Raw genomic sequence first — 56,461 nt, 5'->3', positions numbered from 1 at the left:
GATTTCGGATCCAGATAGGCTTTCGCGTTGTTGATCGCTGTCGGCGCTTCGCCGAACCCTACGGCGATCAATTTCACTTTGCCTTCATAGGTCGCAATATCGCCGGCTGCATAAATTCCCGGGATGCTTGTTTCCATTTTCGAGTTCACCACGACTGAGTTCTTCTCCATCTCCAGGCCCCATTCCTTGATTGGGCCGAGCGATGTAATATTGCCGTAGTTGACGATGACGTGATCGGCTTCGATGCGCTCTTCGTTGCCCTCTTTGTCGACAAGGACAAGTTCACGGAGCTCGCCGTTTTCGCCGATGAGTTCTTTTACGCCGTATGGTTTTTTGACATCCACTTTGGAAGCCAGCAATGTATCGATATTCGCTTCATGGGCAGTCATCTTTTCCCGACGGTGGCTTAACGTGACGTGTGACGCTACATCTTCAAGCATCATTGCCCAGTCGACTGCAGAATCTCCGCCGCCCAAAACAACGACTTTCTTGCCGCTGAATAAAGTCAGGTCTCTTACACCGTAATGAAGAGTTTTGCCTTCAAACGGATCGGATCCGTCAACGCCGATTTTGCGGGGCTGGAAAGCGCCCACTCCGGCAGTCAGCAATACGGCCTTCGTGTAATGGACTTCTTTATCCGTTGAAATCGCAAAATAATCTTCTTCGAGCCGTTCCACGGTAGATACGGTTTCTTCCAAGCAAATAGCAGGATCGCCGTAGTTCGCTTGAACCACCAGGCTGTCTACAAGGTCTTTGGCCAGTACTTTCGGGAACCCGCCGACATCATAAATGAATTTATCGGGATACAGCTCTGTCAGCTGCCCGCCAAGCTGAGGTAAACTGTCAATGATTTTCACTTTCATTTTGCGCATGCCGCCATAAAAGGAAGCAAACAGTCCGGTCGGACCGCCGCCGATAATCGTAATATCAAAAATTTCGCGTTCTTCCATGTATAACACTCCTAATCTGCTCAATAATTATATCCTATCATATTATGCCCTATTTCACGCAATCAGACTAATGATTGAAATTATGCCGGAATGCGTGTTTTATCGCCACCACTCCGGCTCTTTTCACCTTTAACCGGCCCATATTCCGCTTTGCCGCGAGAACATTACAGAACTCAATCTGCATGTAAAACGCCGGAATAAAGTAAAGAGAGAAAACGGAAGGATTTGCAAAAGCGGTGGTTTTTCGGCAGCTTCCGCAGCCACTTGCTTGGCAGGCTAATCTTTCATGATTGGCGGCGGCTTGCTGAAATCCCTGTAATAGCCATATGATTATACAGACCGAGGAAAAATCGATATACTGAGGAATGTACAAATTGAAAAGGAGATGTTGTAAATGACGAAAAAAGGACATATCCACATGGAAAACGGCGAAGTAATCGAATTCGAACTTTTCCCGAACGAAGCACCAAACACAGTTAAAAACTTCGAGGATCTTGCAAACTCTGGTTTTTATAACGACGTAACGTTCCACCGCGTAATTCCTGGTTTTGTTTCCCAAGGCGGAGACCCTACTGGAACTGGCGCAGGCGGCAGCGGCAAGAACATCAAATGTGAAACTGAAGGAAACCCGCATAAGCACCAGGCAGGCAGCCTTTCAATGGCGCATGCCGGCAAAGATACAGGTTCTAGCCAATTCTTCATCGTCCATGCACCACAGCCGCATTTGGACGGCGTCCACACTGTTTTCGGCCAAGTGACTTCAGGTCTTGAAACAGCAAAAGCAATGAAAAACGGCGCGAAAATGACGAAAGTCCACGTCTTCGACGAAGAATAAAACAGGAAACCCGGTTTGGATATGAATCCAAACCGGGTTTTTTGATTGCTCTTCACTTTCCTTGGTTCTTGATGTATTTATTCACAATCTCGTCGTACGTGCCGTCATCCCGCAATTGCTGCAGCCCTTCATTAATCTGGCCCAGCAATTCGTCATTTTGCCCTTTTAAGACTGCAATTCCGTATTTTTCATCGTTCAAGCGTTCGCCAACCGTTTTCAATTCAAGATCCCGTTTGGAAATTGCGTAAGCAATCACAGGGTAATCTTCGATAAAAGCATCTGCGTGCCCGTTTGCCAATTCCAGGAACATCGAAGGGCTATCCTCAAAATAAGCGACTCGATAACCGTACTTCTCACGGTTTTCACCGGCAAATTTCGAACCCGTCGTCCCGCTCTTAACGGCGATGATTTTCCCATCCAAATCTTCCAATGTTTCAATTTCACTATTGTCCTGCGACGTAACCAATGTCAATCCTGCATCAAAATAAGGCTCTGAGAAATCCAGAATCTCTTTTCGTTCATCCGTAATGCTCATTCCTGCAATAGCCAAATCAATCGTGCCTTCTTCCAATGCCGGAATAATCCCCACAAAATCCATCGGGCGGAATTGAATTTCAAACCCTTGGCTTTCCGCAATCGCTTTGATCAGCTCAACGTCAATCCCTTGGTATTCCCCGCCAACTTGAAATTCGAAAGGCGGATAACTGGTATCAATGCCCACCGTGTATACTCCTTGTTCTGCACTTCCGCTTTCGCCCTCACCTTCTCCTCCTTCTTCTTCAGATTCTCCGTTCTGCTGAGCGCACGCTCCTACGATAAGGATCAGTGTAAAAAAAAGCAGTAAAAAACTGAACTTTTTCATTTTTCTCACCTCTCATCGTACCATTATGTACCCTCTAAATTTAACGCATTTATCTGATAATTAACACTTTTTTGATTAATTTACCTAAAAATTTATACTTGTGAAGCATTGCGCATTATACACTCTATTGACAGCCAAATACGCTCTGTAAAGGGATAAATACGCCCCATTGATGTGAAAATACGCCCCATAACAGCGAAAATACGCTTCGCGCGCTTCTCCAATAAAAAAACACGCCCCGCGAAGGGCGTGTTTTACAATACTTTGCTCAGGAACGCTTTTGTGCGTTCGTGCTGCGGGTTGCCGAATAATTCAGCTGGCACATTTTCTTCCACGATATAGCCGCCGTCAATGAACATGACGCGATCGCCCACTTCACGGGCAAAGCCCATTTCGTGCGTGACAATGACCATCGTCATCCCTTCAACCGCCAGCTGCTTCATAACATCCAGGACATCGCCGACCATTTCCGGGTCAAGCGCCGACGTCGGCTCGTCAAACAGCATGATTTTCGGGTCCATCGCAAGCGCACGGGCAATTGCGACGCGCTGCTTTTGGCCCCCTGACAATTCACCAGGATACGCATTCGCTTTTTCTCTCAAGCCGACTTTATCAAGCAATTCGTATGCTTTTTCGGTGATAGCTTTCTTGTCGCTTTTCTTCAGCTTCATCGGCGCCAGCGTGATATTTTCCAGTACGCTTTTATGTGGGAACAGATTGAATTGCTGGAATACCATGCCCACATCTTGCCGGACTTTATTGATATCCACTTTCGGATTGGTGATATCGGTTCCTTCGATATAGACATGGCCGCCTGTAATTTCTTCAAGGCGGTTCAAACAGCGGAGAAACGTACTTTTTCCGGAGCCGGAAGGGCCGATGACGCAGACCACTTCTTTTTCTTCAATCACTGTGCTCATATCTTTCAGCACTTCAATTTTTCCGAAGGACTTTTTGAGGTTTTCCACTCTGATCATAGTCATCGCAATACAAACTTCCTTTCTACAAAGCTCGCCAACATTGAGAGCAAGTAAATGACAATGAAGTAAATGACTCCAAGGGTCAAGTAAATCGTAAAGGCTTCAAAAGTCTGGCTGGCTTGAATGCGCCCTTCCTGCGTCAAATCGGCGATGCCGATTACCGACAGCAGTGAGGTGTCTTTCAATGAAATGATTGCCTGGTTCGTGATGGTCGGCAGCATGCGGCGGAAAGCCTGCGGCAAGATGATGTAACGCATATTTTGGGTGGCATTCAATCCAAGCGAACGCGCTGCTTCTGTCTGTCCTCTGTCAATCGACTGGATGCCGGCACGGATAATCTCCGAGAAATAAGCGCCGGCGTTGATGGCCACTGTGACAATCCCTGCCGTCGTATTGTCCATGGAGAAAAAGCCGAGTGAATTGAGTCCGAAATAAATGAAGAACAACTGGACGATAAACGGTGTTCCGCGTATCGCGTCAACGAAGAATTTCGCAATCCAGTTGAGGATTTTGAACGGGGCCAAGCGAAGCAAAGCCACGATCAATCCAATAATAAATCCAAGAATGATTGCAATTATGAATATATACAGCGTAACTTGCAATCCTTCCATCAAATACGGCATGGCATTCCTAATCGTATCCATTTCCACGTCTCCTTTGCATACAGCAAAACTTTAATCGGCAGAGGGTCGACTCACCTCAGCGGATTTCCAGCAAATTTCAATCGGATTTTGGCGGCGAAGCGACACCGCTTTTCAAAATCCACGCGGGCTTCGCCGTTAAAATCGGATAAAAAAATGCAGCGCGCTGCTGCGCGCCACATGTAAACCTTTTATTCGGCGATGTATTTATTAAGAATTTCATCGTATTCTCCGCTATCGCGAAGTTCTTGAAGACCCGTGTTGATTTTTTCAAGCAAATCAGCGTTTTCGCCTTTCAATACAGCAATTCCGTATTGATCGCCTGTCAAACGTTCGCCGACAGTTTTAAGGTCCAAGCCGCTTTCAGAAATCGCATAAGCGATAACCGGGTAATCTTCCAGAAGCACATCGGCATTGCCGTTTGAAACTTCTTGGAACATCGATGGGCTGTCTTCGAATTGAGATACAGTGTAGCCGTATTTCGATTCATTGTCCATAGCGAATTTCGAGCCTGTCGTACCACTCTTCACCGCTACTGTTTTGCCTTCTAAATCTTCCAATGACGTAATGTCGTTATTGTCTTTGCTGACTACCAATGACAAGCCTGCGTCAAAGTATGGATCCGAGAAATCCACGACTTTCTTGCGCTCATCCGTGATGCTCATGCCGGCAATCGCGACATCCAATTGGTTCGCTTGAAGAGCCGGGATGATGCCGCCGAAATCCATTGGTTCGAATTCGATCGCAAATCCTTGGCTTTCTGAGATGGCATTGATCAAATCAATATCAATCCCTGTGTATTCTCCGCCTTCCTCAAATTCAAAAGGTGGATATGTTGTATCAATTCCTACTTTATAAGTCTTTACTTCACTTGAGCCTTCCCCGCTGCCTGAGCCTTCAGATGAATCGTCTGAGCCGCAAGCTGCTATAACCAGCATCGCTGCCAAAAGAACAAGCAATAAACTGAACTTCTTCATGTTGTTGGTGCCCCCTTTGTTTCATTTATTAAAATACTAGTTGTAGTATATCACAAAGTCTTTCTTATCAGAACCTTCCAAAGAAATTAAACAGCTCTATTTCTCTGACTATTCGCCGCTTGCCGCCTTCTGCGAAATCACACGCTTTCTCCGTAAACGGTTAAACAGGCGGAAATTATGGACGAGTGTTTTCAAAACGGCGTACAGCGGAATCGCAATCAGGATTCCGATGAAGCCGTATAGCGCCGCAGCAATCAGCAACAACAGAATGATGGTCAGCGGGTGAATGTTCAGCCGGCTGCCCATGATATTCGGCGTGATCAAATTCCCTTCAATCTGCTGCACCGCGAGCAGGACCAAGATCACCTTGAACGCGGCAATCAGTGGATCTCCGCTCATCAAGGCGACAAACAGCGCCGGCACAACCCCGATGATCGGCCCCAAAAACGGCACAATCGTCAAAAGCATTGCAAAAATCGCCAGCAGCAGCGCATAATCCAATCCGATGATCAAATAACCGATGTACATGAGCGTCCCGACTGCCGCCGCGACAATCGCCTGGCTGACGATGTAATTCGACAAAGTTTCATCCATATCTTTCAACACTTTGCGCCCTTCGGGTTTGTGGTCTTCTGACACGTATTTCATCAAATGCGGCACAAGCTTGTCATCGTCTTTTAAAAGAAAGAACAAGATGAACGGCACCACAATCATGACCACCGCAGCATTCATCAAAATGGCCAGGACATCCATAGCGTTCTTCATTAAGTTGTCGGAATACTTTTCAGCGTAGCCGAGCACGCTACTTTTCAGCTCATAACCTGTAAATCCTGCAAATTTGAAGTTGGATACTGCGTTGTCGGATTCCTCCGTCATTTCTTCAACGGTTTTCGGTGCAAGCTCTGCCAGGCTTGCCACTTGTTCTTTGATAGTCGGGCCGAAAAAGTACAAGACGGCAGATGCGATTAAAATGAATAGCGAAAAGACAGTAATAATGGCTGCAATTTTAGGAATAAAACGCATCAATAAATGCAAAAAAGGGCGGATCAGGTAATACAGCAGCCCAGCGATCAGAATCGGGGCGAAAATAGTGGTAAGCACCACTTGGAATGGCCAAATAGCGTAATCGATTTTTCCAAGGAAAAAAAGGATGACGACCACCAGCAATGTACCGGTGGCATATTCAAAAAAAGGTTTCTTGATCCACATGCTTTCTGTTCCTCTCTCTCCAGTAATGATTTTTCGCAGTACAGCGGATTGGCAAATATGCTTTCTTTTCCATAATAGCATTGCTGCAGCTTCGGCGAGCGAATAAAAAAGACCATAAAAAAAGAGCGGAAGCATCATGTTTCCGCTTTCGCTCTTTGCGTGGTCAATTGTCTTCTTCTAACTCTTTCATTTCACGGTGAGTTTGAGGGAAGGCATTTGCCTGCCATTCTTCACGGTATGCCGAATCCAATTGCGATAGCCCTTTTTCAGCCGGATCTGTATCAGCGATGACACTTTCGCGCTTATCCACTTCCGAACTATTTCTCATATCGATGTCTTTCGGTACATTCAATTTGTTTCGTTCCTGAATTGCTCTAAAAGCGAAAATGCCGGCTCCAGCCGCAAGTGCACTCCCAATAACTGAATTCAATGTTGATTTTCTCATAATAAATCCCTCCAAATAGAATGCTGAATAACGTTTCTTCTTTTTTGTATACCCTGAAAACAACTTTTTAACTGTTTTTGCGGAAGAAAAATTTCGATGGGCAAATCGAGCGGACGTAGCAGCAAGCAAGAGGTATACTGATTTTAAATAGAATATAGGAGGGGAATTGGGTGAGCGAGTCGTTGAGATTTACCGATTACAATCAATTTCTTACTGCACTCTATCATAAAAAGCACCCTTTCTTTGCGGCGGCCCACCGCGGCATGTGGGGAAAAGCGCCAGAGAATTCACTAGTTGCTTTCGCCAACTGCATCAAGCACCATGTCTATTTAATCGAAATGGACCTGCAGCAGACAAAAGATGGGCATTTGGTTATTATGCATGACGACACTGTCGATCGCACTACAGATGGCACCGGCAAGATTGCGGACATGACTTTAACCGAAGCCCGCCATTTGCGTTTGAAAGAAGGAGCCGGCGGCAAGCATGCGGCGCTCACAGAATGCCGGATCCCGACTATCTTTGAAGCGCTGTCGCTCGTGAAAGGCAAAGCGATGATCAACGCTGACAAGTCTTGGGACGACCGCCATGAGCTTTACGAGGCCCTCGAAGTAATGGATGCATTTGATCATGTACTCCTTAAAAGCAGGCAGCCTGTCGATGAAGTCCTTGATTTTTTCCAATCCCGTGAAAAAGCGATCCATTATATGCACATCATTAGCGATGACAACCTCGATCAGCTGGATGAGCTATTCGAACGCTTTTCTCCTGTGGCCATTGAAATTCTTTTTCACAAAGATTCGGATCTGGTTCTCTCTGAACCTGTTCTGTCTAAAATGAGAAGCCGTGCTAATCTCTGGGTCAACTCATTGGACGACGGCGAGAATGCCGGCCATAATGACGCTTTGTCATTGATAGACCCCGAACGCGGGTGGGGATGGCATCTAGACCGCGGCATTAACATGATCCAGACCGATTATCCTGAAAAAGCGCTCGCTTATGCGCAGCATCGATTTGCCGGCAAAAGCTGATTCCAGCTTTTGCGAGCTTGTTGATAAAGGTAAATCCTTTTTCTGACGGAGCCGATATTCCGCAAAACAGCTGCGCTTGCCGCGGGCGAGCGCCAAGCCTCCTCAGTCGCTTAGCTCCCTGCGGGGTCTCGGCTGTCTCGCTTTCCCGCAGGCGTCTCCGCTGTTTTGCTCCATATCTGGAGAACGGGAAAGCAACTGCAGTAAGTGTATCTTTCGTGTTCTTTAGTAAAAGAAATAACTCGCTATTAAGAAATCCTTTGGAATGAAGCGGAAGGCGGCGACTCCAGCGGGCAAAGCCTGAGCTGAAGGCCCCGCAGGAGCGACAGCGACGAGGAGACTGAAGCCAGGCCCGCGGAACGCGTCCGCCTGGAGCGAAATGGCAAAACCACCATCTAAGTTTCTCGACTGTCTGGCAAAAGCTGATTCCAGCTTTTGCCTTTCTTTTTTTCAGCGTTTACCCGGTTAATAACCCCACCGATGGGCCAGCGGTTCTATTTTGGCATCAATCCGCTTATAAGCGTATTTTCCCCTTAAAGATGTGAACAAATGATTAATTAATTATCAGAAAATACAGTTTATTGTTATATTTTTTCATTTTTTATGCTACAATTTTCTTAAATAAGGGAGGGGTTTTTATGAAAAGCATTCTGTCTTTTGCAGCGGCTATCGTCCTTGCAGTCAGTGTTTTTTCGGTTCCTGCCAAAGCGGTTGTAACATTCGACGACTTTTTCGCCACCGATCCATTTGCATTCGAAGTCATCTATCTGCACGAATTGGGAATCATCACCGGCTACCCCGATGGCACGTTCCGTCCCAATAATCCTGTCACACGCGCCGAAGCCATCACAATGGTCGGCCGTGCTTTGAAGCTTGACGGCACCAAAAGAGCCACTCCGTTCTCAGATGTCAGCCCATCGAGTTTCGCTTCGGGTTATATCGCTTCCGCAGCTGCTGAAGGAATCGTCATAGGCTTCCCAGGCATGACGTTCAAACCGGAAGATCCCGTGACGCGGGGCCAAACTGCCGTGATCTTAGACCGGGCGTTCTACTTTGCAGATGCTCCGGATAATACTTTTTCAGACGTCGATGGCGATGAGTATTATTTTGATGCAATTTCCCGCTTGGCATATGCGGGTGTAGCGAAAGGCTATCCGGATAATACTTTCAAACCTGATTTAAACGTCAGCCGCGTTCACTTTGCTGCATTTTTAGCGCGTACCGTCGAACCTTCTTTCATTCCCGAAAAACGTGAATTGCTGAATGATGCCAATGACATATTGGCGGATTTAAAGGCGAAGAACTTTGAAAGCGTGGCTGATTATGTCAGCGCAGATGAAGGCATCGTTTTTTGCCCTTATAGCGGCGGCTGCATGGGAGACGACAGCGGCGTATCCTTCACGAAAGCCGAAACCGCAAATTTCATGGAAGACAGCGAAGAGTATTTATGGGGCTACCAGGATGGAAGCGGCTTCCCGATTGAATTGACCCCGGCCCAATATTACGATGAGTACTTGATGGATGCCGTTTACAATGAAAAAGAACGCTACGGCATCACCGAACAGCCAATGACGATGGAACAGATCCATGAACGTTTCCCTGATGCAACCATCGTCGAGTTCTATTATCCAGGCACCCAGCAATATGATTTCATGGATTGGCAGAACCTCAATATGGTCTTTGCCAAAGACAGCAGCGGTGAATGGCATTTGATCGCTATCGTCAATAACCGTTGGACCATTTAGCCAATCTAAAAAGGACACGGCGCGGTATGCGCCGTGTCCTTTTTTCATTTAATAGCCGCTTGTTCGAGCAGTTGGATCAATGCATGTTCAAAATGATCATTATGTTCCTGCCTGCGCTTTTTAGGCCCCTTCATGCGCCCGCCGCTCTGCCGGATTTTTTTGGCTATGTGGCGCCCATGAAGAAGTTGGTCGATATTCTCATCGGAATAAATGCGGCCGTTCTGGTCGATTGGTATCCCTCTTTTAGCAAGAACCATCGCCGCTAAACCATAATCCTGTGTCACGACGATATCGCCTTTGTCGACTTTATTGACCAAAACGAAATCCACGGCATCGGCGCCTTTTGAAACAGTGACCGTTTCTGCGCCTTCCCGCTGCATGATATGCGCAGTGTCGCAAATCAACAAAACCGGAAGCCCGAACCGCTTTGCTGCCGCTATTGTCAAATCCACGACCGGGCACCCGTCAGCGTCTATCAGCACTTTTGTCATTTGCCTTTCCTCCGCTCCGCCAATTCATCGACCATTTTTTCAGCTGCCCGGCGGTAAAGATTGCTGGTATGGACAAGCGATGCAATAAGCAATACTTCTTTCAGCTCATCCGCATCCTCCAGCCCTTCGGCTTGGCGTTCCGCTTCTTCCGATTGTTTGTGGAAAATGCCTTTGAAAATCTCCACATTGCTTTGCTGAAGCTCCAGGAAGCTCGCATAAAAGCTTTCCAAATCCCATTCATGCTGCATGGCTTTTTCATTGACGCCATCCAACACTTTCTTAACATCGCTGATGGATAATACGCTTTTCATCTGGTAAATCAAGCTGATTAACATAATATGGTTACGTGAATATTTTTTATTTTGGATCGGATAAAATAATTTCCCTTTGGCGTAGTTATTGATCATCGTTTTGGTTAAGATTTTTTCTTCGCTATTCCGTTTGGCATCTGCGAAAATTTCTTCAAAAAGCTCGATCACTTGATCAATGTATAATTCGATTTTCGGTATATCGCCGGCCGACACCTGCTTTTCCAAAGCCAGGCTGTTCAGCCATTCTCCATTTTCCTTCATCCGCATTCACCTTCGCCGCTTTATTTGATACCGTCATTTTACCCTATGATTTCAAATTCTCCAAACTTGACCTCATGAATAAACCAATGTATCATTATAAGTAGTTTCAATAACTACTTAAAAAGAGGTGTATATTTACATGCATACTTATATCCGTGAACCATTCAACGCCTTATCCCATTTAGCAGGAGCCGTACTATCTTTTATCGCTTTATTGATGATGGTCGTAAAAGCTTCTTATAACCAAGCTCCTCCCATCCACTTGGCCGCAGTGATGATTTTCGGCATCAGCCTGATCTGCCTTTACTCGGCATCCGCCATTTACCATAGCATCAAGGCAAGTCCGCGATTCATCGCGTTTTTGAGAAAGCTGGATCATTCAATGATTTATGCCTTGATTGCAGGGTCATATGCGCCATTTTGCCTCATCGCTTTGGAAGGCACGCTTGGCACTGTATTATTTGCATTGGTCGCGATTATCGGCTTGAGCGGCATTTTCTTTAAAATGGTGTGGTTCCATTCCCCGCGCTGGCTTTCAACCGTCCTCTACATCGCCATGGGTTGGATCATCGTGTTCGCAGTCGTGCCATTGGCTGGCCAATTGTCGCTTATCGGCTTGCTGCTGCTGGTAGCCGGCGGCGTCCTTTATACAATCGGCGGCGTCATCTATGCGCTGAAGCCGGAAATGTTTTCACATATGCGCCTCGGCTTTCATGAAATCTTCCACTTATTCATTTTAGCGGGCAGCTTGTGCCATTTCCTTGCCGTTTATTTTTATGTACTTTAATCATTCCCGCCCCTGTTCCGAGTTCTGGAACATGGGCTTTTTTTGTCGATTTCCAGAAGGCGGTTACACGATAATAGATTAAGTGTTATGATAATTCAAACGTTTCGGAAGGGGCAATCACGATGACAGACTTATCAGCAGCAGATGAAAAAACTGCAGAGAAATTATTTCAAGCTTACGTACATAAGCAGCAAATCGATAAAGAGCAAATTCCTGCGTCGTTGGACAAACAGCAGGCATACGGCATCCAGCGTGCGCTGACGGCGAAGAAAATCCATACCGCCGGAGAAGAGCTGAAAGGCTATAAAGTGAGTTTGACCAGCCCTGAAACACAAAAGCTGTTCAATTCGACCACACCGCTTTATGGTGCGTTGATGTCTTCTGCATTGTCAGACGGCATTATCGAATTGGCAGGGATGTCTTCACCCTTAATTGAAATTGAATTGATTTTCATCGCCCAGGAAGATCTCTCCCCCGCCGACAGCATCGCTGACATTCTTCAAAAGACCATTGTCTCTCCTGGAATCGAAGTGCCGGATTCACGTTTCGATAACTGGTTTCCCAAAATCACGCTTGGCCAAGTGATTGCGGACAGTGCTGTCGCCGGAAAAATCGTATCCGGCGCACCGGTCTCTTCTGTCAGTTATGAGAGGTTGGAAGATATCCAAGGCGTGCTCCGTTTCAATGGCGAGGAAATTGCGTCCAATAGCTCAACTGCTGTACTGGGGCATCCCGCGTTGGCATTGAAATGGCTTGTTGATGAGCTGGCTCAGCATGGCCATACATTAAAAAAAGGGATGTACGTGTCGTCCGGAACTTTCGTCTCCCCAAGAAAATTGGAAAGAGGCTATTATACCGCAAGCTATGAAGGCATCGGCGAAGTCGCTTTGGAGGTTATTTGATAAGCAAGTGCGTGGCGGCCGTTTGAAGATCAACTTTAAAACCCCCTTTTCCTCAGCGAGGAAAAGGGGGTTGTTTCTTTAAATAAGGATGCCCTGCTTTTTGGCGTCAAATGTAAGTTCATCGCGAAAATCCGGATGCGCAATGCTGATCAGGCGTTTCGCCCGTTCGGAAATCGATACACCGTGCAGGCGCGCGATGCCGTGTTCGGTCACGATATTATCGACATCGTTTTTTCCGGTCGTGACGACTGAGCCTGGCGCCAGCTGAAGCTTGATGCGGGAAATGGTATTGTTCTTGGCCGTCGACTGCATGCAGATATAGCCTTTGCCGTTTTCCGCAAAACGCACGCCGCGGGCAAAATCGATTTGGCCGCCGCTGGACGAATAATACTTGCCGCCAACCGTCTCCGAGGCACATTGCCCGAAAAGGTCCACTTCAGTTGTCGCATTGATGGAAACGATGTTCTTCTCTTTTGCGATTTCCCGCGGATCGTTGACAACACTGACCGGCAAAAACTCCACAACCGGGTTGTCATCGATGAAATCGTATAATTTTTTCGAGCCGTATGCGAAAGTAGCAACAATTTTGCCGGTATGGGTGAATTTCCGCGTGCCGTCGACCGCTCCTGATTTAACGAGATCGACGATGCCGTCGGGCAGCATTTCCGTATGGATGCCCAGATGGCGATGGTCTTTCAGCATGCTGATGACCGCATTCGGCACCGAACCGATGCCGATCTGCAGCGTATCGCCATTCTGGATGTCTTCAATGACTGATGCCGCAATCAGCAAATCTTTGTCGCCGACCGCAGGCGTATTTTCTTCCGCCAGCGGTTCGTTGTGTTCAATAAAACCGGCAATTTGGCTGATGTGGATTTGGTTGCGCCCGTAAGTTCTCGGCATGTGTTCATTGACTTCCAAAACAAACGGCACTTTGCCGACGAATTCAGCAACGTAGTCTGCCTGCGTACCGAACGTGAAGTAGCCGTGTTCATCCATGGGCGATGCCACTGTCATGATTATCGACATTTTCGTCACTTTTTGCAGCATGCGCGGAACTTCGTGGAAATTATTCGGCACCAGCTCCATTTTCGCCTGCTGGTACACTTTCCGGGTAGCGCCGCTCAGGAAATACGACACATGCTTCAAGTTTTCAAACTCGCCGTTGATGTAGCGGCGGCTGCGCAAAGCCAGCATCTGATGGATTTTCACGCCTTGCAATTCGGCTGCGTGGTCCTCCAAAATGTCGAGCAGGCGGACCGGTTCGCCGTTGGCAATCGGCACGATGATATCTGCGCCCGGTTCGATCAAACGGATCAGTTCTTCATGGGTTAATTTTTTTGTCATGGCTTTTCACTCCTGCTTTTACAGATATCTTTTCACTTTACCACAGCTTCCCAGCGTTGCCCATGAAACTTTAGCAGCCTTTTCTCGCGATGCTGTAGACGAATCCGCCAATGCCGAATGCTGCCAGGATGCCCCATACAATAAGAAGCATCGCTTCCCAAGTGCTTTGCCCGCCGTTTTGATAAGCATAAAATTGCAGAGCAAAAAAAGCGGCGCTGACCAGCGCAATCACGCCGAAATAAATCAACCGCGCTTTCAAACTCCATTTTTTCATATCGCTCGCCCCTTCCATTCATGGATGCTGTTATTTGATGACAAAGTTCGTCCGGCTAAAGCCTTCTTTCGATTTATGCACTTCCAAAATCGCCGGGATTGCAGCTTTCAGTTCCTGAACGTGTGAAATAACGCCGATGATACGGCCCGATTTTTGGAGGTCGATCAATGTATCGATGGCTTTATTCAAAGATTCTTCATCGAGCGACCCGAATCCTTCATCGATGAACATCGTGTCAATCGAGACATTGCCCTGGAAACTCTGAATGACATCTGCCATGCCAAGCGCCAAGCATAACGATGCGTTAAACTTTTCGCCGCCTGACAAGGTTTTGACGTCCCGAGTCTGGCCCGTATACGCATCGTAAACATCCAGGCCGAGGCCGCTTTGTTTGCCGCGCGCTTCCTGCCGGTCGCTGCGCATCAGGTAAAACTGGCCGTTCGACAGGTTTTTCAAACGCTCGTTTGCAGATTGGATGATTTGCTCCAAATACTCAATCTGCAAATAGCGTTCAAATGAAATTTTCAGGCTGTTCTGGCCGCGGATCATATCATGCAGGTCGGTGATGCGGTTCAATTGCTGCTCCAGCTCTGCCGCCTGGCCAGAAGCCTGAATAATTTTCGCCGTTAATCCGCTCGCTGCCGCTTTCAAGTCTTTGGTTTGGTTCCATTCGCCAAGCGCCGCTTCGTATTCTGCTTGTAATTGGCCAATTTCAAGTTCCAAAAGGCTGAGATCCGATTTAGCCTTGCCTGAAAGTTCTTCCCGCAGCTCTTCGGCCTGCTGTTTAGCAGTATGGAGCGCTTGCCTGAATTGCTGGGTCGAACGCTGCAATTCCCCGCGGGCCGCTTCCGGCATTCTCGCCCGTTGATAAGCTTCTTCAGACTCAAACTCGGATTTTTGCAGGGCGTCGCGGTATTGCTCCAATGCCTTATCTTTTTTGGCAACAGCCTCTGCTGCCGCTTCGCTTCTATGGACAACCGCAACAGCAGCAGCGGCAATCCGTTCTTTCGCACGCTGCAAGCCTTTTTGCGCATCTTCCCAACTGCGCTCAAGCTGTTCTTTCCGATCTTTCATGCGTCTGATCTTCTCGTTCAATACCGCCATCGTCCGGACTTCCTCCGGAATCGATAAGAGGCGCTGTTCAAAGACCGCCTGAGCTGTTTCAAAAGCGGAAGCCTGCAGCTGCGCCTTCTGTGCCAGCTCTGTTTTAGCCGTTTCCAAGCCATCCGCTTTTTGGGTCTTCACTGCCAGCCGCTCTTTCATCGTCCGCAGCTGCTGTTTATCCAAAAGCAGCCTTTTGACTTCGCTGTCCAATTCACGCCGCTTTTGTTCCAGTTCGGTGTGCAGCTCTTGCGCTCGTTCAGCTGCCAATCCCAGCTCCGTTACTGCCATGCGTTTTTGAACCATTTGCTCTTCTGTGGCATTCATTTTCGCCAAGACATCCCGGTATTGCCCGTCCACCACATCCAGCTTCGCCTTCGCTCCGTCCAAACGGGCTTTCGGCACTTCTTCATGATGTCCGCCGTTTTCTTTGGCAGGATGTTCCGTGCTGCCGCATACCGGACAAGCTTCTCCGTCATGCAGAGCAGCCGCCAGCACTTGTGCCTGATTGCCGAACCAGCTCGCTTCAAGCGCTTTATATTCTTCCAAAGCCGCATTGTAAGCAGCTTGTTTCCCATTGTTTTCCGTGATGTGGCGCAGCTGCGTTTTTTCGAGCGCCGTCAACTCCATCAATACACGGCATTGCTCATTCAGTGCAGAAAGCGCAGTTTGCTTATCATCGAAAGTTTCAAGCTTCGCTTCAAGCAAGGCGATTTCCGTTGCCAATTCTTTGCACGCTTCCCTTTCGGCGAGCCATGCTGCTTCGGCTGATTTCTCATCCACCGCTGACTTTTTGGCAGCGGCTTCCATTTCCACCAGTTCCTTTTGCTTGGATGCCAGCTCTTGAACCGCCGGCAATAAACTCTCCAGCTGCATGAGCTGGCGCCGCACTTCATTGCGCGTGCCTTCCTGCTCCAGCTCCTGCGCAAATGCCGTTTCTGCTGATGCCAAAGCATTCGCTGCCTGCTGTTCCGCTTTTTGCGCATCGGTGAATAACCTATTTTTTTCGCTTTCGCTTTGCTGCAGCTCTTTGAACTGATTTTCCAGCCCTTCGATCAGGCTGGCGCGCTCCGCTTTTTGCACAGCGCGCTCTTGTTCTTCAATAGAAGAGAGCTGTCCATTCAGCTGCCCGAGGCGCCGTTCTTTCTCTTCCAGCTCGCCAATCCGGTCATTCCACTTTTTCGCTTCGTAATAAGTGTCCTGTTTTTCGCCATGCTGTTTAAACACCGCTCCGTAGCGCTGCTCATCCAGAAGTTCTTTTTCGCTGTAATAAACCGTTTCGCTGTCCAGCGCATCCAATACTTGATGGATGTTGATGTGATCGCGCTGAATCAGCTCGAACAAGTCGCTTTCCCGAGCCGGCAGCACAGAAGCGATGCCGCTGATATGGTTTTTGAGCATTCGTTCTTCAACGCCATAAGCTTCTGCCGCTGCGTCTTTTTTCCTTTTCAATCGTTCGCTGATCATCTTATACGGCTCGGTCTTGAAAATTTTGCGCAGGATTTCTTCTTTATTGTCCGTTTCCGAAGTCAAAAGCTTCCTGAATTCCCCTTGCGGCAGCATGACAATTTGGCTGAACTGATTTTGCGTCAGACCCAGGAGCTCTTCCACTTTACGGTCGATTTCAGAGACGATTTGCCGCTCGACACATGGGACTTCCCCGCTCTCCGTGATTTCAAAGAATTCATAGCGGTCGCCAGTTGCGCTTTTATTACCCGCTTTGACATGGCTCATCTGGCGCAGGATGCGATACGTTTTCCGGTGTATCTCAAACTCCATTTCCACGCTCGTGTGGGTGTTGCCGTCAGCGAAATCACTGCGTAAATTGCGCGGTTCAGCGCGGTCGGAACCGCTCGCGGAACCGTAAAGCGCGAAACTGATGGCATCGAAAATCGTCGTCTTGCCGGAGCCGGTACTGCCGGAAATGACGAATAGCTGATTGCCTTTCAAATCGGCAAAATCAATCGTTTCGCTCCCTTTATAAGGGCCGAATGCAGTCATTTTCAATTTTAAGGGCTTCATTTTTTCACCTCCGCTTTGACGCCGTCTTCTTCGTGAAGAAATTCTTCCAGCACTTCTTTGAAAATCGCTTCCGTCGCTTCGGCTGCCGGTTCGCCTTTCACTTCTTCGTAAAAAGCATGGAATAATTTCAGCGGATCCATCTCGCGGCGCGAACCGCTGTCGCTTTGGAACCCTGCGCCCCCGGCCAGCTTCCGTTCGACATGCATTGCATTCGGGTAGACTGAACGGATTTTTTCCATCGGGTAAAGGATCGGCGTTTCATCCAGCAGCTTGACGAAGACATAATCTTCGTTGACCTCATGGCGCAACAAATCTTCCATAAAGGCTTCGACCGTGCGCATGTCACGCTTCGGCAGCAGCAAGTGTTTTTCAGTGGTGACATTCCCGTCGCCGTCGATGTCGACCACGAGGAAGCCTTTTTGGTGGCGTTCTTCCGAGATCGAGTATTTCAGCGGAGATCCCGCGTAGCGGATTGTTTCATTCAGCACATGATGCGCCTGATGCAGATGGCCGAGCGCGGTGTAGTGGAATGCCGCGAAATGGCGGGCTTCGATATGCTCGGCTCCGCCGATCGACAGCGGCCGTTCTGAATCGCTGGTATTTTCCTGCTGTTCGCCGTGCGGCGTCACGAAAGCGTGGCCGACCGCAATGTGGCGGGCAGTGGGATCGAGCGATTGCGCGATGTTCTGTGTCAACGCTTCCGCCGCATCGTTGTGTGAGCGGATGTCCGGATTTCCCAATGCATAGCGCACTTGGGACGGATCAGCATATGGCAATAAATGAATATGGACTTCACCGAACTCGTCTTTGATCACGGCCGGTGTATGGTCTTTCGCTACATGGCCCGCGATATGGATGCCGTTTTTGCGAAAGACGCGGCTGCCGAAATTCAGGCGCCCCGGGCTGTCGTGGTTTCCGGCGACTGCAAAGACCGGCGTGTCCAATTCGAGGACAATTTTCGCAAGCGTTTCGTCGAGCAGGTTGACCGCTTCAGTCGGCGGCACCGCCCGGTCGTATAAATCACCTGCGATGATGACGCAATCCGGCCGCTGTTCTTCAACCGCGGCGATAAATTGCTCCAAGATAAAACGCTGGTCTTCTGTCATGTAAACCCCTTGGACCAGCTTGCCAAGATGCCAGTCGGCAGTGTGGAAAAATTTCATGTTCAAGCTCCTCTCTTTGTGCCGAAAAGAATATATGTTCGTTCCATTATACACGAAATCAATTTGCTTGTTTGCACCGCATTTATGTTCTATAATAAGAACAAACGTTCTATTAAGGGGTGAAATCCAATGCGTGCGCAGATTTTAAAGGCATTCAAACATCAGCAGCTTGCAGACATCATGTACATGGCCAACGACGGAACCATCAGCAAACGACGGATCAAAGTGTTGAAAGTCAGCGGTGAATCGTTTCAAGCTTATTGCTTCCTGCGGAATGAAAAACGGACGTTCAAAATAGACAACGTCTTGTCGCTGATTCCGGTAACGCGCAAGGAACGCTTAATCATCTGATGGATGCCAGCGCGCCATTGCGCCTGTTTCCACCGAGCAACCCCCAGCCATCTCGTGATGGCCGGGGGTTTTTCTACGGTTTCGGAGAATACGCTCCATTAATGATGAAATACGCTCTGCAACGGGCGAAATACGCTCTACAAACCTTGAAATACGCCCCATAACCAGCAAAATACGCTTCTCACCCGATTTTATTCCAATAAAAAAAGCCCTTGAGGGGCTTTTTTCATTGATACCATGCTCCGACAATCGGATAATCGAATTTTTCGTTGTTCAATGCTTTGATGATGCCCATAACCGGCACGATGATCGTCATCAAACCGAAAATGATGATCATCGGAATGCCGATGATGACAAATATCAGCAAACTCGAAATGAAGATCAACACGCCCATCGCAAGCTGGAACAGCAATGCCTGAATCGACAATTTCTTCACTTCTTGGTCGCTCGTAATCAGGAACACGATAAACGGCACTAAAAATGGCGCAAAGAACGCGCTGGCGTGGACGAGCACTTTCAACCCTGTGTTTTCCATCCTCTTGACCTCCAGTCAATTTTCTTGCTTCTTACCTATTATACGGAGGGGCGGCTGAAAAGTTTCAAGAATTTATTCGCTGATGCGCAAAACGACTTTGCCGAATTGCTTGCCGGCAGCCAGGTAATCAAAAGCTTCCTGGGCTTCATCCAAAGCAAAAGTTTTATCGACTATTGGATGCGTAGTGTATTGTTCCATATGGGCAATCAAGTCGCGCAGTTCTTCGCGGCAACCCATCGTTGAGCCGAATAATTGGTATTGGCCGTAGAAAAAGCTGCGCAAATTGAAATCGACGTTGTCTGCAGTGGTCGCACCGAAAATGACGATGCGCCCGCCTTTTTTCAGCGCTTCCAACGACCGGTTGAATGTGGCGCCGCCGACGCTGTCAATGACCAGGTCAACGGTTTCGTCTGCTAATTCTTCAACCCAGTTGCTGTCTGTTGCGATGGCGCGGTCTGCTCCGATGCGCAGCGCATGTTGGCGCTTTTCTTCGCTGCGCGATGTCACGATGACGCGGGCTCCGGTATTTTTCGCGTACTGAATGAGGAATGTCGCCACTCCGCTGCCCGCTCCCGGGATGAACAAAGTCTGCCCTTTTTCCAATTGCCCTTTTGTGAAAAGTGCACGGTATCCTGTCAGCGCCGGCAGCACGAGGCCACCCGCTTCTTCCCAGCTCATATGGGCCGGCTTGCGCTCGATCTGCTCGGTGGAAATCGCGATTTTTTCCGCGAACGTCCCGTGGTCCGGCATGCCGAGAATATCAAATTCCGCCGGCGGTGCGTCGCTATTGGCAAACCAGCGCAATGCCGGGTTGATGATGACTTCGTCCCCTTCGGAAAAACCCGTCACCCCGTCACCCACCGACTCAATAATGCCGGCTCCGTCAGAACCGACCACCAAAGCCTCAGGATTGTCGCCATAACGTTTCAGCAACCCAAGGTCGCGGCGGTTGATGCCCGCTGTTTTCAAACGGACGACAACTTCGCCGCTTTTCGCCTCCGGCTCTTGCATGTCTTTCAATTTAAATTGCCCTGCTTCCATAACAAATGCTTTCAATTGCGTCACCCTTCCGTAAATTGTGCACTGAACAGTTCCAATTGCTCCATGCTGATGATATCCTGCGAGAACAATGGAATAAAAATCAATTCCTGCTTCGGAAATGTTTCTTTGATCAGCTCCAGATATTTTTGTTCGTGCTTTTTCCGCTCCATCAAAAATTCGCCATCCGCTTCTTCAGGAAGCACTTTGTTTATGATCAGCGTCTTTACGTGCAGATGGTATTTATGCAATAGCTCCAAGGCTTTTTTCGTTTCCAGAATCGGCAGGCGCTCCGGGTTCAGCACAAAGATGAAGCCGGTCTCCTTTTCGTTCAACAGAATGTCACGCGCTTTTGAAAAGCGTTCCTGGCGTTCGCGCAGTACTTCATAAATCGGATCTTCCCGCGGCTGGCCGTCATTCAAGAGTGCCGTGTAATTTTCATTGGTTTTGCGCCTTTTTTCGAGCAGCCCTTCAATCCACACACCCATCAATTCAGGCAGCGTCAGCAAACGGATGGTATGCCCGGTCGGCGCCGTATCAAAGACCAGCTTATCAAAATTTTTGCGCTCTTCCAAAATGATATGGATCAGTTTATCGAACAACGCCGCTTCATCCGCACCCGGCGATGCTTTCGCCGTATCGAGCTGGCGGTTCACTTCCTCCATCATGCTCGTATGGACCGTCCCTTTGATGTTCGCCTTTACCCCTTTGATGTAATTATCCGTTTCGATTTCCGGATCGATTTCAAGAGCAAAGAGATTGTCGGCGATTTCGATGGTCTTGCCGCCGATTTCACGGTTAAAGATGTCGCCGACATTATGCGCCGGATCGGTGGAAACCAATAAGGTTTTATGGCCTTCCTTAGCCGATTTCCAAGCGATTGCGGCTGCCGAAGTTGATTTCCCGACCCCACCTTTGCCGCCGACAAAGATGATGCTTTTTGTTAAGACATCCATTATTTCCCCTCACTTCCTCCATGTTCAACAGCAGCGGATGCCGCTTAAAGGAGATTTTTCCATCCCCATCCGCAAATGCCAATCGTGAAATTCCTCAATCATATACGGGTACAATTCAAGCGTATAATAATAGACGGGGTTCGGGATCCCGAGCATTTCCGAATACAGCATCAACAGGAACATGTCATCCTCAGCACGCAATTCGCGCGCGATTTCGGTGCGGTGCGGCAATTCCAAGACTTCTTCGTAATAAGCGATCAGTTTTTTCAGCTTATCAAGCATGTCTGCACACCCCCTTCATATGTATAAAGAGAAGGGATCACAGCGTACATGATCCCTTCCGGCAGCCAAACCCGTCTATTCAATCTCTTCAAATCCAGGATCTTTTTTGCTGAGCAGCGCTTGTGCCGCTGTCAAGATGATCCACAGCGTAAAGACGAAAATGATAGCACCGAAAACGAAGAGCAATGTATTAGGCGAATCTGCGTACCAAGCCCATTGCAGAAATACCTGCTGGAACATCGCCCATAGCGTCATGAACATGAGGAAAATCATCGGTATGATGGTGATCATGTAATTTCGGCCGAGTTTTCTCAGCCAAATCGAGATCAACAATAAGCTGATGCCGGCCAATAGCTGATTCGATGTACCAAATAACGGCCACAGCAAGTATCCGCCTGAGCCGAAGCCGTTAGGCCCTTCCGGAATCAACACAAGTGCCGCACTTGCCACGACTGCGATTGTTGTCGCGACGTGTTTTTTCTCCAATGAAGGAATGTTGTACTCGACTCCCAGCTCCGAGATGATGTAGCGCATCAAGCGGACAGAAGTATCGAGCGTCGTTGCAGCGAACGATACGACAATGATGGATACGATGGTCGCAGCGACTTCTCCAGGGATCAACAGCCCTTCAGCCAATTTCGAGGCCCCTTGGATAAATGCGCCAAGGCCCGCTCCGCTCGACGCCTGGAAGCTGCTGTAGGTTGCAAAAAATGCTTCACGGTCCGGGAAGAACGTGATAACCGCAATGATCGAAATTAAGGCCAGAACCCCTTCGCCTACAGCTCCTAAATAGCCGACAAAACGGGCATCGGTTTCTTTATCGAGCTGTTTTGATGAAGTCCCGGATGACACAAGCCCGTGGAAGCCGGAAATCGCGCCGCAGGCAATGGTGATGAATAACAGCGGGAACCAGGAAACATCTGCGTCAGGGTTTGAAATTGGCGCTGTGATGTCCGGATTCGTAAACAATAGCCCAAGGTACAAGATGCCCAATCCGACGATCAATTGATGTGAGTTGATAAAGTCGCGCGGCTGAAGCAATTGCCAAACCGGCAATGTAGACGCGATATAAACGTAGATCATCAAGACGATGATCCAAATGAAGAACGCCGTCGAAATGGCACCAAGGCCGAATAATCCTGCACCTTCTTCTCCACCCATATAGCGGACTAAATCGATTTGCAGGAAATCCACTTGGCTTGAGATGACGGCTGTAAAATACATGACCGCCAGCGCTACAAGTGAAGGCACCAGCATTTTCTTGTTTTTCTTATAAACTGCATGGCCAATCCACACTGCCAACGGAATTTGGATGAAGACCGGCAGCACACTGGCCGGGAATGAGATGAATAAGTTCGCGATTACCCAAGCGAATACAGCGTTGACCATAAGCACCAGGATGAGGATGATAAAGAGAAACAATACTTTCCCGCGCTGGCCGATCAATCGGTGCGCCAAGGTCCCGACCGACTGCCCTTTATTGCGGACAGACAGCACCAAAGTTCCAAAATCATGGACCCCCGCTGCAAAAACCGTTCCCAGCACAACCCATAGAACCGCAGGCAGCCAGCCCCAATAAACCGCGATCGCCGGACCAAGGATCGGCGCAGCTCCCGCTACAGACGTAAAATGGTGGCCCCACAAAACAAATTTGTTTGTCGGGACGAAATCCACACCATCTTTGTATTTGTGAGCAGGTGTGACGTAATTCGGATCCAATCTAAAAATCTTCTCCGCGACGAATTTCGAATAAAACCGGTAACCTAAAATGAATACAAAAATTCCGATTGCCGCTAACGCGATTGCATTCAAGCACCTCAACTCCTCGTCATTTTTTCAAGCCACGTACACGCTTGTTCTTCAAGCATAAATAACTTCCAGAAGAATGTAAACGTTTTCAGAGGAATTGTTCAATTATTCCGTTAATTTATTTCGTAAAGTTTTAATTTCGTATAAATCGCGTCAAGAACCGGGACGGCAATTTTTTCAGCTGCTGCTTTCTCCAAAAGATATCCCTGCAGGTGGTCGGCTTCGATTGCCTGCCCCTTCTCCATGTCGCGCTGCATCGATGATTTCATGCCAGGCTGAAGCGAATTGATCTTGGCCAGCTGATCTTCCGCAATCGTTTCTTTTACAGGGGCGCCGATCGCTTTCATGACTGACACAAGTTCCTGCAAGAGTGCTGCAATGGTGCGCTGGCCGGATTCCAAATCACGAATGGGGCCGATCGGCGACTCCATTGCCGCAGTAATGCCTGACATCGCTGTGATGAACAAATATTTATGCCACATATCCTGTTCAATATTCGCACTCAGGGAAAAATCGGCTTTTGTGCCCTCGAACGCTCTTTGCACTCCGAGGATGCGGCCGGTCTCTTTTCCTGATCGCTCACCAAAGACCAACTGATTCATCGGGCTCGTCTGGACGATTGTGCCGTTTTCGTCGAGCGTGGTTTCGATGAAACAAAGCCCGCCAAGCACCCGCTCTTCTCCGAACGCCGCCACCAAGTCATCGACATATGAAATTCCGTTCAATAACGGAAGAATCATTCCGTCTACGCCTACGAACGGACGAATGTCTTCGATTGCGTCTTCCAGCTGATAGGATTTTACCGTTAAAATGACCAGATCAAACTGTTCTTCTTGCTGCTGAGCGGTAATCAGTTTCGGGACCAGTTTGACGTCACCGTTAACACTTTTGATATTCAAGCCGGTTTGCTCAAGCTGCGCTTTCCTGCGGCTGCGGACTAAGAAAGTGACATCCTGTCCAGTCTCCATCAGCCTCGCACCAAAATAACCGCCGATTCCTCCGGCTCCAACTATTAAAATTTTCATATTAACCCTCCCCCTCCTTTATATTGTCTCATTATTCTTGCAAATACCCCAAGGATTTTTACTGCGGTCCATAAAAAAAGGCAGAGCGCTGCTGCGCCTGCCTTTTCCGTATATGCACATTTCCATACTCAAGGCTTGAGCACGAGTTTGCCGATTGTCTTCCGGCCCTGCAGCATTTGATGGGCCTGCACCGCTTCTTCAAGCGGGTAACTCCCACCTATCGTCAGCGTCAACTGCCCGCTCGCCATATAGCCGAGCAGCTCTTTGAAGCTTTGTTGGAACAGCTCCGGGTTGCGCATGATCTGCGGCAGGAAAAATCCGATGACGGATTGGTTCTTGCGCATCAATTGGCCAGGATTGAACGTGGCTTGCTGGCCGCTCGCCGCTCCAAATATCACAAGTCGGCCGAATGGGGCGAGGCATTTCACCGTTTGGTTGAAGACATCTCCGCCAACCATTTCCAAGGCAACATCAACGCCTTTTCCTTCGGTGATCTCTTTTACTTTCTCCACCCAGCCGTCTTCCGAATAATTCACGACGTGCGTGGCGCCCATCTTTTTCGCGTGCGCCAACTTTTCATCGGTGCTTGCCGTGGCGATGATTTTGCTGGCACCGAAGATTTTTGCCAATTGCACAGCGATTGCGCCAACTCCGCCTGCCGCCGCGTGGATCAACACGGTTTCGCCCGGTGCGAGGCGTCCCATTGTCTTGAGGATATGATAAGCACTCAACCCTTGCAGCGGCAATGCTACCGCTTGGTCGAAATCGACATTATCCGGAACCGGCGTCAACACCCGCTCGTCAACTGCCACGTATTGCGAATAGCCGCCGGATTCGATCAATGCCACCACGCGCTGTCCTTTGCTGAAATTCCGGACATCGTTCCCTGTTTCCACAATAACGCCAGCCACTTCCGAACCCGGCACATACGGAAGCGCAGTCGGCACGACATACTGCCCTTCGCGCCTGGCCGTATCCGCGTAATTGACGCCGCTCGACTTCACTTCAATCAATACTTCGCTGCCTCTTGGCTGCGGTTTTTCCGCGTCGCTCCATTTCAGGACTTCGGGTCCGCCGAATTCTTCAAATTTGATGACTTTCATTTTGTTCCTCCTTATGACGTGAATTGTTCCGCCGCCAGTATTTTCTGTGCAATGCTGCGTTTCGCTGCTTTGGCTCCTGACCGCTGAAGCCTGCTCAACTCTTTCGTAATGGCAGGAACAGAATCATGCAGCTCCCGTTCAGAAGCTGTGCCTTGAAGAAGCTTCCGGGCGTTGAATTCAGTTTCCAGCAATGCTTCATCTACCAGTGCATTTGCCAGCTCGATTTTCAAAGCCGCCTGCTGTTCGCCATTAACGTCTATCGCTTTCGCCGTTCTCAAGACAGCCGATTCAACAGCGAATAAACCAATAGCGATATCCGCCAAGTTCATCAATGTTTCCTGTTCATCCGCTAATTTGGAGCCGTATGTCCGGTAGGCGATGCCTGCACACAACAGAAAGACGCGGCGAATCGCTTGCACCGCTTCTATTTCCCGGGAAATAACGCTGATTGAATCGACTTTGGGAGTCTGCATTTCTTCCATAGCCTGCGCGGCAGCGGCTTCAAGCGGTATTTGCCCTTTTCCAGCGGCTTTCAGAAGATTGCCTGGGATGAGCAGCCTATTCACTTCATTGGTGCCTTCGAATATCCGGTTGATGCGTGAATCGCGGTAAATCTGTTCGATTTTGTATTCTTTAATATAGCCATAGCCTCCGTGCAATTGGAGCGCTTCGTCCGCCACAAAATCCAAAGTTTCTGAACCGTATACCTTGCAGATGGCGCATTCCGTTGCGTATTCCATCATCCGCTTGGCGATCAGTCCATGGTCCTCTGCATCATACAGCCCTTCCAATGCATCTTCGAGATGCCCTGCTGTCCGGTATTGCAGCGATTCCGCCGCATAAATCCGCATCGCCATGCCCGCGATTTTTTCTTGCGTTACAGTGAAATCCGCAATCGCTTTACCGAATTGCCGGCGTTCTTTCGTGTATTTCACAGCCAGCTCCAACGCGTATTTGGCTGCCCCCATCGTCGCCGAGCCCAAGTTGAAACGGCCCAGATTCAGGACATTCAACGCAATGACATGGCCTTTTCCGACTTCACCCAGCAGATTTTCAACCGGCACTTGGCAATCTTCGAAAATCACTGAACGGGTAGATGAGCCTTTGATGCCCATTTTCTGTTCCTCAGCCCCCAGCGCCAATCCCGGAAAATCCTTTTCGACGATAAAAGCCGTAAAAGCGTGATTGTCCACTTTTGCGTAAACGATGAACGTATCGGAAAACGCCGCATTCGTGATGAACATCTTCGTGCCGTTCAGCAAGTAATGGGTTCCCTCGCTATTTAATGTTGCCGTCGTCTGGGCTGCCAAGGCATCCGATCCTGCATTCGGCTCTGTCAGGCAGTATGCACCGATAAATTCACCGGATGCCAACTTCGGCAAATAACGGGCCTTCTGGTCAGCCGTACCAAAATACGTGATCGGCAATGTGGCGATGCACGTGTGATTCGAATGCGCGACGCCATAGCCGCCAGCCGGTCCGAGCGCTTCCCCGACGATGCCTTTGCTGATTTTATCCAATCCGAGTCCTCCGTATTGCTCCGGCACACTATGTCCCAGCAAACCAAGTACCCCTGCTTTATCCAATAACGTCTTGACCAGCGTGAAATCCTGCTGCTCGATTTTCTCGTTATGCGGCCGCACTTCGTTTTCCAAAAAACGTTTCGCCGTTTTGTAAATCATTAGGTGTTCTTCTGTAAAGTCTTCGGGCGTGAACACCCCTTCTGCAGACGGCGCTCTATATAAAAAGCTGCCGCCCCTGTATGCCAAAGTTTTATCACTGACCATTTCCGCCTGCCTCCTTTTTCTTCGCCGTCTTAAGGGCGTGGTGAATGAGGATTTCCACGAACGGGGCAAGCTGCGCAAACCGTTTGTCAGCGGTTTGCCCCTTTTTGTACCGGTAATAAATTTGCTGGCAGATAACCGCCAATTTAAAGCTTGCGAACGTCACGTAGAAATCGATATTCGACACGTCACGCCCGCTTTTTTCCGCATAACGCTCGATAAATTCCTGCCTCGTATAAAACCCTTCCGTAACTGTCACGGGCGCTTTCCCAAAACCTTTCTTCAGCGCTTCCGGATCATCCTTTTCCATCCAATAACTCATTGCTGCGCCAAGGTCGGCTAGCGGATCGCCGACTGTCGTCATTTCCCAGTCGAACAAGCCGGTGATCTCACTGAAGTCTTCGGAAAACATCGTGTTGTTCAATTTGAAGTCGTAATGGATGATAGCAGGTTCCGGCGATTTCGGAATATGCGCAAGCAGCCAAGCGGCCAATTCTTCCGCTTCCGGTATATCGTCCGTTTTTGCGCGTTCATAACGGCTGATCCATCCTGTCACTTGGCGCTCCATGAACCCCTCCGGCTTCGCCAGTTCAGCGAGCGCTGTCCCTTTATAATCGATGGCATGCAGCTCTACCAACTGGTCCACCATCAACTCGGAAATCCGGCGCCCTAATTCCGCAGACGGCTCAACGCCTTGCGGAAATTCCGTGTCGAGCACGACGCCATGCCGCCTTTCCATGACAAAAAACGGACTGCCGACGATTTCCGTATCATGCGAAAAAACGTATGGCTTCGGTGCAGCTGGAAAAAGTGGATGCAATGCGGAAAGAATGGTGAATTCGCGTTCCATGTCATGTGCTCTTGGCGCTACGGGTCCAAGCGGCGGCCGCCTCAATACCGCTTCCCAGCTGCCGATGGCCAATGCGTAGGTCAGATTCGAATGCCCGGCACCGAATTGGCGGATTTCCAATTCACCTTCCGGCAGCCCGCTAATCGTGCTTTTCAGAAATTGATGCAGCTTGGCGCTGCCCAGTTCTTCTCCTGGCCGTACCGCTATCGTTCCGTTCAGAGTTTCTGCCATCTCTTACACCTCTTCCGCAAACTTCTCAAGCTGGCTGCGGATATTGTCCGGCAAGCGTTCACTTTTCTGCTTTTTAAAATCAAAGCACACAGCCCCCGCCTCGCCTTCCGCAATCAATTGGCCGGTTTCAGCATCCTCAATCCGGTGTCCGATCATGAAACTCGAATTACCGATTTTGGTGATGAATGAACTGACTTTCAACTTCTGGTCAAAAAATGCCTGATTGGTGAAATTACAGGTCGCAGACAGCAAGATGACGTTCCACTTTTCAAGTTCCATCTCAAACCCCAATGCCCTGAACAATTCAATCCGGGCTTCTTCCAAATAGATGAAATAACTGATATTGCTGACATGCCCGAGGGCATCCGTTTCACTGAAGCGAACTTTCACCGTGATTTCATGCGCTGCCATCTTTGCTGCACCCCTTCACTTGTTTTGGAATTGCGGTGTTCTTTTATCGATAAAAGCCTGGACGCCTTCCCGGACATCCGCCGTCTGGAACACTTCTTCGAACAACCCAGCTTCGAGTTCCACCCCTTGCCCGACCGTCAGTTCCATGCCTTCGCCAACCGCCTTTTTGATGCGGGACAAAGCAGGAAGCGAAAAGCCGCCGATGCGCTGCGCCATTTTCCTGGCCGTTTCCATGCCCTGGCCTTTCGGGACGACTTTATTGACAAGGCCGATTTTTTCCGCCTCCGCTGCAGAAACAGCTTGTCCCGTAAACATCAACTCCTTGGCTTTCGCCTCTCCAACAAGGCGCGGCAGCCGTTGTGTCCCGCCTCCGCCTGGAAACAGCCCGAGCGTTATTTCTGGAAGTCCGATTTGTGCGTGGTCCTCGGCAATCCGAATATCGCAGCACAGCGCCAATTCGCATCCCCCGCCGAATGTCAGTCCGTTCAGCATGGCAATCACCGGCTTTTCAAAGCGCTCGATCCGATTTAAAATCTCATGCGTTTCCATGAACTTGCCCTTCAGTGCAGGCTGTCCGATCAAGTTCGGGAACTCTTTGATATCCGCACCTGCAGCAAATACGTTTTCCCCTTGGCCAGTAAGAATAACCGCATTGATGCCCGCGTCTTCTCCCAACTCGCCGAACGCTTTATCCAGCTCTTTGAACACTTGGCTGCTGATGACGTTCATCGGCGGATTCACGATTGTGACCACCGCATAGCCCTGAGCTTTTTCTATATGTACAAGTTGCGCCATTCCACTTACACCTCCACTTTCTGATAATCGTAAAACCCTTTGCCTGTTTTCCGGCCCAGCTCGCCATTTTCCACTTTTTCTTTGATGAAGTCCGCCGGTTTGTCTGCCGGATCGCCTGTTTCTGCGTATTGCTGCTGCATGACGTCGTAGACGATATCGATGCCCGACAAGTCCATCAATTCAAACGGGCCGATAGGATGGCGCAGCGCTTTTTTCACAATCAAATCGATTTCCTTGAAATCCGCTATGCCTTTCCCATATAAATGGAGCGCTTCTTTTTGCAGCGCACCCAGCAAGCGGTTCGCCACAAAACCCGAAATTTCTTTGCGCAGCAAAACACCGGTCCTGTTTATGCGTTTGCAGAGCTCCATCGAAACTTGGGCTGTCGCTTCCGATGTTTCATCGCTCATGACGACTTCCACACAATCCATGACAAGCGGAGGGAAAAAGAAATGCATATTGCAGACCCTATCCGGCCGGCCCGTCGCTTCAGCAAGGAGCGAATTGACGATGGTCGAACTATTGGATGCCAAAATGGCATGAGGCGGTGCAAGCTGGTCTAAACGTTCGAAAATCCCACGCTTTACATCCAATTTCTCTACAACTGCTTCGATGGCATAATCTGCGTCGCCAGCTGCTGCCTCCAGACTTTCCGTAAATGACAAATTGCTGAATGCTGTGTTTTTTTCTTCTTCCGTCAATTTCTTTTTGGCGACCCATTGATCCATTACCTTTCGGAGCGCACCTTCCGCTTTGCGCAATGCTTCAGCATTGACGTCGTTCAATGTTGTTTGGAAGCCGCCCAACGCACAAAGCATTGCGATCTGCTGTCCCATCTGCCCTGCTCCGACGACGCATATTTTAGTGATTTGAAATTCCGACATGTTCTTTTCCTCCTTCGCTCATAATGCCATTCAATAGCATATCGCTGAAAATTTCAGCGAGCTTTTCGGCTGGGATGCTGCCGGCTGGATTGAACCATTGATAGCTCCAATTGGTGACGCCCAGAATCGCGAATGCTGCCATGTCCGGCTGGATTTGGCGCCTGAATTCTCCGGATGCCACCCCATCACGCAGCAGCTCTTCAATATTCATGCGGAATTGTTCCCGCTTTCTTTTCACAGCCTCTGCATTGGCTTGTTTCAGGTGGCGCATTTCCCGGAAAAACACACGTCCGCTTGGGCCGTGCTGCTCAATGTCGCCAATCAGCAAGCCAATGATGGAAGTAATCTTTTCGCGGCTGCTTGCCTCTGACTGCCGAATAGCCTCCTGCCGCATAAGCAAGTCGCCGATATAATCCGAATGGATGTCCATCAGCAATTGCTCTTTGCTTTGAAAATAATAATAGAACGTCCCTTTCGTCACGCCAGCAGCTTCGACAATGTCTTGCACCGATGTCGCACTGAAACCTTTTTCTTCAAACAACCGGATGCTTCCCTCTTTCAGTTTCGTTTTCATCTCCAGCCCCCGCATTCTAGATAGCGTGCATGCCGCCGTCGACAATGATGACATCGCCAGTCACGTAATCTGAAGCTTTAGATGCCAAAAATAGTGCAGCCCCTTTCAAATCTTCTTCTGTACCGAAACGATTGAGCGGCGTCAGTTCCAATAATCCGCTGCCGCCCTTTTCAATGAGCCCTTTCGACATCTTCGTCGGAAAAAATCCAGGTGCAATCGCATTGACGTTGATATTGTGCTGGCCCCATTTAGCCGCCAAGTCCTTTGTGAACGTGATGACCGCTCCTTTGCTGGTGTTGTAGCCGATAGTATCCATTAACTTCGGATCAATGCCGCCAAGGCCAGCGACAGATGCAATATTGATGATTTTCCCGCTGCCTTGCTTGACCATCGCTTCGCCCGCAGCCTGGCTCATCAAAAATGTCCCGGTGATATTGACGTCGATGACTTTGCGCCAAGCATCGAGCGGCATCTCGAGTACCGGCGCTCCCCATGTCGCCCCTGAATTATTGACGAGAATATCAATCGCCCCAAACTCTTCCAGCGTTTTCTTGACGACATTCTCAACATCTTCCGGTTTGGTGACGTCGCATTCCAGCGCCAGCGCCCTTACCCCTTTTGCTTTCAATTTTTCCGCCATTTCTTCACAGGCTTCCACTTTCCTTGAGCACAGCACCACATTTGCTCCTGCCTCTGCAAAGCCTTCGGCAATTTGCGCGCCCAGCCCTCGCCCGCCTCCCGTCACGATAGCCGTCTTGCCGTCCAATTTAAAAAGGTCCATTACGTTCATCTGCCATTCCCCCATTCTAATTAACCGTTTCTCACATACTAACTAGTTGGTATGTTCAGAATACTTAAATTAATGTTACCGTTTTCATTTGATGAATGCAAGACCAGGGGAATTTTAACGCTCATATAAAAAATGGCTGGAGAGCAGAACTCTCCAGCCATCTATTTTGGCAAAAATGCTTGCAGTTCTTTTAAATCGACGTTGCCGCCAGACAATACCACCGCTGCTTTCAGATTCGCACCTTTCAATTCCCCGAACAGGAGAGGGGCTGCCGCCATTGCACTGGACGGCTCCACAAGCTGCTTGGTTCTTTCCGCTAAAAATTGGAACGTTTTTTTAATGTCGGCTTCAGACACTAATAGAAGGCCGTCCAGGTATTGCTGTAAAATCGGAAAAGTCATGGCTCCGGGTTGAGATGTCCGCAACCCGTCGGCAATAGTGAAGCTTTCCGGGATCGATGTGATGCGGCCGCTTTGGAGCGACAGCCACGTATCATTCGCCTCTTCAGGTTCTACGCCGATCACCTTGATGCCGGGATTCACGTTTTTCACAGCCGCCAGGACCCCGCTGATCAATCCGCCCCCTCCGACTGGCACGAGAATCGCATCGAGCCCCTCCACTTGCTCGAGCAGTTCGAGCCCGATCGTGCCTTGTCCCGAAATAATGTCTTCGTGGTCGTAAGGCGGAATATAGACGCCGTTGTTTTCCGCGGCCAATTGCTGCGCTTTCGGAATCCTGTGAGCGGAAGTCGTGCCGCAATAGACGACTTCCGCGCCGTACGATTCAATGGCCGCCACTTTCACCCGGCTGGCAGTTTCCGGAACCACGATGACAGCCGGAACGCCAAGCTGTTTTGCCACATAGGCTACTGCTTGCCCATGGTTGCCGGAAGATGCAGCTGCCACCGATGCCGCTCCCGCCTGCACGGCATTTTTGACGGCGTTGGCAGCTCCCCTGATTTTAAAAGAACCTGTTTTCTGCAAATGCTCTGCTTTAAAATAAACCCTGTTGCCGCTTGCCAGATCGAATTGTTCAGAACTTAAAATCGGTGTGCGGTGAATCATATCCGCAACGTTCAATTGAGCCCTTTTTACGCTTTCAAGGCCCGCCATGGCTGACGCCTCCTTTTATGCCACCATTTTAACATAATTCTGAAAAATAGCACTTAAAGGCGTTGAACCTGAGTTGTTTCGCAATTTAGCTTTATTATCGTAGCCCAGCGGGTAGTATATACTGAAAGAAACGATAGAAAGGAAGCTTATGATGATTAAACGTTTAGTGGTGACCGGCTATAAGCAGCATGAACTCGGCATCTTCGATGACAAAAACCCGGGCATCCGCATCATCAAAAAAACTCTTGAAGACCGGCTCCGGGTGTTTCTGGACGAAGGGCTGGAATGGGTGATTTTGAGCGGCCAGCTCGGCGTGGAGACTTGGGCAGCGGAAGTGGTGCTTGAGTTGAAAGACGAATTCCCTCAATTGCAATACGCCATCCTCACCCCTTTTGTCGATCAGGAAAAGAAATGGAATGAAACCAAACAAGAAAAATACCAAATGATCTTGGAGCTGGCGGATTTCCACCGCAGCCTCACCAACCGGCCATATGAGGCGCCATGGCAATTCATCGAGAAAAGCAAGTTTTTCCTCCGCAATTCGGATGCCATGCTCATTGTCTACGACGAGGAAACGGACGGCTCCCCGAAATTCACAAAACGGGATGCCGAAACCTATGCAGAAACGCATGACTACAAAGTCTTCACCATCACGGCGGATGATTTGCGCATAGCTGCTGAGGAAGAACAAATGAATGAGTGGGACTGATCAACTCAGCCATATCGTTTGACCTGAAGATGGTTTTTCGGTAAGTTTAAATGTCATCTAGAAAATATCCACAGAAGGAGAAATTATGAAAAAAGCTTCGAAAGTCTTTTACATCGCATTCGCTTTAGTCATCTTGACAGTCGTATTCGGCGTCATCGCACCACAAGCCTTTGAAAAAATCACAGGCAACATCCGGTCATACATCGATACAGGCTTCGGCTGGTATTATTTAATGCTTATGGCTTTGATTTTAATCTTCACATTCATCATCATCATCAGCCCTTACGGCAAAATCCGGCTCGGCAAAGATTCAGACCGCCCGGAATTCTCGACCATTTCCTGGATTTCCATGCTGTTCTCAGCAGGAATGGGGATCGGCCTCGTTTTCTATGGCGCCTCCGAACCGCTCAGCCATTTCGCTGTACAGCCGGCCACTGCTGAACCCGGTACTGACGCTGCATTCAAAGAATCCCTGCAGCGCACGTATTACCATTGGGGAATCCATGTCTGGGCCATGTACGGCATTGTCGCCTTGGCGCTCGCATTCTTCCAGTTCCGCAAAGGGGAGCCTGCGTTAATTTCATCAACACTGAAGCCGATTTTCGGCAAGAAAATGGATGGTCCGCTCGGCACACTTGTAGACGTACTAGCCGTTTTCGCTACCGTCTTCGGAGTGGCCACTTCACTCGGCTTTGGCGCTGCTCAAATTAACGGCGGTCTTGCATACCTATTCGGCGTGCCGCAGACTTCCACCGTCCAATTCATCATCATCGGTGCCGTAACGATATTGTTCATCAGTTCCGCATGGTCCGGGCTCAATAAAGGCATCAAATACTTGTCCAACATCAATATGATATTGGCTGTTATCCTATTGATCCTGGTACTCGTTCTCGGTCCGACATTGCTGATTTTGAATATGTTCACCGAAACGTTCGGCAATTACGCACAGAATTTGATCAGCCTGAGTTTCCAGTCTGCGCCGCTTGATGCAGAAAATCGCCAATGGCTCAACAACTGGACAATTTTCTACTGGGCATGGTGGATTTCCTGGGCGCCGTTTGTCAGTATGTTCATCGCCCGCATTTCCAAAGGGCGCACAATCCGCGAATTTCTGATCGGCGTCGTCTTGACGCCAACTATTTTCGGAGCGTTTTGGTTTGCGGCATTCGGTACGACAGCCATCGATTTGCAGAAAAGCGGAAGCGATTTGGCTGGATTCCCACCGGAGCAGTCTTTGTTTGCGATGTTCAGTGAAATGCCTCTTGGCTTTGCCATGTCAATCGTCGCTATTTTGCTGGTCAGCACGTTTTTCATCACGTCAGCTGATTCCGCGACATTCGTCCTTGGCATGCAGTCGACAAAAGGATCGCTGCACCCAAGCAACCAGATCAAAATCCTCTGGGGCATTGCGCAATCCGCAGTCGCGGCCATTTTACTGGCTGTCGGCGGATTAGCCGCTGTGCAAAACACCATCATCGCAGCAGCTCTGCCGTTCTCACTGGTCATGATTTTGATCATTGTATCTTTGTTCAAGGCTTTGAATACGGAATTGAAAACAAACAGGACCCGCAAATAAAAAGAGCTGTCGAGAAATTCTCGACAGCTCTTTTTCACGTTCCTGGCGTGCGCCTTGCATGGGAAATGGAATAGGCCAGCGAACGGAATGCGAGAATACGGTCTTCCGAACACGCTATTCCAGGGACCATCACAGTCGGATCAAAAAGGATTTTTTCATCATCCAGTCGATTGCGGCGGATTTCCAGATGCCCTGCGACGATTTTCCGCCGCTCTTTCGGCCATTCTTTTGTCGGATCATCGGTCGGGTCGCCCGGCTCGCCGATGATGATGTTCAATCGGAAACCGGCCGGGCCGTTTCTCAAGCGGCTTTCAAGCTCTTGTTCAAAATGTCCCCGCCCCATTGCTTTTGCGTCTTTAGGCGATAACACGGCGACTCCGGCATCTGGCTCCCATTCGTATTTGATGGGTGTCCGGCGCCCCTCGCCGTCGATGAAATAAAATACGTGCATCGCATAATAACGCCCTTTTACAAAGCTTGCCGGTGCATGCATTTTCCGCAATACTTTGATAGCCGAGCGGCTGTCCGGATATTTGATCAGCAGTTTTATCAATGTTGGCAACGGCAGCCGGCCTTTTTTAAGCGATTTCGCAAGGCCCAGCATCTCAGTGAAGGTTTCCGGTGTCTTAGCGAAAAAAACCGGTGCATTGACGCCCACAATATTCGTGATTTCTCCACTAGGCAATTGGAATTGCACAGCCATTCCTTTGACCGGCGACATCGCGTCGGTCCAAATCGGATTAGGGGAACTATGCGAGAAACGCACGGCAGCTCTTGTCTCCCCCGCTTGAAGGTGTTCCGCTGTTGTATAATCCGCTGCACCACCAGTAGCTGTGAACACCGCTTCATACATGACGCCCCGGGCATGCGCCCGCCGATACCCGTTATGCTTGCCGAAAACTTTTTCAATGCGGTCGATAGCCATTCCAGCCAATTGCTTTTTCTCCATTCAATCACCTCTTTAGTAAAAGCTATACCCGCTCATGAATAATTTTAAGTATTTCGGGAATACTAAAGAAGGCATATTTTTAAAGGAGGAAATTACATGGATATCAAACACAGCGAAAACAAATTCACGATTGTCAAAGACGGCGAAGAACTCGGCGTGTTGTCATATGTTCCAAGCGGCAATGTTCTGACTGTTGACCACACGGAAGTCTCGCCCCAGCTCGAAGGCCAGGGAATGGGCAAGAAATTGGTCGAGCATGTTGTAAATTATGCACGCCAAGAAGGCAAATGCATCGACCCGCAATGCCCATTCGCCAATGGCGTTATCGAAAAGACTCCGGAATTCCAGGACGTCTTGCAGTGAATTTTCGGACATCCGCCAAAAGCGGATGTTTTTTTATGTCCGTTGCCGGGCATCGTTTCAATTGCGGCTATACGGGAAAACCAAGAGTAACAGCGGAATAGAAAGGGGTTTTAGTTGTGGATATATCGCTTGAAGAAGCCATAAAGAAACACGCCCTGCCTTATCGATCTTCCGAAGACTTGAACAGGATTGTTGATGCCATCGGCAGTTCCAAAATCGTCTTGCTTGGAGAAGCGACCCATGGCACTTCCGAGTTTTATACAATCCGCGCCGAACTATCCAAAAGGCTCATCCAGGAGCGGGGCTTTTCCATCATTGCCGTAGAAGGTGATTGGCCGCCTTCGCATGCAGTCAACCGCCATACCAAAGCGTATAGCCCTGCAGAACAAGAAAGCCGTGAAGTGCTCCAGGCTTTCAACCGCTGGCCGACCTGGATGTGGGCCAATGAAGAAGTCGCCGATTTCATCGAGTGGCTGCGGCTGCACAATGGCCAAAGTGCACAGAAGACGGGTTTTTACGGCATCGACCTTTATAGTTTATGGGAATCGATGGAGGAAATTATCGGGCACCTTTCCACAGCCAGCCCTTCCGCGAGCCACCTGGAACTGGCAAAAAAAGCCTTCGCCTGCTTTGAGCCATTCAACCGCGACGCTGAAAAGTATGCGATGTCTGCCATCCATCCATTTAACCGGTGCATTGATGAAGTCGACAAGCTGCTGGAAGTGATGAGGCAAGACAGCGCACTTTATCAAGATGGACAGGAAACCGCGCTCAGTTTGAAAATCAATGCACTCGTCGCCAGAAATGCGGAAGATTATTACAGCGCAATGGCGCGGGACGACACCTTATCATGGAATGTCCGCGATGGGCATATGGTGGAAGCCATCAACGAAATAAGGGATTTCCACGGCCCGGATGCGAAAATCATCGTCTGGGAACACAATACGCATATTGGAGATGCCCGTGCCACTGACATGCGCAGAGAAGGCATGGTCAATGTCGGGCAACTGATGCGCGAACAGCAGCATGCCGAGGGTGTTTTCGCGCTTGGCTTCGGCACTTATACCGGCTCTGTCATTGCGGCAAGCTCCTGGGGTGCGCCTTACCAGAAGATGCGTGTCCCTCCTGCGCGCCTCAATTCGTGGGAAGAGTTGCTGAACCGCACAGGCGCCCATGACAAGCTGCTGATTTTCGGCGATGACAATCACGCTTTATTCAACCGCTGGGTCGGACACCGTGCAATCGGCGTCGTTTACCATCCCGAATATGAAGCCCATGGCAATTACGTTCCATCGAAAATATCCGAGCGCTACGATGCTTTTATTTTCATCAATGAGACGACAGCATTGACGCCGATTCCGATCGAAAAGACGATTCTTTGACATGTTTCTCTTTAGGAGGAGAATGCAATGGACAAAAAACGAGGTCTTATGCTAATTACTGCCACCGTCCTGCTGATTGCTTTGGCTTTCTTGTTCATTACTGGAACCGGTTTTCTTGATACGCTCAACGGTTCCAGTACACCAGCGAAAGAAACCGAGCCGCCTGCAACAGGGGAAGTTTCCGAACCTGTAAAGGAACCTGCCCTTCCAATTGAAGAGCGCTTCCCTGCTGAAAAGGAATTGGTGGTCCAAATTGAAGGCACTGAAGAAAAAATCATCGGCCGCCTGACTATCGGGAAAAATGAATCGTATATCATTTACATCGATGAAGAACGCTATAAAATGGTGGCCGGACAAGATGCGGATCCGGACATGATCGTTCCAAAAGAAGCGTTGCCGGAAGGCTATCCTGAAGTATCGATGGCAATCCTGCATACCCCTGACATTGCACCAGCTGATCGGGCCGTGGAGCTTGCCGAACACTTAAAAGCTGTCTTTCCAGACTTGAAAGAGACGGAAAAAGTCGAGGAACCTGTTGAAGGATTTCTGCTTCACGGCATCGCGAATGGCGGCCAGGAATGGGATGACCCAGTCATCAACGCTTACGTTGTCAGTGATGGGCAGCAAGGCAGCTTTACCTTGAGTGAAAAATATTTCCTGGAAGCTGCCGAAGGCCACGGTGCCCGATTCTACTCGATGGCCCAGGAATTCATGGCGATTGCGCCTGAATAATGGCGGAATAGCTTACGCGGCACTCTTTCCATTTCCGGATGAAGGCATAAAAAAATGCGGACCGCTTTGGTCCGCATTTTTCATTATACTAACTCATCCGCTCCTGAGTTGAGGGAATAAAGGAAACTCCAATTATCCGCTTTGTATAATTGGCTGAATGTCATCTTATCGCCTGTACCCATTGTGGCCACATCTTGTTCAATCGCCACGACCATAGTGGTTGCGCCATTTTCAAGATTCAGGTAGACATCTCCGATAGAAGGTTTGATGGCATTCTTTTCTTTCAATTCCTCTTCCAGCCCCGCATCTTTTTCAAGCTGCTCTGCTGGCACTTTGGATTTGTCGTAATAAGCGATATCGTTGCTTCCCGGCTCTTGGCCTGGCGCCATGACGAAAAACTCTTTCGCTTTTACCGTGTTCTGGCGAGTTGTGATAACGTCTCTGCCTTCCACCAATTCAACTCTCTCAAATTCGTTCAATGCATAGTGGTCCGTATAATCCGGGTCCGGCTTCGAGATGAAAATATAGCCGCCCTGCTCTGCTTCAAGGTCTTCACGCAATGTATAGCGCGTCCCCATCAGCATGAACGAATCCATGTGTTTCGGCTTATAGAAGGTTACATCTTCCGCCTTGCTCTCAAACTGCTCCATGTCTTTGATCCGGTACATCAGCACCGACTTTTTAGCCAATGGTTTTACCGAATACACTTTATGCAGCTCGTTGTTGAAGTAGACGAATTGTCCCTTCCTTACTTGCAATAATTTCATGTTATGCCCTCCGATCTTAGCTTTGCTCTCGCGTTTATTCTAGAGTAAATGAACATAGAAGTCCATGCATGTACTCGAATTGGCTGTTTTGCTATAGTAGGACAAGAAAACAATTTGCAAAGGATGTGCTGAAAATGGAATTCGAAAACCGCGAAGAATACATCATCAAGAAATACCAGCAAGATGAAAACACGATGATCCAGCTGTTTGTCCACTGGTGCGCGGCCCGCCAATTGGACCCTGTTGCACTTTACCAGCAAGCCTATCCCCATCAGGAAAAGAACCCGGCATTGCTTCTCGCTATAGAAGAAAACGCTGCCGAACCGGAAGAAATCGATGTGGGCGACGACACGATGCTGGAAATCCTTCAGATGTTCGGCAACGACGATCTGGCCTTCGCTGTTTCCGAAGAAATCAGCAAAGCGCCACGCAAAAAATAAAGATCGAATGCGCTTCGCATTTGATCTTTATTTATGTTTTTTTCGCAATGCCTTCGCTTTGTTTTCAATATAGCTTGTCCGCAGATTCTCGTAGCGATTCGACGCTACATTGCTATAGATTTTATCGAAATACGAATCATTGTTTTTAGTTTCTTCTTCTGTTTCTTCTTCCGCTTCCTCTATTCCTTCTGTTCCTACCGGTTCAACCGTTTCTTCTTCCTCTCGCTTCTTATCCATTTTCAACGCCCTTTCTTGTTCTTACTCTTTTACTGAGTTTTTCCCGGATAAAGCAGGCCTTAAACAAAAACGAGAAGGCTCCGCCTCAAAGAAACGGTGCCTCCCCTATTAAACAACAACCTTCGCGCCTTTCAATTCCTTGCCAAGGAAACTTGCCAATTCCAGCATGCCGTACTTGCCGTGTGCAGCTTCTGCATCTGCATTGTAATTGGTATTGGTGTTCACATCGTAGGTGAAAATGTCTCCTGCGCTGTTGCGGATAAATTCAATTCCCGCCACTGCAATATTGTTTTGGCGCAGGAATTCTTCGTATTTGTCGATGATCGGGTCATTGAACCCTTCCACCACTTGGAATTTCGGCTTTTCGTCCGATTCTTCGCCGACTGGGCAGAACAAATCATCGATTCGGCATGCATCTGCCGGACACAGCTCAAAGCCTTCCGAAGTATCCACTTGCACCGCGTAGACAAATTTTCCGCCGACAAATTCACAGCGGGTGATAAATGGCTCAGGCGCCTGGATGTATTGCTGTACCAATGTGATGCCATCGATCGAAGGTTCGAATCCGCCGCCGTCCAAATATTCATGCAAGGCTTCCATCGAATGGAATAATTGTACACCAAGCCCTTTGCCGGCACGGTTATGTTTGATGATGAAAGACGCTTCGCCGAGCTTTTCCGCCGCTTTGACGATTTGCGCCTTGCCGTTCGCCGCAATTGTTTTCGGCGTCTGGATGCCGGCTGCGTTCAGCGCCATGTACTGATTGACTTTGCTGACTTCCAGGCGCAGCGCGCGGCTGCCATTGAACACGTTGCGGCCGTGGTGCTCGAGCCAGACAAGCACAGATTCCGTCAATTCCGGCGCATAGCGGTGGCCCCGTGTGTGCGATGACGCACTCATGCGGCTGTAAAATACGCCTTCTGGCGGCGCTTCGTTCAAATCCACCAAGCCTTCATCGATAAACCAGTTCTCATAAGGCAATTCCAATTCATCCAGCCGTTTGAATAAATGCGTCGTCCATTCTTCATTTTCGTGAATTACGTATATTTTTTCAGTCATCGTCTTCCTCCTAATTCGAAAGCGTTTGAAGCGCTTTGCGTTTTGCTTCCACCAGCGGCATCACTTTTTGCGAAAAGCGTTCCATTTCTTCCAATTGAGGCGAGAATTGCAGCAGCAATAACCCAAGCCCTGCTCTTTCGTAAGCCAGAATGCGGTCCGCGATTTCTTCCGGCGTGCCGATCAGGTTCGGGCGCAGCCCGCGGTTGGAAACGGAATAGTCTTCCAGCTTCACTTGCTGCTCCAATTGTGATTTCGACACAAAATCATTATAACCGACATAGCCGCTGGCATCTTTCATGTCGACGATGCGCGCGTATTCTTCTTGCACTTCTTCTGCCGTGTCGCGGCATACGACATAAGCTGCCATGCCGAACGATTGCAGCGGCTCTTTGCCTGCCGCTTGGCGCAGGTTTTTCATATCCTGGATTTTCGCCTCGATTTCTTCGACGGTGCCGCCATGCATCACGTAGGCGTCACAAGACTCGACAATCGATTTTTTGCCGCGCGGGCTTTCGCCTCCTGCATACAAAATCGGATTGGGCCGTTGAACCGGTTTCGGCTCCAGTCGCGCATTCTGGATGTCGTAATACTTCCCTTTGAAGGAAAACTCTTTTCCGCTCCACATGCCTTTGACGACTTGCAGAAATTCGTCCGTGCGGTCATAGCGTTCGTCATGCTCAGTAAAGTCGCCGCCGTATTGGCGCGCTTCTTCTGCCCACCAAGCGGAAACGACATTCAAGGTAAAACGCCCATTGGAAATGCGATCAATATTGGCGGCCATTTTAGCAGCAATTGCCGGGTTATGGAAAGCCGGGCGAATGGCAGTCATGATTTCGATTTTTTCGGTCACCGCAGCCAAAGCCGCTGCAGTTGACCAAGCTTCCAGAGAATCAGCTTCCATTCCTTTGATATCATTCAAATTTAATTCAGCGATCAATGTTGTGTCATAGCCCCATTGTTCAGCGCTTTGCACGACCTGTTTCGCATACTCAAAAGTTGCTGGCATGTTTTCATCTTCCACATTCCGCAGCCATCCGCCAAAAATCGGCAGCCAAAATCCATATTTCATCTATGATCGCACCTTTCCGCATCTTACTATCAAAATCGTGAAAACATTCACTTTATTCAAGAGAATAAATTGATTATATAGCAAACCCACTATTCTTACTAGTAAACTAGGTTATAAACAGCAAAAAAAGTCCATCTGTTCAAGATGGACTTTGGCGCTGTTAAACCCGGTCAATCAGCGTCATTTATTCGCAAAAGAAGCCGGCATAACCACTGCCACCACTTCCCCTTTCGCACAGAGTATATCTTCCGCAAACACTTCGACAGCCACTTTAAATTTCTTCGGATGAATTTCTTCAACTGTTCCAACTGCTTTCAGCACTTGTCCATCCGGTGTCGGCTTCAAGAAATCCACGTGCAAAGAAGCCGTCACAAAGCGCGGAGGCTCTTCACCGCTTCCAGGTTCAAAGCCATTCTTGCGATGCAGCGCAAGCGACGCGGACCCCGTGCCGTGGCAGTCGATCAAAGATGCAATCAGCCCGCCGTACACGAAGCCTGGAATCGCTTTGTGTTGCGGAGCTGGTTCAAAATAAGTCACTGTTTCATCGCCGTCCCAACCGGTGCGGAAATGATGCCCTTCCGTATTCATCCGGCCGCAGCCGTAGCACCAGGCAAAATCTTCTGGATAATCATCTTGAATAGCATGTACGATTTCTTCCACCATCGGTCTCCCTCATTTCTGCGGAATCCGTCTATGTATGTTGTTCCGCTTATTTCAACATTTTACCACAGCAGTCCGAAATCATCTGATTACTCTGATTAGTTTTCGATCCATTTAAGGCAAAGGAAAAAGCATGGCCCTTTTCATCAGGCCATGCTCTTCCTTTTACCGCCCCTCGAATTATTCCCTTGAGGGGATCGCACGCGGAAAATTTCTATTCAATTCTTCTACAATGTTGATGCCTGACGAAATTTGGTAACCCTCGCCAATGCATTGTGTTGCGCTAACTGTCATTTGCCATTAAGGCTTTTGCTTCGCATGTACCTCTCAGCGAAATTGGTGTTTCTGCAGTTAGACGTACTAGATGCACTTCCACAAAAAACTTACTGTTTACTGATTTGACACTGTCTGGATAGAAACCTGGTGTTGCAGTTGGTCCCTGACAAGAGTTGCATATCGCCAGTAAAGCAAAATTTTCCGCCAAGGCTGTGCAAGTCATCGTCTGGATGCGTTCATAAACTTACTTCGTTTATACGCTTTTCCCTACGTTATTCCGCCTTGTACTCACTATATTCCACGTAAAAAAATTGTTAAACCTATTTTTTAGATTTTTTTAATAAATTCTAAAAACATTTTTACAATGCGCTGTCCTCTCTATATACTGATAGATAGTTCGATAACCGTAATATACAGAGGAGAGATAAAATGGTTAAAAATTTGCCACTGCGCTCAGAAGTACCAACAGAAGAAAAATGGGATCTGACTGGTTTGTTTTCATCCAGCGAAGAATTTGAGCCAGTACCTGAAGCGCTTGAAAAAGAAGCTGAAGCTTTCAGCACACAATTCAAAGGAACGTTGGCAGATCCCGCTTCAATCGTGGAAATGCTGAAAGCTTATACTGTTTTATCTGAAAAAATCACCCAGGCGGGCGCCTATGCAAGCCTGTCTCTCAGTACCGACCAATCAAACGACGAAGCCCAGATGCGCGCGAGCCGGTTCGGTTCGGCAGCCGCGAAAATCGGCAGCCAGCTGTCTTTCGTTGCAAGTGAGCTATTGGAACTTCCGGAAGCCACACTTGAAGCGGCAATCGCACAAGCACCGCCTTTTGAAAATTACTTGAAAAAATTGCTGCGCCGGAAACCGCATCAATTGCACCCTGAGGCAGAAAAAGCATTGGCCGCTTATTCCGCTACGTTCAATGCACCTTATGGCCTCTACAATACGACGAAAATGCTCGACATGTCATTTGATGATTTCGAAGCAGGCGGCCAGAAATATCCGCTCAGCTACGTATCGTTCGAAGGCGATTGGGAGGCCGAAACCAAACCTGAGCTTCGCCGTGCGGCATTCACCGCCTTTTCGGACAAGCTTGAGGAATATCAGCACACGGCCGCCAAGACTTACGATATGGAGCTTCAAACTGAGAAGACAACAGCCGACCTGCGTGGCTATAGCTCCATCTTCGATTATTTATTGTTCGACCAGGAAGTGGACCGCTCGCTTTACAATCGCCAAATCGATTTAATCATGAAGGAATTGGCGCCGCATATGCGCAAATACGCCAAATTGCTGCAGCAAGTGCACGGCCTCGACAAAATGACTTTCGCTGATTTGAAGATTTCACTCGATGCTTCCTATGAACCTGAAATCACGGTTGAAGAATCCAAAAAATACATTAATGAAGCCTTGGCTGTTATGGGGCCGGATTATTTGGAAATGGTTGAGCGCTCCTATGCGGAACGCTGGATCGACTTTGCACAGAACAAAGGCAAATCGACTGGCGCTTTTTGCTCGAGCCCGTACGGCAGCCATCCGTATATCCTGATTTCCTGGACCGGCCGCATGAACGAAGTTTTCGTGCTGGCGCATGAGCTTGGCCATGCCGGCCATTTCCATAACGCCAACCGGGAGCAGAACATTTTCAATGCCCGCCCTTCGCTTTACTTTATTGAAGCGCCTTCGACAATGAATGAAATGCTGGTGGCAAATCACCTGCTTGCCAATTCGGACGATCCGAAATTCAAACGCTGGGTCATTTCTTCTATTGTTGCACGGACATATTACCATAACTTCGTCACACATTTGCTTGAAGCCGCCTACCAGCGGAAAGTATACGAACGCATTGATGCTGGCGAAAGCGTCAACGCGGGGATCCTCAACACTATCAAACGCGGGGTTCTTGAAGAATTCTGGGGCGACGCAGTCGAAATCACGAGCGGCGCCGAACTGACATGGATGCGCCAGCCGCATTATTATATGGGCTTGTACCCGTATACCTACAGCGCGGGGCTGACGATTTCAACCCAAGTTTCCAAACGCATTCTGAGCGAAGGACAGTCAGCCGTCGACGAATGGCTGGACGTACTGAAGGCCGGCGGCACGAAACCGCCTGCTGAACTAGCCCAAATGGCTGGGGTGGACATCACCACCGAAAAGCCGTTGCGCGACACCATCACCTACATTGGTGAGTTGGTCGATGAACTCGTTTCACTGACAGCAGAAATTGATCAAGCATAAGACAATGCAAGCAAAAAAGCCCTGAGCAATCAGGGCTTTTTGTCTGGGCGGTTTTCGGCATCGCCGGCATCCGCTTTATGCTGTTGGGTTGCCGCATCTTCGGCTTGCTGTTTCTTGGCAGGTGCCTCAGCTTCGTTATAAAACGCTGGATAGCCCTGTTGTTCCAATTCCTTCACTTGTTTTCTCGACGCTCGGATCAGCAGCCGGACAATGAATATGGACAATAGGAAAATCACCAAAATTGAAATGATCCCCGGAATGTACTCTGACTTATCTTCAGGAAAATATAGAAATTCCATGTTTTCGTTTCCCGCCTTTAATGAGTGAATTTCTTTTCATTATACAGGATTGGATTTTCCAGCTGGGCGTTGAACGTGAACATTTAGTGGCAAGCCCACTCAATGCCCTTCCGACACGACCGTAAACCGTTTGTTCAAGTGGCGCGGATGGTCGATTTCATCAATTAACGCAACTGCATAATCCGGATAGCTGACATAGCTCTTGCCTTTCGAATTGAACGTGATGCTGTCTTCGCCAATCTGATAATGCCCTGTCCGGCCTCCTGTTGGGTCGAAGAAAGCCGCCGGGCTAAGAAACGTCCATTTGATGCCTTCAGAAGCTTCCAAATCAGAAAGGTTCTGGGACTGCCCAACGGCAATCGCTTTAAAGGCTTCCGGGAACTCGGGTGTATCGATCAGCCGCGTCGTCCGGGCTTCATCGACAAACAAACTGCCGGCGCCGCCAACGACGATCAAGCGCGTACCAGGAGCTCCTTTCATCGCATCAATCAAGCTTTTCCCTGCCACGGCATGCAGCTCGGCTTTTTCCGGCGGAACGCCGAACGCATTGACAACCACATCAAACTCCCGTAAATCTTCGGCAGTCAATTCATCGATGTTTTTCTCCATGACGGCCGCTCTTTTTTCAACAAGCTTCGAGGCGTCACGCACTATCGCTGTGACGTCATGCCCCCGCAGGAGCGCTTCTTTCATAATAAAACCGCCTGCTTTTCCAGTTGCTCCGATAATCCCGATTTTCATGTCTACCGCCTCCATTAATTAGAGTTGATCTACAGCTTCTTTCAAGATTTCAAACGAACGCTTTCTCTTGTCTTGGTCATAAATATACGATACTGCCATCAATTCATCAATCTGCAATTCTTCAATAAACGGTGCTAACTGGCGTGCAATCGTTTCTTTGCTTCCGCTGAACGTATATTGTGCCATACCGCGCACCATATTTTCTTCAGGGAAGGTCCATCTGCCATCCATCGTTTCGACTGGCGGCTGCAGGGGATTCTTGGTGCCGCGGATGACATTCAAGTAAAACATTTTACTGGAAGTTCCAAGTACAGCTGCTTCTTCATCGGTTTCAGCACCTACAACATTAACGCAAACCATTACGTAAGGGTTTGCCAGGTATTCAGAAGGCTGGAACTGGCTGCGGTAAATCTGCAGCGCCTGCTTCAGCTGCTGCGGTGCGAAATGCGCTGCAAAAACATACGGCAAGCCGAGGCGTGCGGCAAGCTCCGCGCTCGAAGTGCTCGAGCCTAAAATGAAAATCGGCACTTCCGTTCCCACGCCCGGATAGGCGTGGACCATGCCTTGGTGTTCAAGCGGTTTCAAGTAATTCTGCAATTCCACTACGTCCTGCGGAAATGCGTACGCTGTCTCCTGCGAAGTGCGGCGCAGTGCGCGGGCAGTCTGCATATCAGTGCCTGGTGCACGGCCTAACCCTAAGTTAACGCGGCCTGGATGCATCGTTTCCAAAGTGCCGAATTGTTCCGCTACGACTAGTGGCGTATGGTTTGGCAGCATGATACCGCCTGAGCCGGCTTCAATCGAGTCCGTGCTGTCCAATACTTTGGAAATCAAGATCGATGTAGCTGAACTGGCAAGTGTCGGCGTGTTGTGGTGCTCGGACAGCCAAAAACGGCGGTAACCGAGTTGTTCGACATGCTGTGCTAAGCTGATCATGCTGTCAATTGCCTCTTTTGCTGTTTGTCCTTGTGAAATGGCAACCAGATCCAAAACGGATACTGGCAGTGTTTTACTATTTTGGTCCATCATTAAACTTCCTTTCAACGAAATCTAGTTTAACAATAAGACTAATATATCTCGAAGACAAACTATCTGCTTGCCTTGCTTCTGGCGAAAAGCGTTACAGGTTTTTGCTTTCGCCGATTGCGGCAAATTGTGCAGGACCGCCAAACGAAGCACGCGCCGCTTCCAAAATTTCGGTTGGGTCGCCGTATTGCGGCAGGTGCGTCAGCCACAATTCCCGTGCACCTGCGCGTTCAGCAAGCTCACCAGCCTGTTTCCCGCTCAGGTGTCCTTTGATGATGCCGACATATTTTTCATACAGGTTCGCTTCGGACACCAGGAGATCGGCGCCTTCCGAAAACGCCACCAATTCCTCTTTCCACTCCGTATCTGCTGTAAAAACGACCGATTTCCCTCCAGCCGTAAATTTCAAAGCCAGGCAATAAACCGGATGGATCGTTTCGCAGAACGACACTTGCCATGGCCCGATTTCGATTGGCTGGTCGGCCTGAAGCGCCACCCCTTCCGTAACGCCTTTATAAGACAAGCTATCGAACATGGCTTTATCCCGGTCGTGCGCGAAAATCGGGAAAGGCGTTCGCCATTCTTTCAATTGCATGCCGACCATTGCTGCATGCTGAAGCACGCCGATGTCTGCTACGTGATCCGGATGATAATGGCTGATAACTGCTGCGTCGATGTCTTTCAGTTCTGTATAGTTCTGGACAGCCGCAAGCACCCCACTGCCGCAATCAACTAAACAGCGGAAACCATCCTGTTCTATTAGAAATGAGGAAGTTGCTTCATTTTTATTGGGGTAGCCGCCCCATATGCCAATCGTGGTTATTTTCACAATAAACAGCACCTTTCTTTAAAAGCATTTTTTCCATTATAACGGATTCAGCCAGTCCCTACCTGTTTACGCTTTTGGGCATCGGGTATATAAATGATGTAATTAAAACCCATTGGAGGGATTAATGTGATCGTAAAACTAACAGTTGAAAACGCATTGCAAGCAAAAAAGGAAATTGAGAAATTGGAAAGCCAAGGCTACCACGAAGACCATATCTACCTTTTTGCACATGATCCTAAGCGCCAGCACGACATCGCTGATGCGTTGGATGCGGAAGATCCGGATTCAGGTTTCTTGAACAAATTAAAAAACCTGACTACCTCACGCGGCGACCAATTGCGTTCTGAAATGCAATCTGTCGGTTTGACTGAACAGGAAGCCGACCAGTATGAAGAAGAATTGGACAAAGGCAAACTTGTCATTGTCGCCAAAAAAGACTAATCGCTTCACCAGCCGTTCCTTCGGGGACGGTTTTTTTATGTCCTTTCCTTTTTTTAACGCCTAATTATTATTCAATTCAAACTATTCAACTGATTTTCAGATAAAATATTTAAAGAAAACAAACTAGTAATATAGACATATCAACGATTTATGCCATCCTCTTCATTGTGCCTAGTGATCATTTTTGCTATATTTGAATAAGGTTAATTTTCCAAATTATTTCATAAGGGGACATTCGATGAAGAAGAGTTTAAAAATGGGAAGCGCTTTTATCGGCATTATCGTTGGAGCTGGCTTCGCATCAGGACAGGAAATTATGCAGTATTTTACCAGTTTCGGCATCCTTGGAATTGTAGCAGCACTTATCTCGACTGCGCTATTCGCTTACCTAGGCATGAATTTGACGCGGCTAGGCAGCCGGATGCAGAAATCATCCCATAAAGAAGTGGTTTATGGCATCAGCGGCAACATCATTGGCCGCATCGTCGACTACATCATCATTTTAACGCTATTTGGTGTAGGCGTTGTCATGATCGCTGGAGCCGGCTCCATCTTTTCGCAACAATTCGATTGGTCGCCTGTGCTGGGCAGCACCATCATGACAGCGCTCATCCTCATGACAATCATGTTGAATGTCGATAAAGTCATTGCCATCATCGGCAGCATTACACCATTCCTTATACTGATGGTTGTCGGGTTGACGATCTACAGCCTTTTGACAATGGACCAGTCGTTCACAGCATTGGATCCAATCGCAAAAGAACAGCTGTCAGCTCTCCCAAACTGGTTCCTTTCTGCCATCAATTACGCGTCATTCAATATCGCTGTCGGAGCTTCGATGTCTATCGTCATGGGCAGTACGGAGAAAGATGAAAAAGTGGCGGCGAGAGGCGGACTGTTCGGTGGGCTCGGCCTTGGAATCCTGATCATCCTTAGCCATTTGGCCATCTTCTCAAAAATCGATGTTGTCGGCAATTCCGAAATGCCGATGCTGCAAATCGCCAACGACATTTCCCCGGTTCTCGGAATCTTCATGTCTGTCATTTTATTCGGCATGATTTTCAATACCGGAGTCAGCATGCTATATGCTTTTGCCGCCCGATTCTTTCAATCAGGCACATCGAAGTTCAAAATTTTCGTCATCGTCATCTGCTTGGCCGCATTCGGCTTAAGCTTTGTCGGCTTTACCGAACTCGTCAATATGTTCTACCCGATTGTGGGTTATCTTGGATTTTTCCTGGTCGCTGCCTTGATCTGGGCAGACATCAAAAAAACAGGCAAACCTGCATTAGTAACAGAATAAATGAAAATAAGCCGCCAAAGCATGCTGTACATGCTTTGGCGGCTTTTCATGTTATGGTTTTAGAAACACTTGCCGGAAGGAGCTTTTTATGGACTCATTTATAAAAACACCCCAGCAGCAAAAAATGATTGAAGAAATCCGTTCACTTCAACAATCGTTCGAGCAACGGGAACCCGAACTGGATGCCATCGGTTCGTTTCCTCGCCAAAATATCAATGACTTGAAGAAAATCGGTTATCATACGCTGACGCTGCCTGCTGAATACGGTGGACAGGGCTTCGGCTTGTACGAATACATATTGGCCCAAGAGGCGATTTCCCAAGCTTCCGGCTCCACCGGCCTCGCCATCGGCTGGCATACTGGCATCGTTCTGGAATTTGCCGAGAACCGCCATTGGCAGCCAGAGCCAGCCCACTGGCTAATGGATGCAATAAAAGAAGGCGCCCTGATTAACACGGCTGCTACTGAAAGCAATGCCGGAAGCCCCACCCGCGGCGCATTGCCGAAAACCAAAGCGCTTCGCGACGGCGACGACTTTATCGTCAACGGCGAAAAAATCAATACTTCAATGGCTCCTGCACTCGATTATATATTCGTTACGGCTGCTGATGAACAGGACGAGATGCTGACGCTAGTCATACCTAAGAGCGCCGCGGGCGTCTCAATTGAACAAAGCTGGGATATGCTGGCCATGCGTGGAACGGCAAGTCAGACTTTGGTGCTCGAAAACGTCCGGATTCCCGCTTCCTATGTTTTAAAAACTGCTGCCGCGAAAGCCCCTGCCAAAGGCTGGCTTCTTCATATTCCAGCCTGCTATATCGGGATAGGCGCTGCCGCACGGAATTACGCGCTTGGATTTGCTGCATCTTATATACCGGCCTCACTGGGCAAACCGATTTCCGAAACACCGAGCATCCAAAGCCTTATCGGAGAAATGGAACTGGAGCTCGCAACAGCCAGGCACCTTCTATACGGCACAGTTGAGCGCTATGAGCATGCAAAAGACAAGGCTGCTATGCAAGGCGCACTTGATGCGACGAAAATAGCCGTGACTCAGGCTGCCATCGGCGTAGTCGACAAAGCCATGAAGATTGTCGGCTCCCGCGCCCTTTCCGAATCCAGTCCCATGCACCGTTATTATTTGAACGTTCGTGCAGGCCTCTACAATCCACCAATGGAAGATATGGTCAAAGCACAGCTGGCACAAAAAGCGCTAGCCGCTTTTCCCAAAAAAGACAAGGAGTGAACAATTATGGGCTTACAGATCCAATTGAACGATCAGATTTTCGATGCGCTGAGCTTTTCAGAGGAGTCGACCACTGATTCAGCCAGCCAAAAATTGCGCCGGAAAATCATTTTTGATTTCAAGGTTACCAGTGAAAATTACCATGATGTTGCTGTGCTGCTTTATGAAATGGAGTTTCATGTGCGCATACCGGAAAAAGACTTGGATTTCCAAGCATCCATCTCAAATTATTCCACATCGGTGACGAACCTTTACTTGGATGGCCAAGTGGCCGACTATCATTTGGAATTGATTGAAAAGCCATAGCCCATCAAATGGCCCTTGGAAAAACGGTAAAAAGACAGGAAGCAGGCATATTTCACATGCTGCTTACCTGCCTTTTTTCATTCGCCTCTTTTAAAGCGGCTTTTACCGCGTTTCGCTTTCAACCTTCTCATTAATGCTACCGCCTGGTCCTCTTTTGCCGCTGCGGTTTTCGCATCCAGCGCAATCGATCTGATTTGGTGGCCGTCCAGTTCAATGTCGAACCAGGAATGGACCTCACTGCCCTCAGGCAGCCAGGCAGCGGGAAGGACGATTTCCTTCTGCAGCTCTTCTATCAAAATGACTGCCAAGCAGCCGTCTTCAATCCGATCGAGCATCCCTTTCATCCCATCATCCCCCTATGCATGCCAATCCTTGTTCTTTTATCGCGTCAATCTTTCCTTGTCCAATGCCTTTGATGCTGTCCAACTCTTCAATCGCGTCAAACGGACGCGCTTCTATGATGGCTTCTGCCAGTGCAGGGCCGATTCCTTCGATTTCCTGAAGCTCAGCAGACGAAGCGATGTTGATATCAATGCAGCGGTTTTTCCCTTCCACAGCAATGCCGTCTTTTTCAATCAATACTTCATAGGAAATGCCATCCGTTTCGACACGGACAGTCCCGTTGACATCCGTACCGTACACTTTGGCTCCAGCATTTTCAGCGGCCGCAATCACTTCGGCATGTGGATGGCCATATGAGTTGTCGATGCCTGCACTATAAATAGCCACTTCCGGGCTGACAGCTTTCAAAAAAGCAGTTCCGCTCGATGTGTTCGACCCGTGATGGCCCAAATGCAAAATTTCCGCGTCCAGTTCTGCACCGCTATCAATCATTTCCTGCTCTTCTTTGACGCCGGCATCGCCTGTCATGATAAAACTTACGTCTTTATAGGTGAGTTTCATGGAAATGGATTCCTCATTGCCTTTGCCAGTCACTTCAGCAGGATGCAGCACTTCGATTTCCATGCCTCCGACATCGAACGTTTCGCCGGTGCGCGGTTCATAATAATCGGTGTTATTCGCCTCGATGGCTTCCAATGCACGGATAAACGTATCTGACGTGCTGACATTGCCCGACAGCCACACTTCGCTGACTTCGAATTGTTCGATCACCTTATCCAGCTGCCCAATATGATCTGAATCGGGATGCGTGCCGACAACGATATCGATTTTGGACACACCCAGCTTTTCCAGGTATTCGATGGCATCGGTATCATTCCAATTTCCTGTATCGATCAATATCGCGTAATCTTCCGTTTCGAACAAGGTTGCATCTCCTTGGCCGACATCAATAAAATGCGCAGTCAATTCGCCGGCATTCCTTTCCGGGGGTGCCGGCTTTTCCGTACCGTTATCGGCGGGCGTCTTTACACGTTCAAGGCATCCCGCTAAAAAAAGCGCCATGACAAGTATACCGACTAAAAATAACCATTTTTTCTTCACAGTCGCTCTCCTCTTTCCTTGTGGAAATTTTACCATATCAGCCCTTTTGCATTCTCGCACAAACACTTTTATGGCAGAAAGAAAAGGAGGCACAGCAAAAAGGAGGCGGTTCTGGATTTCTCCAAAACCGTCCTCCCTTCTTTTAAGATGACATATAATCTCCGCCGTTAATGTGCAAAAATTGTCCGGTCATATAGGAATTTTGCGGATCCGCCAAGAATACGAATGCTTTTGCAAGTTCATAAGGCTGCCCTGGACGCCCGGCAGGAACATCCTTCCCGAAGCCTTCCCCGATGTTGTCGTATAAAGCTCCGAACGTTTCCGGGATCAACGGTGTCCAAATAGGGCCCGGCGCAATGCCGTTCACCGCAATTTCCTCGCGTACGAGCCGACGTGCAAGTGAACGGGTCATCGACACAATCGCGCCGTTTGCGCCCGAGTAGTCGATCAAATCCGAATGCCCCCGGTACGCATTGATGGATGCGGTATTGATGATGCGTGACCCTTTTTTCATATGGGGGAGCACAGCTCTTGTGAGATAGAGCATGGCGAACGCTTTAATTTCAAAGGTTTTCAGGATGTTTTCGTCTTTCAAATCAAGCGGTGACGTTTCGGGGTATTGGTATCCGGCATTATTGACCAGGATATCAATTTGTCCAAATGAGTCCAGCGCAAACTGGACCAGCCGGCTGCTGTTTTCCGCTTCCCGCAAGTCGCCGCTTTGCGCCACCGCTTTGCCTCCGTAACTCTCTATGAGCTGGATCGTTTTCAGCGCGCCTTCTTCATCGCCCAAAAAGCCGATGACCACTTTTGCGCCTTCTTTGGCAAAGGCGATAGCAGCCGCTTGGCCGATGCCGCTGCTGCCTCCCGTAACAATCGCTACCTTGCCTTCAAGAATACCGCCAGCCTTGTAATCTCTTAAATCGGTGTTATCGAATTCTACATCCGCCATACTCACCCTCCTCTACGCTATAAAAGGTTGCTCGGCACCCTGCCGAGCTGCCATACTTCGTCCGAGTATTCCTGTATCGTACGGTCGCTTGAAAAAATACCCGATTGTGCGATATTGACTACAGACATCTCCTGCCAAGCCAGGCTGTTTTCAAAAGCGCTAAGCAATCGCTCATGGGCTTTTCCGTACTGCTGGATATCTTTCAATACAAAGAACGGATCATTGCAGTCGACCAGCTGGTTTCGGATAGCGGATATATTTCCCTCACCGTCCGAAAGGCTGCCCTCCAATAATTGCGCCATCACTAGCTGCAAATCCGGCTCGTGCTGAATGATATCCGGCGGATAATAGCTTTGTTCTTTTTCAAATTGCATCACTTGCCGGGCAGTCAATCCGAAAATGAATGCATTATCTTCCCCGACTTGCTCCACAATCTCCAAATTTGCGCCGTCGAAGGTTCCTAAAGTTATGGCGCCATTCATCATAAACTTCATATTGCCGGTGCCTGACGCCTCTTTTGAAGCCGTCGATATCTGTTCACTGACATCTGATGCTGGAAAGATTTTTTCTGCCTTGCTGACGCTATAGTCTTCAATAAATACGATGTGGAGGTGCTTTTTCGCCAATGGATCGTTATTGACTTGATCCGCAACAGTGTTGATGAGTTTTATAACCTCTTTAGCATACCGGTAGCTGGGTGCCGCTTTGCCCCCAAAAATGAATGTCCGAGGGTAAGGCCGGAAAGACCGGTCAGACAAGATGCGGTTATACAGCATTTGTATATGGAGGATGTTCATCAATTGCCGTTTATAGCCATGGATCCGCTTGATCTGGGCATCAAATACCGATTCAGGATCCACAATAATATCCTGATGCGTTTTAATGTAATCTGCCAGCTGCCGCTTTTTGGCTATTTTTACCGCTTGAAGATCCTGGAGAAATGCGGGATCCTTGCTGAAACGATGGAGTTTATGCAATTTGATCGGCTCACGGATCCATTCATCCCCGACAGCCGATGTGATTAAGCTGGACAACTCGGGATTCGCTTTCAAGAGCCAGCGGCGATGGGCAACGCCATTCGTGATATTATGGAATTTATGAGGAAAATGATCGTTCAGTTCTTTCATTTCACGCACTTTCAGAATTTCGGTATGCAGTTTAGCAACACCATTTACTTTATAGCTGCCTACCACAGCGAGCGTCGCCATATGGACGACTCCATTTTCAATGATGGCAAGTTTTTTGCGCTGCCACTCATCCAGCGGTTCCTGCTGGGTTTTTTCTTTGAAGCGGCGGTCTATTTCCTGGATAATCATATATATTCTCGGCAATAGCCGTTCCAGCAAAGAGCTGCTCCACTTCTCCAAAGCCTCTTCGAGAATCGTATGGTTCGTATAGGAGATCGTATGATTCACAATTCCCCATGCTTCTTCCCATTGCATGCCTTCCTCATCCATTAAGATCCGCATCAACTCCGGGATCGCCAGTGCCGGATGCGTGTCATTGATTTGAATCGCGACATGCCGCGCTAAATCACTTAACGGACAATCGCGGTTTTTCACGATTGTCTGGAGTGAGGCGCTGCATAGAAAATATTGCTGCTTGAGGCGCAGTATCTTCCCTGCATCCAAGGAAGCATCGGGATACAGCCGGTCGGTCACCTCGGCAGTTTCCTGCTCGTACAGTGTTCGCGGTTTGCCTTTAGGCAAAGGGCGGCTGGACACTTCCGCTTGCCACAGGCGCAAGGTATTTACAGTCTTTCCCGCAGCTCCGACAATCGGATAATCATACGGCACCGCTTTGACCCATTCCGCGTCCTTTAGAACCGGTTTTAACCGATTGCTTTCAATGCCCGGTTCAATGGAACCGAAAAAAGGAATGTCCAGCGACAATTCTTCTCTTCTGATGCCCCAACCTTCTTTTTCATCAATCCATACAGTGGGCTGTTCTGTTTGAAACCCATCCTGGAAAACTTGGGTGAACAAGCCGCCTTTATAGCGCAGGCCACAGCCATGCCCGGGAAGTTGCAGAGAGGCCAGTGAATCCATAAAACAAGCGGCCAGGCGGCCAAGCCCGCCATTGCCCAAACCAGGTTCAGGCTCCAGCTCTTCGATGGCATGCAAATCGAAACCAAGCTCTTTCAGCCCTTCTTCCACGAATCCATGGACATCCAAATTCATCAGGTTCTGCCCCAAAATCCGGCCCATTAAAAATTCAATGGAAAAATAGTATAATTGCTTGCGCTTCTGTTCTTTATACTGTTGATTCGTCTGCTCCCAGTCGTCGTACGTCCACTCTTTCACCATAGCCGTCAAAACCGAATAAACGGTTTGCAGGGACTCTTTGTCTTCCCGTTGTTCCAGGCGCGCCACAAAATTCTCTTTAAACCGCTCTTTTGAACTGAACATCCCCATCCTCACCTTTCGGCAATCGCATTATAGGCTTCCGCATAGATTTCGGCAGCACGCTTCCATGAGGAATCGCGCTGCATGCCATTTCTTTTGATGATTTCCCAATGTTCCGGATTCTGGTACAATGCCAACGCCCGTTCCAA

60 protein-coding genes (2 of these 60 cut by a window edge) are annotated in these 56,461 nt (G+C 48.8%); 17 read left to right on the top strand and 43 right to left on the bottom strand.

Translation table 11 applies throughout. The features are described from left to right. Window positions 1-950: the 5' portion of an NAD(P)/FAD-dependent oxidoreductase gene (locus QMA09_RS02235; RefSeq protein WP_135504253.1), read on the bottom strand. It extends 40 nt beyond the left edge of the window; only the first 950 of its 990 coding nucleotides appear in the window; the start codon lies at window positions 948-950; its stop codon lies off the left edge, out of view. Between the two features lie 394 nt (window positions 951-1,344). Here QMA09_RS02235 and QMA09_RS02230 point away from each other — a divergent pair, with 394 nt between their 5' ends. After that, window positions 1,345-1,785, top strand: a complete 441-nt coding sequence (locus QMA09_RS02230; protein WP_135504255.1) for a peptidylprolyl isomerase — start codon at window positions 1,345-1,347, stop codon at window positions 1,783-1,785. A gap of 52 nt (window positions 1,786-1,837) precedes the next feature. On the opposite strand, the gene QMA09_RS02225 is transcribed toward QMA09_RS02230, so the two are convergent. From QMA09_RS02225 to QMA09_RS02200, 6 genes are all read right to left on the bottom strand, one after another. Beyond that, entirely contained in the window at window positions 1,838-2,647 is an 810-nt protein-coding gene (locus tag QMA09_RS02225) for a transporter substrate-binding domain-containing protein (RefSeq protein WP_290211857.1), read from the bottom strand. A gap of 254 nt (window positions 2,648-2,901) precedes the next feature. Further along, window positions 2,902-3,630, bottom strand: a complete 729-nt coding sequence (locus QMA09_RS02220; protein WP_135504258.1) for an amino acid ABC transporter ATP-binding protein — start codon at window positions 3,628-3,630, stop codon at window positions 2,902-2,904. Continuing rightward, a complete protein-coding gene (locus tag QMA09_RS02215; RefSeq protein ID WP_135504260.1) occupies window positions 3,627-4,271 on the bottom strand; it encodes an amino acid ABC transporter permease in 645 nt (214 codons plus the stop codon). Before QMA09_RS02215 ends, QMA09_RS02220 begins: the two co-directional genes overlap by 4 nt. 188 nt (window positions 4,272-4,459) lie before the next feature. Next, window positions 4,460-5,245 (bottom strand): transporter substrate-binding domain-containing protein, encoded by a 786-nt coding sequence (locus QMA09_RS02210; RefSeq protein WP_290211856.1) that lies wholly within the window; start codon window positions 5,243-5,245, stop codon window positions 4,460-4,462. A gap of 108 nt (window positions 5,246-5,353) precedes the next feature. Further along, complete coding sequence (locus QMA09_RS02205) at window positions 5,354-6,454, bottom strand: AI-2E family transporter (RefSeq protein ID WP_290211855.1); 1,101 nt, start codon at window positions 6,452-6,454, stop codon at window positions 5,354-5,356. Between the two features lie 163 nt (window positions 6,455-6,617). Then, window positions 6,618-6,899 (bottom strand): hypothetical protein, encoded by a 282-nt coding sequence (locus QMA09_RS02200; RefSeq protein WP_135504265.1) that lies wholly within the window; start codon window positions 6,897-6,899, stop codon window positions 6,618-6,620. 170 nt (window positions 6,900-7,069) lie between these two features. Between QMA09_RS02200 and QMA09_RS02195 the strand changes: the two genes are divergently transcribed. Together QMA09_RS02195 and QMA09_RS02190 are read left to right on the top strand one after the other, a co-directional pair. Further along, window positions 7,070-7,930, top strand: a complete 861-nt coding sequence (locus QMA09_RS02195) for a glycerophosphodiester phosphodiesterase family protein (protein ID WP_290211854.1) — start codon at window positions 7,070-7,072, stop codon at window positions 7,928-7,930. A 635-nt stretch (window positions 7,931-8,565) separates the two neighbouring features. Then, entirely contained in the window at window positions 8,566-9,672 is a 1,107-nt protein-coding gene (locus QMA09_RS02190; protein WP_290211853.1) for an S-layer homology domain-containing protein, read from the top strand. A gap of 44 nt (window positions 9,673-9,716) precedes the next feature. Here QMA09_RS02190 and QMA09_RS02185 read toward each other — a convergent pair whose 3' ends face one another. Beyond that, the gene (locus QMA09_RS02185) at window positions 9,717-10,163 is read right to left on the bottom strand and encodes a YaiI/YqxD family protein (protein WP_290211852.1); all 447 of its coding nucleotides are present in this window, start codon (window positions 10,161-10,163) and stop codon (window positions 9,717-9,719) included. Then, a complete protein-coding gene (locus QMA09_RS02180; protein WP_290211851.1) occupies window positions 10,160-10,735 on the bottom strand; it encodes a DUF1836 domain-containing protein in 576 nt (191 codons plus the stop codon). Before QMA09_RS02180 ends, QMA09_RS02185 begins: the two co-directional genes overlap by 4 nt. Before the next feature lie 139 nt (window positions 10,736-10,874). Between QMA09_RS02180 and trhA the strand changes: the two genes are divergently transcribed. Both trhA and QMA09_RS02170 read left to right on the top strand, forming a co-directional pair. Then, a complete protein-coding gene (gene trhA, locus QMA09_RS02175; RefSeq protein WP_290211850.1) occupies window positions 10,875-11,522 on the top strand; it encodes a PAQR family membrane homeostasis protein TrhA in 648 nt (215 codons plus the stop codon). Between the two features lie 122 nt (window positions 11,523-11,644). Beyond that, entirely contained in the window at window positions 11,645-12,424 is a 780-nt protein-coding gene (locus QMA09_RS02170) for a 2-keto-4-pentenoate hydratase (protein ID WP_290211849.1), read from the top strand. A 78-nt stretch (window positions 12,425-12,502) separates the two neighbouring features. On the opposite strand, the gene QMA09_RS02165 is transcribed toward QMA09_RS02170, so the two are convergent. The 4 genes from QMA09_RS02165 to QMA09_RS02150 all read right to left on the bottom strand — a co-directional run bounded on the left by QMA09_RS02165 (window position 12,503) and on the right by QMA09_RS02150 (window position 18,331). Next, window positions 12,503-13,771, bottom strand: coding sequence for an acetyl-CoA hydrolase/transferase family protein (locus tag QMA09_RS02165; RefSeq protein WP_290211848.1), 1,269 nt, complete (start codon window positions 13,769-13,771; stop codon window positions 12,503-12,505). A 70-nt stretch (window positions 13,772-13,841) separates the two neighbouring features. Further along, window positions 13,842-14,045, bottom strand: a complete 204-nt coding sequence (locus tag QMA09_RS02160) for a hypothetical protein (protein WP_290211847.1) — start codon at window positions 14,043-14,045, stop codon at window positions 13,842-13,844. A gap of 30 nt (window positions 14,046-14,075) precedes the next feature. Then, the gene (locus tag QMA09_RS02155) at window positions 14,076-17,168 is read right to left on the bottom strand and encodes an AAA family ATPase (RefSeq protein WP_290211846.1); all 3,093 of its coding nucleotides are present in this window, start codon (window positions 17,166-17,168) and stop codon (window positions 14,076-14,078) included. After that, the gene (locus tag QMA09_RS02150; protein WP_290211845.1) at window positions 17,165-18,331 is read right to left on the bottom strand and encodes an exonuclease SbcCD subunit D; all 1,167 of its coding nucleotides are present in this window, start codon (window positions 18,329-18,331) and stop codon (window positions 17,165-17,167) included. The genes QMA09_RS02155 and QMA09_RS02150 overlap by 4 nt, the downstream gene beginning before the upstream one ends. Before the next feature lie 129 nt (window positions 18,332-18,460). On the opposite strand from QMA09_RS02150, the gene QMA09_RS02145 reads away from it, so the two are divergent. After that, window positions 18,461-18,682 carry a transcriptional regulator gene (locus QMA09_RS02145; protein WP_135504286.1) on the top strand — a complete coding sequence of 74 codons (222 nt, stop codon included), beginning with the start codon at window positions 18,461-18,463 and terminating at the stop codon, window positions 18,680-18,682. A 226-nt stretch (window positions 18,683-18,908) separates the two neighbouring features. Here QMA09_RS02145 and QMA09_RS02140 read toward each other — a convergent pair whose 3' ends face one another. The 15 genes from QMA09_RS02140 to QMA09_RS02070 form a co-directional block, all read right to left on the bottom strand. Beyond that, the gene (locus QMA09_RS02140) at window positions 18,909-19,217 is read right to left on the bottom strand and encodes a DUF4870 domain-containing protein (protein WP_135503256.1); all 309 of its coding nucleotides are present in this window, start codon (window positions 19,215-19,217) and stop codon (window positions 18,909-18,911) included. Between the two features lie 72 nt (window positions 19,218-19,289). Continuing rightward, window positions 19,290-20,273, bottom strand: a complete 984-nt coding sequence (locus QMA09_RS02135; RefSeq protein ID WP_290211844.1) for a zinc-binding dehydrogenase — start codon at window positions 20,271-20,273, stop codon at window positions 19,290-19,292. Window positions 20,274-20,278: 5 nt separating this feature from the next. Then, entirely contained in the window at window positions 20,279-21,211 is a 933-nt protein-coding gene (locus tag QMA09_RS02130) for an ArsA family ATPase (protein WP_290211843.1), read from the bottom strand. 24 nt (window positions 21,212-21,235) lie between these two features. Further along, window positions 21,236-21,493, bottom strand: a complete 258-nt coding sequence (locus tag QMA09_RS02125) for a cory-CC-star protein (protein WP_135503264.1) — start codon at window positions 21,491-21,493, stop codon at window positions 21,236-21,238. A gap of 75 nt (window positions 21,494-21,568) precedes the next feature. Beyond that, window positions 21,569-23,305, bottom strand: coding sequence for a carbon starvation CstA family protein (locus tag QMA09_RS02120; RefSeq protein WP_135503267.1), 1,737 nt, complete (start codon window positions 23,303-23,305; stop codon window positions 21,569-21,571). Between the two features lie 110 nt (window positions 23,306-23,415). Next, on the bottom strand, window positions 23,416-24,327 hold the full coding sequence (locus QMA09_RS02115) for a ketopantoate reductase family protein (protein ID WP_290211842.1): 912 nt from the start codon (window positions 24,325-24,327) through the stop codon (window positions 23,416-23,418). Between the two features lie 128 nt (window positions 24,328-24,455). Continuing rightward, window positions 24,456-25,430 carry a quinone oxidoreductase family protein gene (locus QMA09_RS02110; RefSeq protein WP_290211841.1) on the bottom strand — a complete coding sequence of 325 codons (975 nt, stop codon included), beginning with the start codon at window positions 25,428-25,430 and terminating at the stop codon, window positions 24,456-24,458. 11 nt (window positions 25,431-25,441) lie between these two features. After that, window positions 25,442-27,217 carry an acyl-CoA dehydrogenase family protein gene (locus tag QMA09_RS02105; RefSeq protein ID WP_290211840.1) on the bottom strand — a complete coding sequence of 592 codons (1,776 nt, stop codon included), beginning with the start codon at window positions 27,215-27,217 and terminating at the stop codon, window positions 25,442-25,444. Continuing rightward, window positions 27,207-28,295, bottom strand: coding sequence for a phosphotransferase family protein (locus tag QMA09_RS02100; protein WP_290211839.1), 1,089 nt, complete (start codon window positions 28,293-28,295; stop codon window positions 27,207-27,209). The genes QMA09_RS02105 and QMA09_RS02100 overlap by 11 nt, the downstream gene beginning before the upstream one ends. A gap of 3 nt (window positions 28,296-28,298) precedes the next feature. Further along, a complete protein-coding gene (locus tag QMA09_RS02095; protein WP_290211838.1) occupies window positions 28,299-28,706 on the bottom strand; it encodes an acyl-CoA thioesterase in 408 nt (135 codons plus the stop codon). Window positions 28,707-28,721: 15 nt separating this feature from the next. Next, a complete protein-coding gene (locus QMA09_RS02090) occupies window positions 28,722-29,501 on the bottom strand; it encodes an enoyl-CoA hydratase/isomerase family protein (protein ID WP_290211837.1) in 780 nt (259 codons plus the stop codon). A 5-nt stretch (window positions 29,502-29,506) separates the two neighbouring features. Beyond that, entirely contained in the window at window positions 29,507-30,385 is an 879-nt protein-coding gene (locus QMA09_RS02085) for a 3-hydroxyacyl-CoA dehydrogenase family protein (RefSeq protein WP_290211836.1), read from the bottom strand. Continuing rightward, complete coding sequence (locus QMA09_RS02080; RefSeq protein ID WP_290211835.1) at window positions 30,363-30,959, bottom strand: TetR/AcrR family transcriptional regulator; 597 nt, start codon at window positions 30,957-30,959, stop codon at window positions 30,363-30,365. Before QMA09_RS02080 ends, QMA09_RS02085 begins: the two co-directional genes overlap by 23 nt. Before the next feature lie 16 nt (window positions 30,960-30,975). After that, window positions 30,976-31,749, bottom strand: coding sequence for an SDR family oxidoreductase (locus QMA09_RS02075; RefSeq protein WP_290211834.1), 774 nt, complete (start codon window positions 31,747-31,749; stop codon window positions 30,976-30,978). A gap of 161 nt (window positions 31,750-31,910) precedes the next feature. Continuing rightward, window positions 31,911-32,861: a threonine/serine dehydratase family protein gene (locus tag QMA09_RS02070; protein ID WP_290211833.1), complete on the bottom strand. Its 951-nt coding sequence runs from the start codon at window positions 32,859-32,861 to the stop codon at window positions 31,911-31,913. Between the two features lie 151 nt (window positions 32,862-33,012). On the opposite strand from QMA09_RS02070, the gene QMA09_RS02065 reads away from it, so the two are divergent. Both QMA09_RS02065 and QMA09_RS02060 read left to right on the top strand, forming a co-directional pair. Next, the gene (locus QMA09_RS02065; RefSeq protein WP_290211832.1) at window positions 33,013-33,570 is read left to right on the top strand and encodes an SLOG family protein; all 558 of its coding nucleotides are present in this window, start codon (window positions 33,013-33,015) and stop codon (window positions 33,568-33,570) included. An 85-nt stretch (window positions 33,571-33,655) separates the two neighbouring features. Then, a complete protein-coding gene (locus tag QMA09_RS02060) occupies window positions 33,656-35,146 on the top strand; it encodes a glycine betaine uptake BCCT transporter (RefSeq protein WP_290211831.1) in 1,491 nt (496 codons plus the stop codon). Between the two features lie 34 nt (window positions 35,147-35,180). On the opposite strand, the gene QMA09_RS02055 is transcribed toward QMA09_RS02060, so the two are convergent. After that, on the bottom strand, window positions 35,181-36,095 hold the full coding sequence (locus QMA09_RS02055) for a catalase family peroxidase (protein ID WP_290211830.1): 915 nt from the start codon (window positions 36,093-36,095) through the stop codon (window positions 35,181-35,183). A gap of 96 nt (window positions 36,096-36,191) precedes the next feature. Here QMA09_RS02055 and QMA09_RS02050 point away from each other — a divergent pair, with 96 nt between their 5' ends. The 3 genes from QMA09_RS02050 (at window position 36,192) to QMA09_RS02040 (ending at window position 38,572) form a co-directional block, all read left to right on the top strand. Further along, window positions 36,192-36,458, top strand: coding sequence for a GNAT family N-acetyltransferase (locus tag QMA09_RS02050; RefSeq protein WP_135503303.1), 267 nt, complete (start codon window positions 36,192-36,194; stop codon window positions 36,456-36,458). A gap of 116 nt (window positions 36,459-36,574) precedes the next feature. Beyond that, window positions 36,575-37,840, top strand: coding sequence for an erythromycin esterase family protein (locus tag QMA09_RS02045; RefSeq protein ID WP_290211829.1), 1,266 nt, complete (start codon window positions 36,575-36,577; stop codon window positions 37,838-37,840). 27 nt (window positions 37,841-37,867) lie between these two features. Further along, a complete protein-coding gene (locus tag QMA09_RS02040) occupies window positions 37,868-38,572 on the top strand; it encodes a hypothetical protein (protein ID WP_290211828.1) in 705 nt (234 codons plus the stop codon). Window positions 38,573-38,655: 83 nt separating this feature from the next. On the opposite strand, the gene QMA09_RS02035 is transcribed toward QMA09_RS02040, so the two are convergent. Beyond that, window positions 38,656-39,339, bottom strand: coding sequence for a hypothetical protein (locus QMA09_RS02035; RefSeq protein ID WP_135503308.1), 684 nt, complete (start codon window positions 39,337-39,339; stop codon window positions 38,656-38,658). A 134-nt stretch (window positions 39,340-39,473) separates the two neighbouring features. Here QMA09_RS02035 and QMA09_RS02030 point away from each other — a divergent pair, with 134 nt between their 5' ends. After that, the gene (locus QMA09_RS02030; RefSeq protein WP_290211827.1) at window positions 39,474-39,779 is read left to right on the top strand and encodes a hypothetical protein; all 306 of its coding nucleotides are present in this window, start codon (window positions 39,474-39,476) and stop codon (window positions 39,777-39,779) included. 27 nt (window positions 39,780-39,806) lie between these two features. Here QMA09_RS02030 and QMA09_RS02025 read toward each other — a convergent pair whose 3' ends face one another. From QMA09_RS02025 to QMA09_RS02010, 4 genes are all read right to left on the bottom strand, one after another. Further along, window positions 39,807-40,016 (bottom strand): hypothetical protein, encoded by a 210-nt coding sequence (locus tag QMA09_RS02025; RefSeq protein ID WP_290211826.1) that lies wholly within the window; start codon window positions 40,014-40,016, stop codon window positions 39,807-39,809. A gap of 108 nt (window positions 40,017-40,124) precedes the next feature. Beyond that, window positions 40,125-41,075 carry an ATP-grasp domain-containing protein gene (locus QMA09_RS02020; RefSeq protein WP_290211825.1) on the bottom strand — a complete coding sequence of 317 codons (951 nt, stop codon included), beginning with the start codon at window positions 41,073-41,075 and terminating at the stop codon, window positions 40,125-40,127. Window positions 41,076-41,085: 10 nt separating this feature from the next. Beyond that, window positions 41,086-42,144 (bottom strand): LLM class flavin-dependent oxidoreductase, encoded by a 1,059-nt coding sequence (locus QMA09_RS02015; RefSeq protein WP_290211824.1) that lies wholly within the window; start codon window positions 42,142-42,144, stop codon window positions 41,086-41,088. Window positions 42,145-42,324: 180 nt separating this feature from the next. After that, the gene (locus tag QMA09_RS02010; RefSeq protein ID WP_290211823.1) at window positions 42,325-42,807 is read right to left on the bottom strand and encodes a PaaI family thioesterase; all 483 of its coding nucleotides are present in this window, start codon (window positions 42,805-42,807) and stop codon (window positions 42,325-42,327) included. 702 nt (window positions 42,808-43,509) lie between these two features. On the opposite strand from QMA09_RS02010, the gene pepF reads away from it, so the two are divergent. Beyond that, a complete protein-coding gene (gene pepF, locus QMA09_RS02005; protein ID WP_290211822.1) occupies window positions 43,510-45,321 on the top strand; it encodes an oligoendopeptidase F in 1,812 nt (603 codons plus the stop codon). 29 nt (window positions 45,322-45,350) lie between these two features. Here pepF and QMA09_RS02000 read toward each other — a convergent pair whose 3' ends face one another. The 4 genes from QMA09_RS02000 to QMA09_RS01985 form a co-directional block, all read right to left on the bottom strand. Further along, window positions 45,351-45,620 carry a hypothetical protein gene (locus QMA09_RS02000; RefSeq protein WP_290211821.1) on the bottom strand — a complete coding sequence of 90 codons (270 nt, stop codon included), beginning with the start codon at window positions 45,618-45,620 and terminating at the stop codon, window positions 45,351-45,353. 99 nt (window positions 45,621-45,719) lie between these two features. After that, on the bottom strand, window positions 45,720-46,361 hold the full coding sequence (locus QMA09_RS01995) for an NAD(P)-dependent oxidoreductase (RefSeq protein ID WP_290211820.1): 642 nt from the start codon (window positions 46,359-46,361) through the stop codon (window positions 45,720-45,722). Between the two features lie 18 nt (window positions 46,362-46,379). Then, window positions 46,380-47,390, bottom strand: coding sequence for an LLM class flavin-dependent oxidoreductase (locus tag QMA09_RS01990; protein ID WP_290211819.1), 1,011 nt, complete (start codon window positions 47,388-47,390; stop codon window positions 46,380-46,382). A gap of 91 nt (window positions 47,391-47,481) precedes the next feature. Next, window positions 47,482-48,216 carry an MBL fold metallo-hydrolase gene (locus tag QMA09_RS01985; RefSeq protein ID WP_290211818.1) on the bottom strand — a complete coding sequence of 245 codons (735 nt, stop codon included), beginning with the start codon at window positions 48,214-48,216 and terminating at the stop codon, window positions 47,482-47,484. 126 nt (window positions 48,217-48,342) lie between these two features. Here QMA09_RS01985 and QMA09_RS01980 point away from each other — a divergent pair, with 126 nt between their 5' ends. The 4 genes from QMA09_RS01980 (at window position 48,343) to QMA09_RS01965 (ending at window position 51,512) form a co-directional block, all read left to right on the top strand. Beyond that, window positions 48,343-48,657: a YflT domain-containing protein gene (locus tag QMA09_RS01980; RefSeq protein ID WP_135503327.1), complete on the top strand. Its 315-nt coding sequence runs from the start codon at window positions 48,343-48,345 to the stop codon at window positions 48,655-48,657. Between the two features lie 238 nt (window positions 48,658-48,895). Further along, window positions 48,896-49,960 carry a YkvI family membrane protein gene (locus tag QMA09_RS01975; RefSeq protein WP_135503329.1) on the top strand — a complete coding sequence of 355 codons (1,065 nt, stop codon included), beginning with the start codon at window positions 48,896-48,898 and terminating at the stop codon, window positions 49,958-49,960. Window positions 49,961-50,048: 88 nt separating this feature from the next. Further along, entirely contained in the window at window positions 50,049-51,206 is a 1,158-nt protein-coding gene (locus QMA09_RS01970; protein WP_290211817.1) for an acyl-CoA dehydrogenase family protein, read from the top strand. A 6-nt stretch (window positions 51,207-51,212) separates the two neighbouring features. Further along, a complete protein-coding gene (locus QMA09_RS01965) occupies window positions 51,213-51,512 on the top strand; it encodes a DUF3219 family protein (RefSeq protein WP_290211816.1) in 300 nt (99 codons plus the stop codon). 77 nt (window positions 51,513-51,589) lie between these two features. On the opposite strand, the gene QMA09_RS01960 is transcribed toward QMA09_RS01965, so the two are convergent. The 5 genes from QMA09_RS01960 to glgA form a co-directional block, all read right to left on the bottom strand. Beyond that, a complete protein-coding gene (locus QMA09_RS01960) occupies window positions 51,590-51,856 on the bottom strand; it encodes a DUF3006 family protein (protein ID WP_290211815.1) in 267 nt (88 codons plus the stop codon). A 4-nt stretch (window positions 51,857-51,860) separates the two neighbouring features. Next, complete coding sequence (locus tag QMA09_RS01955) at window positions 51,861-52,955, bottom strand: MBL fold metallo-hydrolase (RefSeq protein ID WP_290211814.1); 1,095 nt, start codon at window positions 52,953-52,955, stop codon at window positions 51,861-51,863. A 142-nt stretch (window positions 52,956-53,097) separates the two neighbouring features. Next, complete coding sequence (locus QMA09_RS01950; protein WP_135503335.1) at window positions 53,098-53,907, bottom strand: SDR family oxidoreductase; 810 nt, start codon at window positions 53,905-53,907, stop codon at window positions 53,098-53,100. 17 nt (window positions 53,908-53,924) lie between these two features. After that, window positions 53,925-56,315 (bottom strand): glycogen/starch/alpha-glucan phosphorylase, encoded by a 2,391-nt coding sequence (locus tag QMA09_RS01945; protein ID WP_290211813.1) that lies wholly within the window; start codon window positions 56,313-56,315, stop codon window positions 53,925-53,927. A gap of 8 nt (window positions 56,316-56,323) precedes the next feature. Then, window positions 56,324-56,461 carry the end of a glycogen synthase GlgA gene (gene glgA, locus QMA09_RS01940; protein WP_290211812.1) on the bottom strand. 1,299 nt of this gene lie beyond the right edge of the window, so the window shows 138 of its 1,437 coding nt (coding positions 1,300-1,437); its start codon lies off the right edge, out of view — the gene reads right to left on this strand; the stop codon is at window positions 56,324-56,326.

Source organism: Planococcus sp. APC 3906, assembly GCF_030407685.1.
GTDB classification, from domain to species: domain Bacteria; phylum Bacillota; class Bacilli; order Bacillales_A; family Planococcaceae; genus Planococcus; species Planococcus koreensis.
The sequence above is the reverse complement of the archived record's forward strand: the minus strand, read 5'-3'. Positions and strand labels throughout refer to the sequence as shown.

Bases quoted from the DNA above. Each gene is read 5' to 3' on its own strand.
- QMA09_RS02230 (WP_135504255.1), top strand. From the start codon at position 1,345: ATGACGAAAAAAGGACATATCCACATGGAAAACGGCGAAGTAATCGAA.
- QMA09_RS02225 (WP_290211857.1), bottom strand. From the start codon at position 2,647: ATGAAAAAGTTCAGTTTTTTACTGCTTTTTTTTACACTGATCCTTATC.
- QMA09_RS02220 (WP_135504258.1), bottom strand. From the start codon at position 3,630: ATGACTATGATCAGAGTGGAAAACCTCAAAAAGTCCTTCGGAAAAATT.
- QMA09_RS02215 (WP_135504260.1), bottom strand. From the start codon at position 4,271: ATGGATACGATTAGGAATGCCATGCCGTATTTGATGGAAGGATTGCAA.
- QMA09_RS02210 (WP_290211856.1), bottom strand. From the start codon at position 5,245: ATGAAGAAGTTCAGTTTATTGCTTGTTCTTTTGGCAGCGATGCTGGTT.
- QMA09_RS02205 (WP_290211855.1), bottom strand. From the start codon at position 6,454: ATGTGGATCAAGAAACCTTTTTTTGAATATGCCACCGGTACATTGCTG.
- QMA09_RS02200 (WP_135504265.1), bottom strand. From the start codon at position 6,899: ATGAGAAAATCAACATTGAATTCAGTTATTGGGAGTGCACTTGCGGCT.
- QMA09_RS02190 (WP_290211853.1), top strand. From the start codon at position 8,566: ATGAAAAGCATTCTGTCTTTTGCAGCGGCTATCGTCCTTGCAGTCAGT.
- QMA09_RS02185 (WP_290211852.1), bottom strand. From the start codon at position 10,163: ATGACAAAAGTGCTGATAGACGCTGACGGGTGCCCGGTCGTGGATTTG.
- QMA09_RS02180 (WP_290211851.1), bottom strand. From the start codon at position 10,735: ATGAAGGAAAATGGAGAATGGCTGAACAGCCTGGCTTTGGAAAAGCAG.
- trhA (WP_290211850.1), top strand. From the start codon at position 10,875: ATGCATACTTATATCCGTGAACCATTCAACGCCTTATCCCATTTAGCA.
- QMA09_RS02170 (WP_290211849.1), top strand. From the start codon at position 11,645: ATGACAGACTTATCAGCAGCAGATGAAAAAACTGCAGAGAAATTATTT.
- QMA09_RS02165 (WP_290211848.1), bottom strand. From the start codon at position 13,771: ATGACAAAAAAATTAACCCATGAAGAACTGATCCGTTTGATCGAACCG.
- QMA09_RS02160 (WP_290211847.1), bottom strand. From the start codon at position 14,045: ATGAAAAAATGGAGTTTGAAAGCGCGGTTGATTTATTTCGGCGTGATT.
- QMA09_RS02155 (WP_290211846.1), bottom strand. From the start codon at position 17,168: ATGAAGCCCTTAAAATTGAAAATGACTGCATTCGGCCCTTATAAAGGG.
- QMA09_RS02150 (WP_290211845.1), bottom strand. From the start codon at position 18,331: ATGAAATTTTTCCACACTGCCGACTGGCATCTTGGCAAGCTGGTCCAA.
- QMA09_RS02145 (WP_135504286.1), top strand. From the start codon at position 18,461: ATGCGTGCGCAGATTTTAAAGGCATTCAAACATCAGCAGCTTGCAGAC.
- QMA09_RS02140 (WP_135503256.1), bottom strand. From the start codon at position 19,217: ATGGAAAACACAGGGTTGAAAGTGCTCGTCCACGCCAGCGCGTTCTTT.
- QMA09_RS02130 (WP_290211843.1), bottom strand. From the start codon at position 21,211: ATGGATGTCTTAACAAAAAGCATCATCTTTGTCGGCGGCAAAGGTGGG.
- QMA09_RS02125 (WP_135503264.1), bottom strand. From the start codon at position 21,493: ATGCTTGATAAGCTGAAAAAACTGATCGCTTATTACGAAGAAGTCTTG.
- QMA09_RS02115 (WP_290211842.1), bottom strand. From the start codon at position 24,327: ATGAAAATTTTAATAGTTGGAGCCGGAGGAATCGGCGGTTATTTTGGT.
- QMA09_RS02110 (WP_290211841.1), bottom strand. From the start codon at position 25,430: ATGAAAGTCATCAAATTTGAAGAATTCGGCGGACCCGAAGTCCTGAAA.
- QMA09_RS02105 (WP_290211840.1), bottom strand. From the start codon at position 27,217: ATGGTCAGTGATAAAACTTTGGCATACAGGGGCGGCAGCTTTTTATAT.
- QMA09_RS02100 (WP_290211839.1), bottom strand. From the start codon at position 28,295: ATGGCAGAAACTCTGAACGGAACGATAGCGGTACGGCCAGGAGAAGAA.
- QMA09_RS02095 (WP_290211838.1), bottom strand. From the start codon at position 28,706: ATGGCAGCGCATGAAATCACGGTGAAAGTTCGCTTCAGTGAAACGGAT.
- QMA09_RS02090 (WP_290211837.1), bottom strand. From the start codon at position 29,501: ATGGCGCAACTTGTACATATAGAAAAAGCTCAGGGCTATGCGGTGGTC.
- QMA09_RS02085 (WP_290211836.1), bottom strand. From the start codon at position 30,385: ATGTCGGAATTTCAAATCACTAAAATATGCGTCGTCGGAGCAGGGCAG.
- QMA09_RS02080 (WP_290211835.1), bottom strand. From the start codon at position 30,959: ATGAAAACGAAACTGAAAGAGGGAAGCATCCGGTTGTTTGAAGAAAAA.
- QMA09_RS02075 (WP_290211834.1), bottom strand. From the start codon at position 31,749: ATGAACGTAATGGACCTTTTTAAATTGGACGGCAAGACGGCTATCGTG.
- QMA09_RS02070 (WP_290211833.1), bottom strand. From the start codon at position 32,861: ATGGCGGGCCTTGAAAGCGTAAAAAGGGCTCAATTGAACGTTGCGGAT.
- QMA09_RS02065 (WP_290211832.1), top strand. From the start codon at position 33,013: ATGATTAAACGTTTAGTGGTGACCGGCTATAAGCAGCATGAACTCGGC.
- QMA09_RS02060 (WP_290211831.1), top strand. From the start codon at position 33,656: ATGAAAAAAGCTTCGAAAGTCTTTTACATCGCATTCGCTTTAGTCATC.
- QMA09_RS02055 (WP_290211830.1), bottom strand. From the start codon at position 36,095: ATGGAGAAAAAGCAATTGGCTGGAATGGCTATCGACCGCATTGAAAAA.
- QMA09_RS02050 (WP_135503303.1), top strand. From the start codon at position 36,192: ATGGATATCAAACACAGCGAAAACAAATTCACGATTGTCAAAGACGGC.
- QMA09_RS02040 (WP_290211828.1), top strand. From the start codon at position 37,868: ATGGACAAAAAACGAGGTCTTATGCTAATTACTGCCACCGTCCTGCTG.
- QMA09_RS02035 (WP_135503308.1), bottom strand. From the start codon at position 39,339: ATGAAATTATTGCAAGTAAGGAAGGGACAATTCGTCTACTTCAACAAC.
- QMA09_RS02030 (WP_290211827.1), top strand. From the start codon at position 39,474: ATGGAATTCGAAAACCGCGAAGAATACATCATCAAGAAATACCAGCAA.
- QMA09_RS02025 (WP_290211826.1), bottom strand. From the start codon at position 40,016: ATGGATAAGAAGCGAGAGGAAGAAGAAACGGTTGAACCGGTAGGAACA.
- QMA09_RS02020 (WP_290211825.1), bottom strand. From the start codon at position 41,075: ATGACTGAAAAAATATACGTAATTCACGAAAATGAAGAATGGACGACG.
- QMA09_RS02015 (WP_290211824.1), bottom strand. From the start codon at position 42,144: ATGAAATATGGATTTTGGCTGCCGATTTTTGGCGGATGGCTGCGGAAT.
- QMA09_RS02010 (WP_290211823.1), bottom strand. From the start codon at position 42,807: ATGGTGGAAGAAATCGTACATGCTATTCAAGATGATTATCCAGAAGAT.
- pepF (WP_290211822.1), top strand. From the start codon at position 43,510: ATGGTTAAAAATTTGCCACTGCGCTCAGAAGTACCAACAGAAGAAAAA.
- QMA09_RS02000 (WP_290211821.1), bottom strand. From the start codon at position 45,620: ATGGAATTTCTATATTTTCCTGAAGATAAGTCAGAGTACATTCCGGGG.
- QMA09_RS01995 (WP_290211820.1), bottom strand. From the start codon at position 46,361: ATGAAAATCGGGATTATCGGAGCAACTGGAAAAGCAGGCGGTTTTATT.
- QMA09_RS01990 (WP_290211819.1), bottom strand. From the start codon at position 47,390: ATGATGGACCAAAATAGTAAAACACTGCCAGTATCCGTTTTGGATCTG.
- QMA09_RS01975 (WP_135503329.1), top strand. From the start codon at position 48,896: ATGAAGAAGAGTTTAAAAATGGGAAGCGCTTTTATCGGCATTATCGTT.
- QMA09_RS01970 (WP_290211817.1), top strand. From the start codon at position 50,049: ATGGACTCATTTATAAAAACACCCCAGCAGCAAAAAATGATTGAAGAA.
- QMA09_RS01965 (WP_290211816.1), top strand. From the start codon at position 51,213: ATGGGCTTACAGATCCAATTGAACGATCAGATTTTCGATGCGCTGAGC.
- QMA09_RS01960 (WP_290211815.1), bottom strand. From the start codon at position 51,856: ATGAAAGGGATGCTCGATCGGATTGAAGACGGCTGCTTGGCAGTCATT.
- QMA09_RS01950 (WP_135503335.1), bottom strand. From the start codon at position 53,907: ATGGCGGATGTAGAATTCGATAACACCGATTTAAGAGATTACAAGGCT.
- QMA09_RS01945 (WP_290211813.1), bottom strand. From the start codon at position 56,315: ATGTTCAGTTCAAAAGAGCGGTTTAAAGAGAATTTTGTGGCGCGCCTG.